Here is a 55,760-nt window from a genome sequence, read left to right on the forward strand (position 1 = left end):
CCCCGGACACAGCAATCCTCGATCCAGGGCCGAAATAGCCCCACCGCGTGGAGAGAGTTCGTCTCCATATCGTCCCCAATCCAATTAGTCCCGACGTAATGGCGGTTGTGTTGTGGATGTTGAAGTCGCCCTGTCACGGCTGCTTTCGGCCGGAAGACTCAGCTCTCCGGCCCTATTCGACCCCTTCGCCGGGAAGGCCGCGTACGTCCCTCCCGTTTGGGTCGATCCGTTCCCGCTCGACAGCGATTTCCCTAAAGCTTTTTACGATGCCGTGTCCCTCCCCGTGCCCTAGCCGCGTGACGTCCAGGACTCCTCCGGCCATTTTGATTTTTAAGGTCTCGCCGGAACTCCGTTTGCCGAGGAGGATCGACTCGATCGAGCTCTGCACCACGGCGGTCACCCCCGCTGATGATTCCCTCCTCTCCGGCACGAACATCAGCCGCGTGCCCGTGAGGACTACGAAGCCGGGTTCGTCGTTGAGGTGCCCTTTCCCCACCGCTCGGACAACATCGTGCGGGTCCAAGAGGCCAACAATCCGCCGGACTGCTTGCTTGCCGCTGAAACTGAGTCCTGCCCTGGCCGCCGCGTCCGTGAGGCCGTGGGTATACATGGCGCCCTCCGGTAGATTTTCCTCGGCCTCGAGCAGCAGGTCGTCGAGCTCAGTTCCGCCGTCGTCAGATGTCCATACGACGTCGGTGCGCCAGCCGGTGGCTGACATTGCGCCGGTCAACCGCGCAGGCCTCCGCCGCCGGCGGATGGAGCGGGGCACCTGGATTCGTAGCTCCGCCCCTTCCGAGCCCTCCACTCTGTAGCCCGCCTTCTCAGCGGCGCGATGAATTAGCTGGCGCGCTTCGCCGGCGTCCGACATGAGGGTCCAGAGAACACTTCCGGCAACCGGGACAGCGGATTGCTGCGTGGTCAGCGCTGGGCACGAACGTTCGAGCTGTTTCTCGAACTCTGGGGCATCCATCGGTTTGCCCAGATGGAACCCTTGGGCGCGGCCGCAGCCAATCTTCGTTAGGGCGGATAGCTGATCTGATGTCTCGACTCCTTCGGCGACCACCAGCAGGCCGAGACCATGGGCCAGCCCGACGATCCCGGCGATAAATGCATCGGATCCCTCTTCACCGAGCCGCGTGGTGAAAGACCGGTCGATCTTGACCTCTGTGACCGGCAGCCTGTGCAACTGGGCGAGGGAGGAATAGCCGGTTCCGAAATCGTCTATGGAAATACCGACACCAAGGTCGCGAAGCTCGCGGAGGTTGCGATCGTTCACGGAGGAGTCGGTCATGGCCTGGGACTCGGTGACTTCCAAGGTGAGAGCGGCGGCAGGTAATTTCGAGCGGCTCAAGGTCTCCCGTACCAGCGCCGGGAAGGCCGCGTCGCTGAGCTGGACTGACGACACGTTGACAGCAACCTCCATGGAGTGACCCGCCGCCCGCCAGCCAGCGCCGGCAAAGCAGGCCACGGAGAGGACATGGGCGCCGACCTCAGCGATGAGGTTGCTGTCTTCCGCTAGGGGAATGAACTCTCCCGGCGCCAGCAGGCCAAGTTCGGGATGTTCCCAACGGACAAGTGCTTCGGCAGCGACTACGGACTTCGTTGCCATGTCGAATTGGGGCTGGAATTGGACGCGCAGCTCGCCGCGGGCGGCGGCCCCGCGCAGGTCAGCCTCGAGCCGCAGGTAGTCCGTGCGCTGGTTTCGCGGCGGGGTGTGGCCCCGGGCCCGGGCTTTTGCCCGGTACATCTCGAAATCCGCTTTCGCTACGAGACGCCGGCCCGCTTCTGCATGCGAGCTCGCCTGATCGCCGGGGCTTGCCCCGCCGACGGTGGATCCAATCGAAATGTCGACGAACACCTTCCTGCCGCCGATCTCGACGGGTTTCGCCAGGCTTGAACGGATCATGGCAGCCACCTGGTCGACCCTAGAAGGGGCGTCGAGATCGGGCAGGAGGACCACAAACTCGTCACCGCTGTAGCGGGCGACAGTATCCGCATCGCGTACGGCCCCTTGCAGCTGGGCGGCGATGTGGCGGAGCACGCTGTCACCAGCGCCGTGGCCGAGTCCGTCGTTGATTCTTTTGAACCGGTTGACGTCGCAGAAGAGGAGGCCGACCTGGCTTCCATCCCGGGCGGCCCGCGCAAGGCAAGCTTCCAGCCGGTCCTCCAACAAGGCCCTGTTGGGCAGGCCGGTGAGCGGGTCATGCAGAGCCTGCCGGCGGGCATCTTCAAGGAGTCGAATTCTCTCCAGAGCCACGGCGGCCAGGGCGGCCAGGCCGCTGAGACGATCGGTAAGGGCGCCGTTCAGGGTGGCCGGGGCTGCCCCTGTCCAGTGCGCCAGTACGATACCTGCGAGCTGGTCCCCGGTTAGGATCGGCACAGCAGCCAGGGCTGAGATATCGAACTCGTCAAGCATGCCACGGGCCCAGTCCGACCCGCGGCTGTCCACCAGCAGCGGAGCGCGGCTGGCAAGCAGGTGGGTAAGTTCGGGGCTGTCTTGGGCGGCGACGATGTAGGAAGCGAGGCGTTCTGCCGACTCACCGTGCCATCCGCTCATCCCTGCGATCCGGAGGCGTTCGGCTTCGGGATCCCAAAGTGCGATCGCGGACCGGTCGGCGCCGGAGAGGGTCGGTACAGCGTCGGCAATCGAGCCGGCCAGCGAGAGCACCGTGGAGTGCTGAGCCAGCGAACCGGAGACGTTGAGCAGCAGATGAGCCGTTTCTCCGTGTTCCCGGGCCTCGGCGACGACGCCCGCAATATCGAGGCTGACGGCGGCATGCTGTGCATAGGATGCCAGGGCCTCGGCGTCGTCGGGAAAGAATTCCTGCCCGGTATGCGCCACGGCGGCCAGAACGCCGTAAAAATGTCTCGCGGACTCCACTGGAGCGCTCATCACGGGTAGTCCGTCCAAAATCGACGAGTCCGGCGACAGGGCAGTTCCGTTCTCATCCAGCGCCGCCGCCAGTACATCCCCAAGGCCGCGGGTCCGAACATGGCGCCCCCCGCCGGGTGTGCGCACGGCCAGAAGGTGGCCAGGGGCGTGTACTGCGCTGTCCGTGCGGTCCAGAATCCGGTCCAGGACTTCTTCCAATGAGTCCATGCTCGCCAAGTCCGCAGCGGCGCCCTCCAACGTGCGCAGCCTGTGCTCGGCCACTGAGCGGGGGTCGGTTACCCTTTTATTCGCTGCGGGTTTGCGCAGCAGACCGCAAAGACGCTGAAGCGGTGGTACGGTCCACGTGACCTCGTAGCGGCACTCTGAGGCGCCTGTGACCTGGCATGCGTTGCCGTGGGCCACACGCGCGCGAGGAAGCCCGAAGAGGACGGGGACCTGGGCGAGGAAACTTATCTGGGCGTCGCAGTCGACCCTGTTGGGTTTGTAGGGAGGCAGGACCTTCCAGGTGAGCGAGGCTGATCCCTCTTCAGCCCGATCACACACGAGCAAGGTCGCGGAATCAAAGCGCGTGGAGAACGGGGAGACGCCGCGGAACGCGGCTGCAGGCGAGCCTTGTTCCCGGCCCAGCCGGCGCCACGGCTCCATTGCGTCGTCTTGCAACGACACGGCACCCAGGCGGAGTCCGATCCGCGGATTCGCGAGCTCGTCAGCGGCAGCTTCGAAAAGCCGCAGTTTGTCCGGATAGGAAATCCTCCCATCCGCACTCAGAAGCTGGTCCCGCCGGTGGCTCAGCCCTGCCCTTCGCAGGACCCGGTCCACGCCGTCGGGGCCAGCGTCGTCCGTAACAACCCGCAGCAAAACGCGGGTGATCCCCGTTGACGTGCCGGGTGCTGCTTTGTCAGTCCCGGCCATCAAATGCCCCGGTTACTAAGGCTGGGCTTCTGTGGCTGCGCCACGCAGGGCTGGACGCATGGCAAATCGGGAGTCAGGAACATACCGGGGACCTTTGCTGTTCGGTAGCCCGGCTGACCTCGTGGGCCCCGTGGCTTTGCGTCCCCGGCTCGCACCGGGTTTGCCTTTATCGAGGAGCGGATGCTCAATCGAGCGACATCTTAGCAAATCGGTTTACGAACCCCGACGAGAGTTGGAGGTTGGCGAAAACCGCTGTAGCAGAGTTCGTAAGGAGAACCGCGGTGTGGACAGTGTCCACACTTTGGGGTCCGGACGGGGCTGAGTGTGGACAAAGCTTCTATGATGGGCCCCGGCGGGCCCATCTTTTGTTGGGGGCCGTAAGTGTGGGCCGGGGCCCGCTTACCTACTATGTCTGTCAGATTTCGGTGCCGGCGCGTAGCGCCCGGGGCAGTTCCGAATGGACCACTCGCCGTGGGGCTTCCAGCCAATTATTGATGCCTCTAGCCGTTCATGGGTCCCACGGCATGAACGCTTTCCGACCCCGGACCGGTGAGCTTAACGGTGCACCGGACAACAAGCCGGTCCGGGGCGTTTTCGACGTCAACCAGCGTTTCTCCGGCTTGCAGGACCGCATAGGTTTCTTCGCCGGCTTCCACTTTGAATCCCCGCCTATCGGCATCCTGGGTTGCGTTTTCCAGAGCCTCGCGGCGGAGCTCATCCAGGTATCCGCGTTCATCTGCGCGGGCGGCGTCGCCAAATGCCCATCCGAAGAGCGTCCCGGGTTTTTCCATAAAGCTGAGTTTACGCACAAAGGTGGAACGTTTTAGCTGGCAGCGTGGGACGGGACCCCCACCGGTACCGTGGCGTCGTTCTGATCGAGCATGGGGCCGACAAGAACAGCAGCAAGAGACTTGATGCGGAGCCGCCGGCCTCCGATGACTAGCGCGGTCCTGCTGGCATGCAAAGGGCGAGGGTGCCTACGACGCCTCCGTTCTCCAGCAGCGCGTGGGCCTGCCCGGCCTCCAGCATGGGGAGCCGGCCTGCGATCACCGGACTGATCCGCCGGGACTCGAGCATCTCGTAGAGAGTCGCCCAGGCATCCATTAGCGGGCGGCGGTCCAGCCGCCACGATGTCGTCCCATAGAGGCGGATCTTCGTACCGCGGGGAACCAGGTTGTTCCCGATCGCCCGGCCAAGCAGGCGCAGTGTCGCGGTGGGGCTGCCGGGATTGGCGTACTCAACGAGGACGCCCCCGGGTCGCAGCACGGCCAGGCCGTGGTCGACCCATTCGCCGCCAATTCCGTCTAGCACCGCGTCGACCCCTTGAGGCTCCAGTCGGCGCAAGTTACCGACCACATCCTCGTCGCTGCCGTCGAGGGGCACCACCCCGTTGGCGGTGAGCCAGGCGCGTTTCGCGGCAGTGTCGACCCCGTAAATTCTTAAGTCCAGCAGCTGCCCGAGCTGAACTAGGGCTGTGCCGATCCCACCGGCGGCTCCCGTGACGAGGATCGTCTGCCCTCGCCGGAGCCGGGCTGCTCGTGACAGGACCTGGTGTGCCACCAGGTAGTTCAGCGCCACGGCCACCACCTCGCCCGCGTCCAGGCCAGCGGAAATCCGCATCATGGGGTAGCGGTGTACAAAGACGTACTCGGCGTACCCGCCCCTCTCGGTCAGTGCTACCACCCGGTCCCCGACAGCGACTGCGGCGACGCCCGGCCGACGGCGTCCACCATGCCGACGACAGCGTAGCCGGGCACGAACGGGAACTTCGGCGGATACGTCGACAGCCCGCGGCGGGCCTGCACGTCGACGGCGCTTACGCTGCAAGCCTCGACACGGACCCTGACCTCGCCGCGGCGTGGCGCCCTCAGCTCGCGACGTGCGATCGCCAGCACTTCCGGGCCGCCTGGGCGGGTCGCGACCACGGCGCTGTACTCAACGGGCGCCGCCTGCTGGAGGGTTTCCGGGGCGGCACCACGGGCGGCGAGGTCTGCCAGTTGCCCGGCCGCCGAAGGCCCGACGATCGGGCGCCCGTGGCCGCTCGCAAGCACCTGGGGCCGCAGTTCGGCGAGCACGGCGATCGAGGCCTCCGCCGCAACCCGGTCCCAGGTCGTAATCCACGGCGGGCCGCTGACGCTCGGCGCACGGGCCAGCAGGCCCCGCACAGTGTTGAGGTCCACCGTCAGCACCGCATCGCCGGTGAGCAGCACGCCGTCGTCACCGCATCGCCGGTGAGCAGCACGCCGTCAGCCTCCCGGAAGAGAGCGATGTGGCCGGGCGTGTGCCCCGGGGTAGGAATGCAACGGCACCCGGGCAGTCCGGGCATCCCTTGGGCCGGATCGAAGGGGTGCGCGACGTCGGTTAGGTCCGCCGCCTGGATCGTCCCCGGCGGCAGCAGCCTTAGCAGAGGACCCAGCACCCACCGGTCCAGGGGATTGGCGTACTCCTCCAGGAGCTTCCCCGGGGCCTGTGGCAGCTCGGCAGGATGCACGTAGACCGGCACCGCCCACCGGCGGGACAACGCCGGAGCCGATCCGGAGTGGTCGGGGTGGACGTGCGTCAACACAATCGACGCCGGCCGGGTGCCCGGACCCAACAGCAGCTCCGCCACCGCAAAGATCCGCTGCCCGGCGTGTGGCCACCCGGCATCGACGAGAACCCACTCGGGCCGGAGCGCACGAGGTACACGTGAGAGGCGAGCCGGCCCCGACCGGTGCGCAGCTGGTATACGCCGTCGGCGACATCGATGGGCTGCGGCATCCTCGTGTTCATCCCTGATTGTCTTCCCCTCATCGTCGTTCCACCGCCACGCGGGTCGCGGGCCCGGGGCCGCGCAGCAGCAACACAGCCGCCAGGACCACCCACACTGCCGGCGGGAGGTTGGCGACAACCACCGGGCCCCACCCGGCAGCGTTGTAGAACCCGGCTGGGTCCAAGGGACCGCCGTACATTGACGGCACGGCCGCTGCGCACAGCAGGACCCCGAGGTAGGCGATCCACCGGGTCCAGCGCGGTAGGACACCGGTGGCGGCGGTCGACCAGCCGGCGGCACCGAGGAAGAGCCCGGTAATGGCGAAAGCGATTGAGCTGTTGTAGATCAGCATGTACCCCATGGTGAGGGCACGGTTCACTGACGGGTCCGGCTCCGGAGCCATGGCATCCAGCGCCAGGCCACCCTCCAATCCGTTGGCCACCAGGGTCACTCCGACCCACACGGCCATGGAAGCGACCACGAGCGACCCCGCCCACCGGTATCGCCGGTCGGCCCGTCGGATAAGATCGCCTAGCCCTGCAGCGAACATCATCGCTGTCACGTACAGGCCCAAATCGAGCAGGATCCGGGTGAAGATGACGTTGCGAATCCGCCATGCCTCCGCCGCGCCGGCGGCGCCGTCGTATATTCGAACCGAAGGGTCCTGCACCAGATACAGCGGAAACTGGGCCGCCCAGAACACCAGCATCCCAATGGCGGCCCAGCCGGTGAGTCGCCGCAGCGCGTTATCTTCCACGGCTAAGATCCTTCCCTGGTACTTAGGACGTGGGCGGCACCGTGCCTGCGGCAGGGTTGCCTCTCCGGCACGGAGTCCGGCTGAGCGAACGGCAGCGAGGAGGGCGCTTAAGGCCGCCGTCACCGATCTTTTCCTAGAGCAGGCTTCGTTGCCGGCCGTTTCTTTCGCTGTAGCCGGCGGCGGCCCAGCCAGACTGCAGCGACCATGAGGACCAGGACGTCGGCGAATCCCAGGATCGCCTCCCACGGCAGCTCGATGTCACCGCGGCTGAGGTTGTTAAAGAACGAACCCAGCGGCGTGAGCAACGGCCACAGCACAAGGACGTTGCGGACCAAAGCGAACGCAACCGCGTAGAGCACCCCGAGCCCAAACAGAAAGACCATTCCATCACCGCCCATCCCGTAACCGACGTGGTAAACCGCGTACAGGCCAGCCGCGATTGCTATGCCGGGCGCCTGACCGAAACTCGCGCTCAGGCGCATCTGGACGAAGCCACGGAAAAACACGGTCTCGAAAGCACCTACCGTCAAAGACATAACGAGCAACGGAACCCAGCCAACAGGTGCAGGCAGCCGGTAGCCGAGAAGCGTGATTGCAAACTGGATAAGGGACAGGATGAGTCCAAGCACTGTCGCCTGCTTCCAGTTGTCCAGTCCCAGGCCCAGATCGGACAGCGGAAGCCCCCGCCTAACCGTGTAGAAAACCGGCCCTGCGACCCCCAGGACCAAGCCTGCACCAAAGCAGAGGAAAAGACCGAGAACGTTGGCGGTCGTGAAGACGGTGAAGGCTACGCGGAACAGCGCCACGACGGCAATGTACAGTGCTGCCACCACCGCCAGATCCAATCTGTCAACGCGCCCGCGCCGCCAGCCCACCGGACCGGTCAGAGCAGCCAAAAGAAGCGCCGAGGCGGGGACCGCTATTCCAAACACCGTCAGGTCAAGGAAGGCCAACGACAACATTGCCGCCACGAGCCAGGAAAGCCACGTCCACGCGCGCCAGCCTTCAATTCCCAGGATCTTCATCGGGTCCGCCCTTTCGCCCTGACGACAGCGTGGCCCTCAAGGGTCCTTGCTGATAGAGCATTTGGGCCGTGATACGTATACCGTCACCGCGCAGCCGATGATTCGGATGTCGCACAAGTGCAGGTCCCCGGCGGATGCTCCATGTAGGCCGGTTTGCTGCGGGACGATACGGCCGCGCGGGTCTGCGGGAATGGTCGCGGTGCGAGCCGTCACCGTTCATCGTGTGACGGCTATTCTGGATGCATGGATGCCATGTCCCTATCAGCCGTCACGTTGAGCGGCCACTTCGCCCGGGACTTTCCGGAGATGGCCATTGCTTGGCGGGCAGAGGACATCGCTGACCCTCAATTACTGGTGCTCAACGACCCGCTGGCAACCGAATTGGGCCTGGACGTTGACTTCTTACGAAGTGCCGAAGGGGTGGGCCTGCTGACCGGGCATCGGCTCCCCGTTGATGCCACTCCGGTCGCGCAGGCTTACGCGGGCCACCAGTTTGGCTGGTACGCCCCCCGGCTCGGCGACGGGCGCGCCCTCTTGCTCGGTGAGATCACGCACGCCGACGGCATGCCGCGGGACATGCATCTCAAGGGTTCCGGACGTACACCGTTCGCCCGCGGGGGAGACGGTCTGGCCGTCGTCGGGCCGATGTTGCGCGAATATCTTGTCAGTGAAGCCATGCACGCGTTAGGCGTTGCCACCACACGGTCCCTCGCCGTGGTGGCAACGGGGCGTCCCGTGCAGCGTGACACTGTGTTGCCGGGAGCCGTGCTCACCCGCGTCGCTATGAGTCATGTGCGCGTGGGCAGTTTCCAGTACGCCGCGGCCACGGGGGACGCCGGTCTCGTTCGCCGCCTCGCCGACTATGCGATCTCCCGGCACTATCCGGCGACGGCGCAAGCCGAAAACCCCTACCTCGCACTCTTCCACGCGGTGGTTGCTGCGCAGGCGTCGCTGGTGGCCCACTGGATGCTGGTGGGATTCGTCCACGGGGTAATGAACACGGACAACATGACGATCTCAGGCGAGACCATCGATTACGGCCCGTGTGCTTTCATGGACGCGTTCGACCCCGCCGCCGTCTACAGTTCGATCGACGAAAGCGGGCGCTACGCCTATCGGAACCAGCCAGTGGTGGCGGAATGGAACCTCGCCCGTCTCGCCGAGTCGCTGCTGCCCCTGCTGCATGAGGACCAGGAGACAGCCATCCAGCTTGCGGTGGAATCACTGGACGATTTCCGCCGGCAGTACAGTGCTGCCTGGGCGGCGGGCATGAACAGGAAGCTTGGATTCCGTCCGGGGCTCGGGGATGAGGTGACGTCGCCCCTCGTCGAGGAGCTGTTGACCCTCCTGCAGCGGGGACGCGTGGACTACACCGCGGTCTTCCGCAGCCTCGGCAATGCGGCCCGCGGCCGCCCTGAGTCAGCCCGGCAGCTCATTCCGGATGGGACGGCGTTTGATGACTGGGCTGGGCGCTGGCGTGCCTTGAACCCGGACGCCGACATGATGGACCGGGTTAATCCGGCGTACATTCCCCGCAACCACCTGGTGGAGGAAGCCTTGGCCGCTGCCACCGGCGGCGACCTGGGGCCGCTGTTCCGGCTTCTGGATGCGGTCACCGACCCGTACAACGAACGCCCCGGTCTCGAGCGATACGCACTTGGCGCGCCGGATGACTTCGGCGCGTACCGCACGTTCTGCGGAACCTGAGCAGTTGCCCCGCTCAACCAGACTGAAATGAACCTGTTGGCAGGGGATTCGGATGGGCCCGCCGTACCGTATCGACACGCACCAGCACATCGTTCCGCCGGGGTATGCGCGGTGGATGCGTGACAAGGGGATAGACCCCGGTGGGATTGGTCTGCCGTCGTGGTCCGAGCGCTCGGCGTTGAAGTTCATGGACAGGCACGACGTGCAGACCGGCATCCTTTCCCTGTCCACGCCCGGCGTCTACTTCCGGGATGCGATGGAAGCGCGGTTGAGGGCGAGGGAGGTCAACGAGTTCTGCGCGGAGGTAGTGGCCGCCCGGCCGGATCGGTTCGGGTTCTTTGCGACCCTCACACTGCCGGACGTGGAAGGCGCCCTCGCGGAGGCCCGGTACGCCTTGGACACCCTCCTGGCGGACGGGGTCGTGTTGCTGGCCAACAATGACGGCCGCTACCTGGGAGATCCGGGATTTGAGCCTCTGCTGGAGTTCCTGCACCACCGCCGGGCCGTGGTCTTCATCCACCCCGGTGAGCTTCCGGCCCCGGCGGTGCCCGGTGTACCCTCCTTTGCCGCCGATTTCCTGCTCGACACCACCCGCACCGCGATCAGCCTGGTCCTGTCCGGTGCGATGGAGAAGTTCTCGGGCGTCAAGTTCATCCTGGCGCACGCGGGCGGATTCGTGCCCTTCATCGCCTACAGGATCCTGCTGACGATGCTCAACGACAAGGACCAGGCCCTCAGCGCGCTGGCGGCCCTGGGAGATAAGAAGCTGTCCATCTTGCGGCGGTTTTATTACGATGTGGCCCTATCCGCCAGCCCGGCGGCGTTGCCCAGCCTGCTCGAGGTAGCTGACCCGGGCCGCATCACCTACGGCACTGACTTCCCGTTCGCCCCCGCGGCAGCGATTGATTTCCTGAACATGCAGTATGAGAAGTATCCGCTGGGCCCCGTACTGCGCGCGGCGATAGACCGCGGCAACGCGGAGGCGCTGTTTCCCCGTCTCAGCCTTGACCGGAATTAGCCGATTGAGGGCGTGGTTTGATTAGTCAGTGCTCCGTCTCAGACGCTTCCTTGTTCTCGGCCTGTTCGCCGTGTGCGTCATCGCTGCCTTCTCGTTCTGGGTAACCCGGCAGCCCGGCGCAGCCGGCGGGGTCCTTCCCGCACCGCCGCGCGCGGGGGCGAAGATGGACCTGTCCTCCGCCGGGATCACTACCGCCGTGAACGTGACCCGCAGTCCGGATGCCCGGTGGCTCGTCCGGGCTGCCGCGCAGACCGGGATCCCTGCCCGCGCGCTCCGCGCCTACGTTGCGGCGGCCGCTACGGCCAACGAGGCGGCTCCGGCGTGCGGGATCGGCTGGAACACGGTGGCAGCTGTCGGCTCCGTCGAATCGGCGCACGGAACCTACGGCGGCGGCAGCCTCAACGCCGCAGGGCAGGCGAGCGGCCCCCTCGTGGGCCCGAGCCTTAACGGCGACGGGTTCGCCGCCATCGGGGACACCGACGGCGGTGCCCTGGACGGCGACGCCCGCTGGGACCACGCCGTCGGGCCCATGCAGTTCATTCCCTCCACCTGGCAGCTTGCCGGGCAGGACGGCAACGGGGACGGAAAGGCGGACCCGTTCAACATCGATGACGCCGCCCTCAGCGCAGCGGCGTATCTGTGCGCCCACGGCCGTGACCTCTCTACCGGCCAAGGGTGGACCGACGCCATCTACTCCTACAACCAGTCCGGTCCCTACATTCGCCAAGTACGGGCCCAGGCCACCGCCTACGCCGCGAAAGCGGGCACGGCCGGGTGAGCCAGCGCGCTGACGGCCCGGAGCGGTGCGTGCCGGAGCCAGGTGACTCCATGAGGTGCCGCCGCCAATTGCCGTGGATTCCTCGGCGGGACCGGGACTAATTCCTTGGATCAAGCAGTTATGCAGCAAGGGCCGGCCCGGGTCTGCGCCCGGCGCTTTTGATGACGACGGAATGAGATGACGTGACGGCAACGCCTGCAGAGGGAGTCGGCTTCCGCTCGAAGCGCGGCCCCATACTGATTTCCCTAATGCTCTCGACGGGGCTGGTGGCGATCGATTCGACCATCGTCGCAACGGCGGTGCCGTCGATCGTGCAGGACATCGGCGGGTTCGCGTCTTTTCCGTGGCTTTTCTCTGCCTACCTGCTGGCGCAGGCCGTGTCCGTGCCCGTCTACGCGAAGCTCTCCGACGTCGTCGGCCGTAAACCGATCATCCTGATCGGCATCGGGCTGTTCCTCCTCGGTTCGATCCTCTGCGGCGTGGCATGGAGCATGCCTGCCCTCATCGCGTTCCGCGTGCTGCAGGGCCTGGGTGCCGGAGCAGTCCAGCCCGTGGCGATCACGATCGCCGGCGATATCTATACGCTGACCGAGCGGGCGAAGGTGCAAGGCTACCTTGCGAGCGTGTGGGCGGTGTCCTCCGTGGTTGGCCCGACGCTCGGCGGCGTGTTTTCGGCCCTCGGCTTCTGGCGGGGGATCTTCTTCGTGAACATCCCGCTGTGCCTCCTGGCGGGGTGGATGCTTCTCCGAACGTTCCACGAGAATGTCGAACGTACCAAGCACCGGGTCGATTACCTGGGGGCAGGCCTGCTGACCGTCGCGCTGACCCTGATCATTCTGGGGGCCCTCGAAGGCGGCCAGGCATGGGGCTGGACCTCGGCCATCAGCGTTGCGGTCTTCGCCGGCGGAGCGCTCTTGTTCGCCGCGTTCATTTTCGTCGAGCGCAGGGCGGCCGAGCCGGTCCTGCCGCCGTGGGTAATTTCCCGGCGGCTGCTGGCGACGACGGCGCTGATCTCCTTTGGCGTCGGCGCGGTTATGCTGGGTCTCACCTCCTACGTTCCCACATTTCTTGAAGGAGCCCTCTCGACCTCCCCGATCCTGGCCGGGCTTGCACTGGCAGCATTAACGATCGGCTGGCCGATCAGTGCCTCCCAATCGGGCCGGTTCTATCTTCGGATGGGGTTCCGGAAGACCGCGCTGATCGGCATCACGATCACGGTCATCGGTACGGCAGTGCTTGCCCTCACCGCCGCCACACCCAACGTCCTCCTGGTCGCGGCGAGTTGCTTCATCGTGGGGCTCGGACTCGGGCTGGTGGCAACCCCCAGCCTCATCGCCGCCCAGTCCAGTGTCGACTGGAATGAGCGCGGAGTGGTCACCGGTACCAATCTTTTCGCCCGGTCGATCGGCAGTTCCATCGGTGTCGCAGTGTTCGGCGCGGTCGCCAACGCGATCTACGCAGGCGCTCCGGGCGGTCACACAGATCCGCACACCGTCGTCTCGGCGTCCGGGGCTGTCTTCCTGGCTGTACTGGCCGGGGCCATCCTCACCGTGGTCGCCGTGATCGCGATGCCCGCCACGGACAACAAGACCACCGCACCGGCGACCGCCGAGCCCAGTACGGCGGCTTCACAGGACTAAGCACTTCCGGTCGGCTCGGTCCCGGTGAGCCGGGAGGACCGACCCGTCGGTTCAGCGCGGGAGCCGGATCCTCACCACCCGGACGTGCCCGGGCCACCCTTGAACGGACCCACGATGTTCCTGGTGATCCAGCCGCCGTAAAAGTCGCCTTCCTGGGAGGTCACCCGCTCGCCGTCGACCTCGCAGGAGTCCATGTGGCCCGGGTAGAGCGCCACCCGGGTGGCGAGCGCCTCGAAACCGCGGGCGGGTTCCGGGTAGGTCCACGCGCCGCGGGGAACGACGACTCCGCCGGCGACGACGTCGAAGTAATGCGCTTCACCCTTGAACTCGCAGAAACTGGTGCCTTGCACCGGGACCAGGACACCGGCGGGGAATGAGCCGAACGGCAAGTAGTACACCGGGGGATGACTCGTCTCCAGCACGCGCACGGCATCGGTGGTGTCGGCAATCACCTGGCCGCCGAGCCGCACAGTCACCCGTTCGGATCGCGGCTCCACCCTGGGCGGCCGCGGGTAGTCCCACACCGATTCCTGGCCGGCTGCGGGTTTGATGGGCTGGGGACGCCGGCCGAAGCCGGAAAAACCGTGTGCGGGAGTCATCTCCCCATGGTGCCACCTTCCGCGGGGATGCCGGAGTGAATGCGGGCAGGCATGCTCGACGACGCTATCCGCGCCAGGCTGGGGGAGACTGGCTAGTAGGCTGCCACGCACCACCGATGAAGAAGAGGAAGACCATGACGCTCAAGGACCAACTGAAAGACGACGTTATCGCCCACATGAAGGCCGGCAATAAGACCGCACTCACGACCGTCCGGAATGTGCTGGGCGAAATCAGCACCCGTGAAAAGTCCGGCAAGACCCCGGTCGAGCTCGACGACGCCCAGGTGACTTCGCTGCTGCAGAAGGAAGCCGCCAAGCGCCGTGACACCGCCCGCATCTACACCGAAGCCGGCGAACCCGACCGCGCCGCTGCCGAGTCCGCGGAGGCGGAAATCATCGAGGCGTACCTGCCGAAGGCCCTGACCCGTGCGGAAGTCGAAGCGATCGTCGATGAGGCAATCGCCGCGCTGAAGGCCGACGGCCAGGAGCTCTCCATGCGCTCCATCGGCGCCGTGATGAAGCCGGTCACCGCCAAGGTCGCCGGCCGCTTCGACGGCAAGACCGTCAGCGAAATCGTCCGGGCCCGCCTGGCCTAAGCAGTCTGCGCCCGGCGGCACCAGGATGCCACCGGGCGCAGAGGGCACTTAGAGGCCGCGGCGCCCCGTCCAGAGCCCGTGCAGCAGCGGAACCACCGACGCGATCATTAGCACGCTGCCGAGCACTGCGTCGTCCGCCCGGACGACGGAACCGGCAATGAGCAGGGCGCCGAAAACCAGGGCCGATGCCGTTCGCTGCGCCGTGCGGTCCAGCCGGGCCAGCTGCCGTTCCAGACGCGGGTTAGCCACGGACAGCGAGCCGTCCTCGATCCGGGTGAGCAGCCGGTCCAGGCGCTTCGGCAGACCCAGTGCCAGCCCGGCGGCGTCGAGCGCCTGCTGGGCCACGTCCTGGACGATGTTGCCACGTTCGTCGCGCAGCAGCTGCGCGGCATAGGGTTCCACCGCGTCCCACAGATTGAACCGGGCATCGAGCGAGCTGGACACCCCCGAGGTCAGTGACATCGCCCGGATGATGAGCAGGAAGTTCTCCGGCAACTGGAAGGGCAGCGAGCGGACCAGGTCGCCGAACTCCACCGCAAAATCAAGGAATTCCCGCGGGTCCACCTCACGGAGCTCGGCGAAGCCCATCCCGCCGAACCGGGCAAAGAGGTGCGTCATGGCCCGCTCAAGCTCGGCCGTGTCGGCCGACGGCAGCAGCACCCCCACATCCCTGACCGCGCTTACCAGGCCTTTGCCGTCACGCGATGCGGCCGCGATGAGAAGTTTCCGCAAGCCGCTGCGGGTCGTGGGAGGAACCTCGCCCATCATGCCGAAATCGATGAACGTCAGCTTCCACGGGCGGGCTGCGGTTGATCCGGTGTCCGGGGTGACAAAGATGTTGCCGGGGTGGGGATCGGCGTGGAAAAAGCCGCTGGTGAACATCTGCTCGAACATGACCGACGCGAACACCGGGGCAACCTGCACCGGATCGATGCCTGCCGCCAGCAGCGCCTCCGAATCCGTGATCTTGATCGCCGTAACGTCTTCGAGGGTCAGTACCCGGCGGGTGCTCCACTCCCAGGCGACGCGTGGCACAGCCACCCGGTCGTCGTCGGCGAAGTCGGTTGCGAAGCGCTCTGCGTTCGCTGCCTCATGCAGGTAGTCGATCTCCTCAAGGCTGATCTGCGCGAACTCCTCCACCAGGGCGGGCATGTCCGCCCGGTCGGCAACCAAGCGCACCCGGCTGAGCCAGCCGCCCACCTTGCGCAGCGCCGCCAGGTCGACGTCGACGATCGCGTCGATGCCCGGCCGCTGCACCTTCAACACCACGCTGCGCATCCCGGCCTCGGCGGCGTTAACGGGAAGGAGCTGCGCGCGGTGGGCCTGCCCGAGCGACGCGGCGGCGATCGGCGTCTGATCGACGGAGGCGAAAACCTGGTCCAGCGGCATGCCCAGTTCCGTCTCGGCAAGTGCCCGGATGGCGGCGAACGGGACCGGTGGCACCTCGTCCTGCAGTCCCTCGAGCTCCTTGGTGATCTCGGGCGGAAGCACGTCCAGCCTGGAGGACAGGAACTGGCCCACCTTGATCATGAGGCCGCCCAGCTCCACCGCGAGCACGTGGAAGCGTTGCGCGAAGCGCCGCATCCGCTTCGTCCGGGTGCGCCCGGCAATGCCGCCCAGCCCGATGCGGGGGAGGAGCAGCTCGAACCACCAGGTCACCGCGAGATGCCACGCAGCGAAGCGCAGGATGCGGCGGTAGCGGGCGCGGGTGTCCCCGGCGCCGGGTACCGGAGCTGTCCGGTCCCGACGAACCGACGCCACCCGCGTCAATCCTGGGCGAGGATCGAATACAGCCGGCGACGTGCCTCATCGAGCACCGTAACGGCCTGCTTCACCTGCTCCGGCGAGCCGGTGCGACCCACCTGCGCCGCGGCCTGCGCCAGTTCGACGCCGGCCTTCGGAAGTGCCGCGAACCCGGGGCCGGTTGCCTGGCCTGTGGACTCCCACGGTGCCGAGGTGTCGGCACCGGCTACAACCTCCCGGCCCGCCTCGGTCAGCGAGTAGATCTTGCGGCCGTTGGACTCCTCGGCCCGGATCAGCCCCTCATCGGCCAGGAGCTGCAACGTGGGGTAAACGGAACCGGCGCTCGGCTTCCAGCTGCCGCTGCTGCGCTCCTCGATTTCACGGATGATCTGGTAGCCGTGCATCGGCCGTTCCGCGAGCAGGGCAAGCACCGCGGACCGCACCTCGCCGCGTCCCGCGCGGCTGCCGGCGCGCTTCTCAAATCTTGACCGCAGCTCTTCAACCGCCTGCCACATGCCGTCAATATTGGGGGTGCCGAAGCCGCCGGCCGGGTATGAATTACGCATGCTGGTCTCCTTAATGGATCGCTAACGATACTTAACGATACATTCCGATATACGCGAAACCAATGGCCGGATGGACGGAGCGTGGGAGACGTGCTCCTGTTTCATGCCGCCCAGAAACAGGCGGGGCCCATGCCTGTCACGACATGGGCCCCTCCGTCCTTGCGGACGGTGTTCAGCGGATCGGTGCCGGACCGTCAGTCCGCCTGCGGCGTCAGGCCGGCAGCCTTAACCGCCGTCGTTGCCGCGGTCTCGTCATTGTCCGAACTGTCGCCGGTGATCCCGACGGCACCCATGACGGTGCCGTCGTGGTCCCGTACCAGTACACCGCCGGGAACCGGGATGAGCCGGCCGCCCAAGGCAGCGGTCGCCGCTGAGATGAAATACGCCTGCTGCTCGGCGCGTTCCATGATGGCGCGCGAGCCCATGCCGAGGGCCAGCGCGCCGTAGGCCTTGCCCTGGGCGATCTCAAAGCGGTTGTTTGAGGCGCCGTCCTCGCGTGCGGCGGCGATGACGTGGCCGCCGGCGTCGAGCACGACGACGGTAAGTGGTTTGAACTCACGCTGCCGGCCTGCGGCGAGGGCTTCGTCGATGATGGTCCGGGCGGACTCAAGGGTCAGGTTCATGAGGCGTTCCTTGCCAGATCGTCGGTGTGTTTGTGCGCGGCCCGGCGGCGGTGCAGGACGGGCTCGGTGTAGCCGGAAGGCTGGGTGGCGCCCTCGAGGACTAGTTCGCGGGCGGCGAGGAACGCCTCGCCGTCGAAGGCGGGGGACATCGGTGCGTAACCGGGGTCCGAGGAATTCTGGTCGTCGACGACGGCGGCCATCCGCCGCAGTGATGCCTCCACTTCCTCCCGGGTCACGACTCCGTGCAGAACCCAGTTCGCGACGTGCTGGGAGCTGATGCGGCAGGTGGCACGGTCCTCCATCAGGGCTGTGCCGTGGATGTCGGGCACCTTGGAGCATCCGACGCCGTCGTTCACCCAGCGCACCACGTAGCCCAGCGTGCTTTGGATGTTGTTATCGAGCTCGTTGCGCCGGTCCTCCTCGGACCAGTCCGCGGGGTCGCCCACCGGGATGGTGAGCAGCTGCCGCAGGGTGGAGCGGCGCTTTCCGGCGAGCTCGGCCTGCCGTGCATCGACGTCCACCTGGTGGTAGTGGATGGCGTGGAGGGTGGCGGCCGTCGGCGAGGGGACCCAGGCGCAGTCAGCGCCGGCGAGCGGATGGCCGCCTTTCTGGGCCAGCATATCCGCCATGTTGTCCGGAGCAGCCCACATGCCCTTGCCGATTTGGGCGCGCCCGCTGAAGCCGCATTCGAGCCCGATGTCGACGTTGGCATCCTCGTACGCCTTGATCCAGCTCGAGTTCCGCATGTCGGCTTTGCGGACCATGGGGCCGGCCTGCATGGAGGTGTGGATTTCGTCGCCGGTGCGGTCCAGGAAGCCGGTGTTGATGAAAGCCACCCGCTCCCGGGCCTCCCGGATGCAGGCCTTCAGGTTTGCCGAGGTACGGCGTTCCTCGTCCATGATTCCGATTTTCAGCGTGAGCGGCTCCAGGCCCAGCACCGCCTCGACGCCGGCCAGCAGCGCGCAGGCAACCGCGACTTCGGCGGGTCCGTGCATCTTGGGCTTGACCACATAGACCGACCCGGTCCGCGAGTTGTGGCCGGCATGCGGCCCGCGCAGGTCGTGGACTGAGCCCAGTCCGGTGAACAAGGCATCGAGGATCTCCTCAGGCACCGGGGCGCCGGAAGCATCGAGCACGGCATCGCTGGTCATCAGGTGGCCCACCTGGCGAATGAGCAGCAGCGAACGGCCGGGCAGCGTCAGCTCTGAGCCATCCGGTGCGGTGTAGACGCGGTCGGGGTTGAGCCGGCGAGTGTGGGTGCGTCCGCCCTTCGTCACGTCAGCGGTCAGGGTGCCCTGCATCAGCTGCAGCCAGTTCCGGTAGCCCTCAACCTTGTCCCCGCCATCGACGGCGGCGACCGAGTCCTCGAGGTCCATGATCGTCGTCAGGGCGGATTCGAGGACAATGTCCTTGACCCCTGCCTGGTCGCCGGAGCCGATGGAATGGTTGCGGTCGATCTGGATTTCCACGTGCAGGCCGTGGTGGACGAGCAGCACGGATTCCGGCTGTTCGGCTTCTCCCCGGTAACCGGCGAACTGGGCCGGGTCTGCCAGTCCGGTTTCACCATCCGGTGTTTCGGCGACGAGCGTGCCGTCCGCGATCCTGTAAGCGGTAACGGCGGTGTGGGACCCGCCGGCCAGGGGAGTGTGCTCGTCCAGGAAACGGCGGCCGAACGCGACGACGGCGGCCCCGCGGACCGGGTTGTAGCCGTCCGTCTGCCCGCGCCCGTCGGCGTCGTCGATAGCGTCGGTGCCGTACAGCGCGTCGTACAGCGAGCCCCACCGGGCGTTGGCCGCGTTGGCGGCGAAGCGCGCATTCAGCAGCGGGACCACCAGTTGCGGCCCGGACACTGTGGCGATCTCGGTATCGACCCGGTCCGTACTGATCGTAAACTCGCCGGGTTCCTCGACCAGGTAGCCGATCGACCGGAGGAACTCCTCGTATGCCGCCGGGTCCAGGGGCGTCGTGCCCTGGGAGCGGTGGTAGTCGTCGATGTGCTGCTGCATTAGCTCGCGGACGCCCAACAGGTCCCGCACGCGCGGTGAGAACTCGGCCACCAGGGCGGCAGCGCCGGCCCAGAACTGCTCGGCCTCGAGTCCGGTCCCCGGCAACGCCTCGTCCCGGACGAAGGCGTAGAGCTCCTCCGCGACGTGGAGTCCGTTCGTCTCCAGATGATTCGGCATCCCGGTCACGCTCCGTTCAATTTCGTATTGCGGAATAAAAATATCGATTTATAAAAACTAGTCACCCTCGCCGCGGCTGTCAACGGCGTTCCACGGCCGGCCCCGGCCCCGCACGACCCGCCCGGGCGGCTGTTGACTGTGATCTGGATCGCACATATGGTCTATCCACTGAACAAGAGATTAATTTCACCATGCGGAATTTTGCGCCGCTGAATTCTCGCCGCGGGCTCTTGGCCCACCAATGCTCGACAAAACAAAGGAGTTTTTGTGAGTCCAAGGCTTGAGCCTTTCCAGCAGATTATCGATCCGATCGCCGGGTCCCTGGCCCTCTCGGCGGTGGTTGCCGCGCTCCCGCTGCTGCTTCTTTTCATTCTGCTCGGCGTCTTCCGGGTCAAGGCACCCAAGGCAGCCATTGCCAGCCTGCTGCTCTCGATCGTCCTGGCCATCGTGGGCTGGCGGATGCCGTTCGTCCAGGTCCTCAGCGCCACCGCGCAAGGCGCCTTCTACGCCGTCTTCCCGATCCTCTGGATCCTCATCAACGCCTTGTGGGTCTACAAACTCACGGTCGCGACACCGTGGTTCGAGGTCCTGGGCCGGACCATCAGGTCCATCTCCAACGACCTGCGCATCCTGGCTATCCTGGTCGCGTTCTGTTTCGGCGCGCTGCTCGAGGCGCTGGCGGGCTTCGGCGCACCGGTGGCGATCTCCGGCGCCATGCTCATGGCTGCCGGAATGAAGCCCCTGAAATCAGCCATCGTTGCGCTGCTGGCCAACACCGCCCCGGTCGCCTTCGGAGCGATGGCCGCTCCGATCATTGCCCTGAACGGTGTGACCAACATCCCGCTGCATGACCTCAGCTCCATGGCGGGGCGCCAGACCCCCTTCGTGGCCGTCCTGATCCCGCTTATCCTCGTTTTCATCGTCGACGGCAAGCGCGGCCTGCGGCAGACCTGGCCGGTGGCTCTGGTCTCCGGCATCGTCTTCGGCGTGGCGCAGTTCCTGGCCTCCAACTTCCTCGTCGTCGAACTCACCGATGTCATTGCCGCCATCGCAACGGTCGCGGCTGTCCTGCTCATGCTCAGGTTCTGGCAGCCGGCGGAAATTGTCGGGATGCACGACGTCGGGGGAAGCGACGCTGCCGAAGCGGAACTGGTCAACGCTGGCGCTCCGGCCCGCACCGGCTACGGAACGTCCTCCGGCCTGGGCGGTGTCAGCCGTAACGGTGCCCCGGTGGATACCGGAGTGCCGGCAGGGTCCGCCGGCGCCGCGGTCAGGCCGCCCAACCGCGACGTATGGATGGCTGTTGCACCGTATCTGATCATCATGGCCGTCTTCTCGATTGCCCAGCTCCCGGGCGTGAAAAATTGGCTCACCGCCGTCGGCTCCGTCACCTTCGAATGGCCCGGGATAGATGCCGTGGATCCCGCCGGACACCAGGTTGCCGCGCACAAATTCAAGCTTGACCACCTCAAAGCCACCGGCACGCTGCTCCTGATCTCGGGAATCATCACCATGGCGCTGTACAAGCTCAAGCCCCTGGCGGGAGTGCGGATCTACCGCGACACCCTTTTCCAGCTCCGCTGGACCATCGTGTCGGTCACGTCCGTCCTGGCGCTGGCGTTCGTTATGAACGTCTCCGGGCAGACGAACTCACTGGGCATCGCCCTGGCCTCCGCAGGAGGATTCTTCGCCTTCCTGTCGCCGCTTCTCGGCTGGATCGGCGTGGCGCTCACCGGCTCGGACACCTCGTCGAACTCGCTCTTCGGGCAGCTGCAGGTCACCGCCGCGCAGCAGACCGGGCTTTCGCCGACGCTGATGGCGGCTTCGAACTCCTCGGCGGGTGTGTTGGGCAAGATGCTCTCCCTGCAAAACCTGGCGGTGGCGTCCGCCGCCGTCGGCCTCGACGGGGCGGAAAGTGTCCTGTTCCGCAAGCTGCTGGGCTGGAGCCTGGGGCTGCTGGCCTTCATCACCGTCCTGATCGTCCTGCAGTCCACACCAGTCCTGGGCTGGATGGTCCCCTAGGCAACGGCCGGGGCCCGGTACCACAGGGCACCGGCGCCGACATGTCCGGCACGGCCGGACGGAAAACGTTCAAGACACCGATAGAGAGCAGACCTTGTGAGCACTACCGCTAACCAGATCAACACACAGGCCGGGGCGGCGCTCGTCGCCGCGGCCCGGCACGGTTCCTCCGACGTAACCGACCGCATGAACGTCAATACCGACCGGTCCGGATACACGCCCGCGACGCTGCCGGACGGCGTCGTCTATGCGACCAGTATCGACGACGTCGTCGAGACCATGGTCCGTGCGACGGCGGGGCGCATCCCCATCGTGGCCAGGGGCGCCGGAACCGGCCTGGCTGCCGGTTCGGCAGCCCAGGCCGGCGAGATCGTCCTCGACCTGTCGGGCATGAACCGGGTGCTGCGCGTCGACCCGCTCGAGCAGCTCATCGTCGTCGAACCCGGCGTGCTCAATGCCGAAGTCAACGCCGCCGCCGGTGAGCACGGCCTCTTTTACGCCCCGGATCCTGCCAGTACCGCCATCTGCTCCATCGGCGGAAACATTGCCACCAACGCCGGCGGCATGCGGTGCGCCAAATACGGCGTCACCCGCGAGTCCGTGCTGGCGCTGAAGGTGGTCCTGCCGGACGGCCGGGTCCTGGTGACCGGCCGCGAAACCATCAAGGGCGTCACCGGGTACGACTTGAACGCCCTCTTCATCGGCTCGGAGGGGACGCTGGGCGTGGTGGTCGAAGCGACGCTGCGCCTCCGGCCGCTTCCGGTCTCGACCGCGACGGTGGCGGCGTTCTTCCCGGACATTGTCACCGCCGCCCAGGCCGCCTCCGCCATCATCGCCTCCCGCATCACGCCGTCCGTGCTGGAGCTCATGGACGGACCCACTTTGGCTGCCGTCGATGCCGCCCTGGGCACCGACTACCGGAGCCGCGGCGGGGCGTTCCTGCTCGCCCAGACGGACGGGTACGGAGCTTTCCTGGAACAGGACGTGCTGATTCAGGCAATCGAACCCCTCGCCACGTCCTATGAGAAGGCCACGGACCCCGAGCGCACCGCCGAACTGCTGCGGGCGCGCCGCGAGGCGATCCCGTCGCTGGAACTGCTGGGCAACGTCTGCATCGGCGATGTCGGTGTGCCGCGCGGACGCCTCGCCGAAATGGTGACCGGCATTGAGGAAATCTCCCGCCGCACCGGTGTCCGCATCTTCACGGTCGCGCATGCCGCCGACGGCAACCTGCACCCCATGATCGTGCTGGATGAAGGCCAGCCGTCGACTGAAGGACCGGCGAAAGCTGCGCTTGGCCAGATGTTCGAACTGGCCCGCAGCCTGGGCGGCACCCTCACCGGCGAACACGGTGTCGGAATCCTCAAGCGGGACTGGCTGGTCGACGAACTCGGCAGCGAGTCCCTGGAACTGCAGCACGCGATCAAGGGTGTGTTCGATCCGCTCGGAATTCTCAACCCAGGCAAGGGCATCTAGCCGACGACGCTGCTGCCCGGGACCTTGCACCGCGGCGCCCATTCGGCGCCGCGGTGCGCTCCGGAAACCGCAGGCAGCGGTGCTGTATGTTGGGAAGCCAGAGAATATTTCACGATGCGGATATTAGTTGTCGGCAGGGATTTCAGGAGATCGTGCCATGGCAGAGCGAGCCCCGGGAGGCGTCCAGTCAGTCGAGCGGGTCTTCGAGCTGCTGGAACTGATTGCCGACGCCGGGGGCGAGGTCATGCTCAGCGAACTGTCGTCGTCCACCTCCCTGCCGCTTCCCACCATCCACCGGCTCCTCCGGACCATGGTCACGCTGGGCTATGTGCGGCAGTTGCCGAACCGGCGGTACTCGCTGGGGCCCCGGCTGATCCGCCTGGGCGAAAGTGCCACGAAGCAGCTCGGAGTCCTGGCCCGGCCCCAGCTCAAATCGCTGGTGGACCGGCTGGGGGAGACCTCGAATGTCGCCGTGCTGGACGGGGACATGATCATCTACGTCGCCCAGGTGCCGTCCCGGCACTCGATGCGCATGTTCACCGAAGTGGGGCGGCGCGCGCACCTGCACTCCACCGGCGTCGGCAAGGCGATCCTGGCCCAGCTGGACGACGCGGCGGTGCGCGGGATTGTCTCCCGCACCGGAATGCCGACGCCGACCAGCAAGAGCATCGGGGATATCGACACGCTCCTCAAGGATCTGGACATGATCCGCGAGCGGGGCTACTCGATCGATGAAGAGGAACAGGAGATCGGCGTCCGGTGCTTCGCCACCGCCGTGGCCAACGCGCCCACGCCGATGGCAATCTCTGTCTCCGGCCCCGTCTCCCGCGTCGACCAGGCTTTCGCTGACCGCGCAGTTCCCCTCCTGCAGGAGGCCGCCCGGGCCATATCGGAGGAGCTGAACCTCGCCTAGCCCGGCACCTGGTCATCCAGGCCGGATCACATCGAGAGGACGACAAAATGGACACGAAACGCAAGGTGGCAGTACTGGGCACCGGCATCATGGGGGCCGCGATGGCCCGCAACCTGCTGCGGGCCGGACACGAGGTCCACGTCTGGAACCGTGACCAGGCCAAGGCCCTCCCGCTCGCCGACGCGGGTGCGCAGGTAGCAACGTCCCCGGCCCAGGCGGTCGCAGGAGCGGACGTGGTGCTGACCATGCTCTTTGATGCTGCCGCCGTGACCGACGTGATTCGGCAGGCAGCCGCGGGTATCCGGCCGGGCACCGCATGGGTACAGTCCACGACCGTCGGTGTGCCCGACGTAGCGGCCCTTGCGGACTTGGCGAAGGAGGTCGGTCTCGACTTGGTCGAGGCGCCTGTCTCCGGCACCCGCGAGCCCGCCGAGGCCGGCCAGCTGGTGGTGATCGCAGCGGGACCGGAGGCTGTGCGCGAGCGAGTGAGGCCGGTTCTGGACGCAATCGGCGCGCGCACTCTCTGGACCGGGGAAGACCCGGCTGCGGGCTCGGCGGCCCGGCTAAAGCTGGTCGTGAACAGCTGGGTCATCGCGGCCTCGAATGCCGCCGGGGAGATCTTGGCCCTCGCCGAAGCCCTCGGAGTGGACCCCCGCCAGTTCTTTGACCTGATCGACGGCGGCGGCCTCGACCTGCCGTTCCTGCGGACCAAGGCGGGCCTGGTCCTCGATGACCGGCTGGAACCGGCGTCCTTCGCGGTCGACACTTCGCTGAAAGATGCCCGCCTGATCCTCGACGCCGCCCGTGAACACGGTCTCCGCCTTGACGGCGCCGAGGCCTCTGCCGCGCGTCTGGAGCGGGTCGCCGCGCAGGGCCGTGCCAAGCAGGACATGGCCGCCACCTACTTCGCCAGCACTGAGCAGGACCTGGACCCGCACAATCCCGACCGGGGCGACATGCCCCAAGGGGAGGTAACCCGATGACCCGGACGCACAAAATTGCCGTCATTGCCGGAGACGGAATTGGGCAGGAGGTTGTCCCGGAGGGCATCCGGGCCCTGGAAGCGGCGGCGGAGGCCTTCGACTTTAAGTTGCAGACCACGGACTTCGACTTTGCCAACGCCGACTACTACCTCAAGCACGGCACGATGCTGCCGGACAACTGGTTCGATCAGCTCAGCGGCTTCGACGCCATCTTCTTCGGCGCTGTCGGCGCCCCGGAAACGGTCCCGGACCATATATCGCTGTGGGGAAGTCTGCTCCAGTTCCGGCGCCATTTTGATCAGTACGTCAACCTGCGGCCGGTGAAGCTGCTGGCCGGCGTCAAGAGCCCCCTGGCGGACCGGGTTCCCGGGGACATCGACTTCTACGTGGTCCGGGAGAACACCGAGGGTGAATACTCCAGCATCGGGGGCCGGATGTTCGAGGGGACCGACAGGGAAACAGTCATCCAGGAAACTGTCATGACCAGGACGGGAGTGGATCGCATCCTGAAATATGCGTTCACCCTCGCCGACAGCCGGGCCAAGAAGCACCTGACCTCGGCCACCAAAAGCAACGGGATCTCGATCACCATGCCGTACTGGGACGAGCGGGTCGAAGCGATGGCGCAGAACTTCAGGGACGTCAGGACCGACAGCTACCACATCGACATCCTGACGGCGAACTTCGTCCTGCATCCCGAACGGTTCGACGTCGTCGTCGCCAGCAACCTCTTCGGCGACATCCTCTCCGACCTGGGCCCCGCCTGTACGGGCACCATCGGCATCGCACCCAGCGGCAATATCAATCCCGAACGCCGGTTCCCCAGCCTCTTCGAACCGGTCCACGGATCAGCCCCGGACATCGCCGGCAAGGGCATCGCCAATCCCGTGGGCCAGATCTGGAGCGCAGCGATGATGCTGCAGCACCTGGGCGAAGATGCCGCCGCTGCCACGGTAGTGCGGGCCTTCGAGAACGTCCTGGCCAGGGGAGGGGAGTCCCTCACCCCCGACCTGGGCGGCAGCGGCAGCACCGAACTGCTGGGCCGGGCCGTCGCGGACGAAATCCGCGCCGTAGCCGGCAGCCGCTGAAAGCCACGCTAACGGCTGACAGCCACGCCCGCGGGCCGATGGTTAGTCCGTGCGTCGCTGGCTGAACGCGACCAGACGCGCCTGCATCTCCCAGTAGGGGGTGGCGGCCGGCGCCTGTTTGCCGTCGCGCAGGGTGCTAACGACGTTCACCGCCGCGTCAACGGCTGCGCGGTACGGCAGCGAGCCCGAACTCACCCGCCGGACCCCCAGCCCACCGAGCTCGGCAACACTCAGGGTGGGATGTGCCAGTACATTGACCGGCAGCCCGATGCCGGCGGTGATGGCCTGGATGTCCTCCGGAACCACGAGGCCGGGGACGAAGATCCCGTCCGCGCCGGCGTCGGCGTACACACCGGCACGGTGCAGGACGGCATCCACGGTGGCCTCTTCGCCGAACCAGATGTTGTCCACCCGGGCGTTGAGGAAGACGGCCGGGCTGCGCCGTTTGACGGCGGCCACCTTGTGGGCGAAGGCTGCCGGGTCCACCAGGTGCCCGTCCGTGCTGTCCTCCAGGTTGACCCCGGCAACGCCCACACTGGCCAGCCGGGCGACGAGGTCGGCAACCTCGGCGGGGTCATCGGAGTAACCGTCCTCGATGTCCGCCGTGATGTGGACGGGCAGGCGGCACAGCTGGGCCGCCAGTGCGGCGGTGACCGCCTTGCTGGACCGGCCTCCGTCCGGCAGGCCGGCACTTGCCGCAATTCCGAAGCTGGTGGTGCCGACGGCCGGGAATCCCGCCGTCGCAAAGGCCAGGGCGGATCCGACGTCCCACGCATTGGGCAGCAGGAGTGGCTCCGTCATGTGGTGGAGTTCCCGAAAAGTAGCCATTGATATTCCCGTCCCCTGCCAGCCAAAAAAGGTGGATACCCCATTAGTTTAACTGCGCTGACCAGTGCCGGACGGTCCCTGTTCCGGTGGCTGGCAGGCTGTTAGTCTCGGGGTCACGACGACTTCGGGAGGCCTGATGTGGGATCGACTGCGGGGACTGCTCGGCGGGCAGGCCGACCCGGAGAACCAGGCCCGGACCCGGGCCCGGTCCAACATCGCCGACCCGGCGTGCAAGGAGATCGCGCTCCAGCTGACGTCCACCGCCGAGAACTCCACGCCTGACTGGACCACCTCCTTCGGCTACATCGAGGACATCGATGACGGACGGGGCTACACCGGCGGCCTCGTGGGCTGGTGCAGCGGCACCGGCGACATGCTCGAACTCGTGCAGGCCTACACCCGTGCGGTCCCGGGAAACCCGTTGGCCCAGTACCTGCCGCAGCTGCAGCAGATCATGGACGCGCCCTACAAGGACCGCCCTGCGCTGAGCCACCGGCTCCTGGATCCGTCCTTTCCGGCGGACTGGAAGAGGGCGGCGGATGACCCTGCTTTCCAGCGGGCCCAGCAGGAGGAACGGGACCGCGTCTACTGGGGGCCGGCGCTGCAGGAGGCTGTCCGGGACGGGGTCGGGCCGCTGGGGCTTGCGATTTACTACGACGTGTCGGTCAATCACGGGCCAGGGGACGACGACGAATCGTTCGGCGGCATCTTGGCGGCGGCCCGGAAGGCACACCAACCCCCGGCCCAGGGCGGGGACGAGTCGACGTACCTCGCCGCCGTGGTGGAGGCCCGGGTGAAGGTCCTCAAGGCCTGGGGCGACTACCAGCGGCACGGGCGCCAGGACATCCACAGGGGGCTCCTGGAGGCCGGCAACCTGGAGCTTGTTCCACCGTTCAGCTGGTCCGTCTACGGCGACCGCTTTGAGCTTGGCTCGACGCCGCCACCACGGTAGGCAGCCCGGTTTCCGTTGCCGGGCGCCGGAGGCTTCAGGGCCCGGGCCGCTTCGGCCACTCTTTGCCCGCCCAGGGGTCGTAGTCCGCGATGAGCTCCTGCGGCGGTCGTTTGCTTTCAGGGACGTGCTGGAGGTTCACCCGCACCCGGTACCAGAGCGAACTCGAACCGCGCATACCGTCGACCAAGATGTCAGCCGGATGCAGGTCCGGGACGAGGCCCGCGTGCCGGGTCTTCCATTCATCAAGCGCCGCCAGCGCCTCCGGTTTGGTTTTGGTGCGCGCCACCTCGATCAGCGGCATCACCGACTGCCGGCGGCCGGAGCCGTCCACGCCGCGGGGCGGCTTCTCGGCGGGGCCGAGCTCGGCGGCGAGGGCCAGGAGTCCGTCGAGTGAGCCGACCGCATCGTCGATGCCTTCGTGAGGGTCTCCGACGTCGGCGAACCGCTCGGGAACCGTCAGTACCGTGAAGTGTTCGGGCCGGGTCGAGCGGACCTCGTCCCAGGTCAGCGGAGCCGAGACCCGTGCGTCCGGCACCGGCCGGATGGAGTACGCTGATGCCACGGTGCGGTCCTTGGCGTTCTGGTTGAAGTCAACAAACACGCTCTCCCCGCGCTCCTCCTTCCACCACCGCGCGGTGGCGAGGCCCGGCGCGCGGTTCCCGACCTCGCGGGCGAGGGTCTCGGCGGCGAGCCGCACGTCGCGGTACGACCACCGGGGCGCGATGCGCACCAGGATGTGGAGTCCCCGCGACCCGCTGGTCTTCGGCCAGCCCACCAGCCCGACGTCGTCGAGCACCTCCCGCGCGACATAGGCGACGTCGACGATTTGGGACCATTCGACTCCCGGCATGGGGTCCAGGTCGACCCTCAGCTCGTCGGGGTGTTCCAGGTCCCCGGCGCGCACCGGGTGCGGATTGAGGTCCAGGCATCCGAGGTTCACCACCCACGCCAGGCCCGCGGCGTCCCGGATGACGGCCTCTTCGGCTGAGGTCCCGGACGCGTAGTGCAGCGTCGTCGTGTCGATGAAGTCCGGGTGGTTTTCCGGCACCCGCTTCTGGAAGAACGGCTCGGCGTCGATCCCCTTGGGGAAACGCTTGAGCACCATGGGCCGTCCGCCGGCTCCCCGCAATGCACCATCGGCCACGGCGAGGTAGTAGCGGACCACGTCGAGCTTGGTCAGCCCCGGCTCAGGGAAGACCATTTTGTCCGGGCTCGAGATGCGCACCTCGTGCCCGGCAATCGTGAGGATCTCCGCGGGGGTCTTCGACGGGTTCATTCCGCCACGCTAGCAACGATCCCACATCCCGGCCAGAGCCGCTGCGCCGCCTGCAGGCACGCTGCAGGCACAGGGCAGTCAGGCCGCCTGCCAGCTGACCGGGAGCGACTTCAGGCCGTAAACGATAGTGCTGTCCATGCGTTGGAGGTCCGCCCCCGGGGCCAGGGCCAGGCCCGGAAGCCGGGACAAGACTGCCTGCAGCGCTGTCCTTGCTTCAAGGCGCGCCAGCGGGGCGCCCAGGCAGAAGTGGATGCCGTGACCGAACGCCAGATGCCGGAGCTGGTCCCGGTCAATGTCGAATTCGGCGGCGCGCTGGAATTGCCGCTCGTCGCGGTTCGCCGAGCCGATCCAGGCCACCAGCGGGGCGCCGGCCGGGATCCGGACGCCGCCCAGGGTGGTGTCGGCAACCGCGATCCGGTACATGGACTGGACCGGGGAGCGGAAGCGGAGCACCTCTTCGATGGCCTGGGGAAGCAGTGCCCGTTCGTCCCGCAGCCGCTCGATGGTGCCGGGCAGTTCGGTGAAGCAAAGAACCGCATTGCCTATCAGGTTGGTGGTTGTTTCATTGCCGGCGACCAGCAGCAAACTGCAGAAACCCAGAAGTTCGCCCACGCCCAGTTTCTGCCCGTCGATCTAGGCGGCGAGCAGTCTGCTGATCAAGTCGTCGCCGGGCCGGCTCCGGCGCTGTTCGATCAGGTTCAGGAAGTACTGCATCATTTCCTGGTTCGCGGCCTGGTGCTCCTGCGTTGGTGCGCCGGTCCGCGTCTGGCTGACGATCACGTCGGACCACTGCTTGAAACGGTCACGGTCTTCGGCCGGGATGCCCATGAGCTCGGAGATCACGATGACCGGCAGCGGGTACGCGAGGGCCTCGATCAGGTCCGCAGTGCCGAGCGCGGCGATCCCCTCCAGCAGTTCGTCGGTGAGTTCGGCGATGCGCGGAGCGAGGGCGTCCACCGCTTTGGGCGTGAAGGCCTGGGTGACCAGGGAGCGTAATTGGCGGTGCCGCGGCGGGTCTGTGGTGATCAGGCTGGACGAGAACAGATGGCCGGCCTCGGAGGGATCGTCGCCGTGCATCCGGGAGGAGAACCTCTCGTGTTCGGAAAGGACCCGCTGAACGTCGTCATAGCGGAAGACGTGCCAGCTCCCCGATTGCTCGTCGTGGAAGACCGGTGCGGCCTCCCGCATTCTTTCGTAGGAGGGAAACGGATCGAGCGGATGTTCACTGGCTGGGGCGAAGTCCATGACTGGCCTCTCTGCTCAGCCCGGCGGTCCAGCGGCCTGGCCGCATCGCCGGGGCCTCGGGCCGCTTGGCCCTGGGGCCCTGATTTTAGCCGACGCCCGCTCCCACGTCAGTAGGGGAGCGGCCCGCGCAAGCAGAAGCGCGGTGCCGGCCGGGAATCCTGGCCGCCACCGCGGGCATGCTCAATCTCGCACCCGAACACGGTGCACCGGCCAGGAACCTCTTCGAGGTCATCGGCGTCTCCACCGGCCGGAGGGTCCCGCCGTCGTCCGCTCTGCGTTACCGCCGGCAGGACCCGGGGCGGACGGCCCACCGACTGGGCCGAAAGGCACCCGGCGGGTTTAACCTTGTCATGACGGTGATGGATCCCACCGGGACCGGATGATGCGCCGGTTCGGACCGCCGATGTGGCTGATGGTTCCTGCCTCCGAGTGAAGGGCAGGACGAGCCATGGCGCGGATTCGAAACGGGAGCTCCGGCCCCGGGCCTGGTGAACGCGGCCGGCTGCCCGGGGTGTTGGTGCCGATGGGCCCGTTCGTATTGTCGGCGGAGGAAGTCCGGCAGCTCTGGTCGTTCATCCACGGGGACATTATGGACGGGAGCATGCGCCGGCTGCTGCGAGCCTCCCTCGGTCTGTGCTCACGGCACACCTGGGCTTACGCGGTCGTGGAGGTTGAACTGTGGCAGGCCGGAGCCGGGACCCGGGGTGGGCACCAGCCTTTCGACGTCACGGTCCTGTACGAGGATCTCCTGGCCCACGTCGCCGCCGGACTGGATCAAAGAAGTACCCTGTTGCACCGTCACCCGGACGACGTGCTTCTGCCGGCGGGGCCATGCCGGATTTGTGCGGACCTGGCCTCCCCGGAGTTGCCCGGCCTGCGGATGGGATACGGAAATTCCAACACCGAAGCCCTCACCGGTGAAGCGAACGGGCTCGCGCACATGACGTCGTGGTGCCGGGAAACGCGGCCTCTCTGGCGGAACAGGGTCTGTCCGGACTGTGACCCCTGCACGCCGGAAATGACCGGCGAACCGGTGCTGATGTGTCGTGCGCATCTGGCGGCACGCCGGCCTCTTCCCGAGCATCTGCGGCACGCGGTGTCCTCGCGTTTGCGGGAGGTCCGGGCACGGATGCGGCACCTCACGGACTCCATGACCGATTACGGGGCTGCGGCCGGGGCAGAGGAGAACGCATCCTGGATCGAAGCGATCGCCTTTTTCGCTGGCTGGGGACTGCCCCTGTATCTGGCGGCGGCGCCGGGCGGTATGGCAGCCGGCGACGCCGCTGGGCCGGAGGAGTGAGCGGCGCAGGGTGGCGCAGGCCGGCGTCGTCGCTGTAGTCTCTTTTCACGGTGATGGATCCCGCCGGAACGCCCCGCACCGAGCTGCGGTGAGTTCGAACCGCCTCCCTGCTGATGGTTCCTACCTTTGCTCTTCCGAAGGTAGGTGCCACATGCCCATCATGAATGAACTCCACATCACCGGGGTCCGCGCGCTGCAGATCCTCGACTCCCGCGGCTTCCCCACGGTGAAAGTCTGGCTCACGGCGGCGGACGGCACTGTGTGGGTCGCTTCCGCGCCGTCCGGAGCGTCCACCGGCGCGCACGAAGCAGCCGAACTGCGCGACGGCGGCACGGAGTACTCGGGCCGGGGCGTGCAGGGGGCCGTTGCCAATGTCCGGGGTGAAATCACTGAGCTGCTGAGGCGGCGGAGTTGGGCAAACCTCGCCGATCTAGATCACGCCCTCGTATCCCTGGACGGTACCCCGGGGAGGTCCCGGCTTGGGGCCAATGCGCTCGTCGCGGTGTCCATGGCGGCTGCCCGGGCCTTTGCGGCGTCCGCCGGAGCTCCGCTCCACGCCTGGATAGCCCAGACCTTGGGCAGGGGAGGGCGGCTGCCGATCCCGCACTTCAATGTCCTCAACGGGGGCCAGCACGCGGCGAACCCACTGGAATTCCAGGAATTCATGATCGCGCCCGCCGGCGCGTCCTCCTACGCCGACGGGCTGCGCTGGGGAGCGGACGTCTACCATGCCCTGTCCCGGCGGCTGCACCAGCAGGGGTTGGCGACCGGCCTGGGAGATGAAGGCGGCTACGCCCCTGCCATCAGCCGCCCGGAGGAAGCCCTGGACCTCATCGTCGCTGCCATCGAGGACGCCGGGTACACCCCGGGCCGGCACGGGATCGCCATCGCACTGGATCCGGCGGCCAACTCCTTCTACGCGGATGGCACCTACACGGTCGCGGGCCGGGCCTACACCCCGGAGCAGTTCATCTCCTACTACGACCGGCTGATTACCGACTACCCGATCTGGAGCCTGGAGGACCCGCTGGCCGAAGAAGACACCGAGGGGTGGCCCGCGCTGACCGCGGCCCTCGGCGAGCGCGTCCAGGTGGTGGGGGACGACCTCTTCGTTACCTCCGCGGACCGGGTCCGGGACGGCATCCGGACCGCATCCGCGAGCGCGGTACTCATCAAACCCAACCAGGCCGGGACGGTGAGCGAAACGTTCGACACCCTCACGGCTGCCTTCGAGGGAGGCTTCGGTGCCATGGTCTCGCACCGGTCAGGGGAAACCGATGATACGTTCGTGGCGGACCTCGCCGTAGGGTCAGGCTGTGGTCAACTGAAATCCGGTGCCCCAGCACGCGGCGAACGGGTTGCCAAATACAACCGGCTACTTGAGATTACCGATGAATCCCCGGAGCTGCCCTACGGCCTTGCCGGGACCCACCTCAACGACGTCGACGCCACAGGACAGGAGCGCCCATGAACGAACCAGGCAACGAAAGCCGCCCCGCTGCCGGGCCCGTGCCTTATAGCCCGCGCCGGATCACCGGACCCGTACTGATGGGGGTCGTCCCCGGCCAGCCGCTGGCGGTCGCGCACCGGGCCGCTGAACTGGCGTTCAGCCTGGACGTCAAGCTGGTCTGCGCCTACGTGGATGTGACGACCTACCTCGCCGAAGAACCGGACGGACGGGCCGAAGCGCGGCCGATTGATCCGGACGGGATCGACGACGACATTGAAGGGATCAGCGCCGGCATCAGGGACCACCTCCGGGAAGCGCTGGACGCGGGCGGGGTGGGCTGGTCCTTCGTGACGCTGGCCGGGGATCCCGCCCGGGCGTTGGGACGGCTGGCCGAGTCAACGGATGCGTCCGTGATCGTCGTCGGCACCCGCGAGCGCGGGCTCGGAGCCCGCTTCGAGGAGTTGCTGGTCGGTTCCGTCGCCGTTCATCTCACCCACCGCCAGCACCGGCCCGTCCTGGTTGTCCCGCTCGCCCCGCAGGCCAAACATCATCCGAAGGAGGGCCAGTGACGGAACCGGCCACCCCCGACACCACCACAACCGCCCCACCAGGCGACGCTGACGATGGGACCCTGGGGGAGGTCCGCGCCCACCGCCCGGTCCACCTGCACCCCGGGTTCGTGCTGGTCGTGGTTGCCGGTGGAACCGTCGGGGCGCTGGCCCGGTACGGTCTGAGCACCGTGCTGCCGTCCCCCGGAGGCTGGCCGCTGCCCACCCTGGTCATCAATCTGGCCGGAGCGTTCCTGCTCGGGGTCCTGCTGGAGGCTCTGGTCCGCCGCGGCCCCGATGCCGGGCGGCTGAGGATCGTCCGCCTGCTTGCCGGCACCGGGTTTATGGGTGCTTTCACCACTTACAGCACCCTGGCCCTGGAGGCCAACAACCTGCTCGGCTCGGGCCGGACCAGCGATGCTGTGGTTTATCTCGCCGCCACGCTGCTCGGCGGAGCCGTGGCCACGGTCGCCGGGATCCGGTCCGCCGCGGCCCGGCACTCCCGGTTCACGGCCCGGCGTCGGGAATCAGCCCCCCGGCGTGACCGGCAGGAGGGCCGGCGGTGAACGTCCTGACTATTCTGTTGCTCGGCCTCGCCGGCGGCCTGGGCGCCGGGACCCGCTTTGTGGTGGACGGCCTGGTTCGTTCCAAACTCCGGACCGCCCTGCCGGTGGGCACCATCGCCATCAACATCACCGGGTCCTTCCTCCTGGGACTGGTTGCCGGAGCGGTCATCGTCCACGCAGCCCCCGCCGAGCTGCAGGCGATCGCCGGCACCGGCTTCCTGGGCGGCTACACCACCTTCAGCACAGCAAGCTTCGAGACGGTCCGGCTCATCCAGTCCGGCCGCACCGGGCTGGCCCTGCTGAACGGAATCGGGACCGCGGCGGCCGCGGTCGGCGCCGCGGCCGCCGGCCTGGCCCTCGCCAGCCTCCTGTAACACCGACCGGCCTCCGGGAACCCGGCTCCCGGCAAGCCGGGAATCCTTCAAAAGCAGCGGGGGACCACCAGTGCCCGGATCAGGGACTCGTCCGGGAATCAGATCAGTCGGCGGCTGCCAGCGCTGCGGGGAGTCCGGTCAGTGCGGTGACCGTGAGCTCCGGTGCCTCGAAGTGCCCGGGGTAGCTTCCGCCGGTCCGGTTAACCCAGGCTGTACGCAGCCCGGCGCGGGCAGCGCCGTGGATGTCCCACGGATGGACGGCGACCAGCAGCATGCCGGACGGCTCTGCCCCGGACGCCGCGGCGGCGTAGTTGTAAGCCGCAGGGGCAGGCTTCCAGGCGGGCGCGTCTTCGACCGAGAGCAGTGACTCGAACTGGTCGCGGATCCCGGCGTCGCTGAACAGTTTCGCGGCGATCCCGGCCGAGCCGTTGCTGAGCGTGATCAGCCGGTACCCGGCATCGGCAAGGCCTCTGATGCCCTCGGGGACGTCCGGGTGCACCCCGAGTGCGCTCATTCCTGACATGACATGGTCGACCGCAGCGCCAAGCGGGCGGTTGAGGTCCACAGTGCCCAGCAGGCCCCGGAGCAGTTCGGACCCGATAGCAGCGAACGATGGGTTGTCTCGGCTTGCCGTGAGCGCAAACCCATCGCGCAACAGCGAAGCAAACCAGAGCTTGGCCAGTGCGGCTGGCACCCCGACCTCGCTGAAACGGTCACCCATCGGGGACATGTCGGAAAGAGTTTCGTTGACATCGAAGATGATGACTGGCTTCGCTGTGGTCATGGATTCTCCTGCTTCCGGAAGTTGCTCCTCCTGCCCCAGGCCGCGGCCTTCCCGGAGACACCGGGGGAACCGCCGTGGAACAAGGGGGGAGACCTTTTATCAGCGTACTCGGCGGCCGGTCACTCCGGGGTCGGTAAGTCCAGCTGTCTGGCGTGGAAATCAAAGTGCAGGGTGGGGTATGCGTAGACGTCGTTGAGCGTCATGACCGGCTTGAAGAACGGGTCCCACCTGTCCGGGAACGGCATGGACCTGGCCAGCGAAGCGGAGCTCTCGCGTTCCAGCTGCCGGGTCAGCGCGGTGATGGTCTTGTCCAGTTTCCTGGCCATCCTGCGCCTGCTGAAGACAATGGCGGCGGCGCGCGAGCCCCAGTAGTTCACGGCGTCGAAGGGGCCGGTGCCGGCGTTCAATCCGGCGGCGAACGCGGTTCCGGCGCGAGTGGGAAGGCGGCTGACCGTCCGGACCAGGGGCAGCAGGGCGCGGACGACCATGTAGCCGAACACCATGTGGAACAGCAGCTGCTCGTTGGTCCAGCGTGTTCCGTTACTGGTCCGGCCGAGTTCCGCGGGCGTGGCGTTCTCCAGCCAGGAGGCGAGGTCATGGATGGCGCGGCGGTATCCGGCGGTGATCTCGTCCTTCGTCGGTACGACGGGGCGCGGTCCCATGGCTCACGTCCCCGGGCATCCGTTGGGCCCGCGGCCGCGGATCGCGGTGCGCAGGGATTCCAGGTCCGGCTGGCCGGATAGTCCGTCCCGGCCCCGGTACACCCGGCAGCTGACGGCCGGGTCCGCGCTTGACGGGAAGAGATCCGTCCCGTCAATGATGAAGGACGGCGATCCATGGAAGGACGCTGCTGCTGCTTCACTCTCCGTGGTGATGTCCGTGACCGTGAGCAGCGCCGGATCGATGCCCTCCAGTTCCAGGGCACTGGCGAACAGTTCCCGGGCCGAGGCGCCGTGGGGGCATCCGGCGATGGTCAGCAGGTGAATGTCCATGCCCTCATTATCGCGGTTGGAGGTGCCGGTCGCGGCTGGAGGTACCGGATTCTGGCTGGAGGTGCCAGTGCCCAGGTTGGCGCTCAGCCGACCGGCTCTGGCCGGGCGGCCCGCAGGCCCGCGACGGCGGCGAGAACGGCTGCGGTTCCTGCTGCTGCGGCCATGGCGTACGTCATGGCCGTATAGGTTCCCAGCCAGGCCGCCAGCACAGGGCCCGCGGCCGGGGCTACGGCGATTACCGCTGTCAGCGGGGCCGAGAAGATCCCCTGCAGCGTGCCCAGGTTCCGGGCGCCCCAGCGATCGGCCACAATCGTGGCCTGCAGCAGGGTCTGGCACCCACGGACCGCGCCGGCGAGCATTCCGGCCGCGACCAGTACCGGCACCGGACCCGGTAGGGTCGCCAGGATCAGCAGGGCGACCGCCGCCGTGCCGGTGATGACGGGCAGCCGGGCACCGGACGGGATGGCGGCGAACAGCAGCCGGCCGCCCACCTGCCCGGCACCCACCAGGCCAAGCCCCAGCGCGGCCGTGGCGTAGTCGGCGCCCTTCTCGAGCAGCAGCGGAATGATGTTCAGCGTCACGGTGTAGAGGCCCAGGCCAAGGAGGACCATGAGCGCCTGCAGGCCAAGGAATTCCGGGCTTCGCCGTACGGCCCGTGCGAGCGCACGGTGCTCCCCGGCGGCGGTGCCGCCGGCGGCCGGGGACCAGTTCCGGTTCAGGAACCGGGCATGCAGCGGAACCGTGATGAGTGCCATGATCCCGGCGAGGATGACAAAGGCGGCCCGCCAGCCGAACAGGGCAGTCAGGGCGGCGGTGGCGGGGGCGAAGATGGTGGACGCGAATCCGCCGGCGAGGGTCAGGATGGTAAGGGGCCGCAGCCGGGCCGGGCCGTACCAGCGGCTGATCACCGTGAAGGCCGGCTGGTACAGCACTGCGGCCTGCGCACTGCCGGCCAGCAGCCACCCCGCGAAGAACAGGGGCAGGGTCGGCGCCGCCGCCACCAGGAGCAGTGCCGCCACGCCCGTCAGGGACCCGCCGATCATCAGTGTGCGCGGCCCGGTCCGGTCGAGGATCCTGCCAACGAAGATGCCGGCCACCGCGGAGAGCAGCAGCCCTGCGGAAAAGGCTCCCGTCACGAGGGCCGGATCCCAGCCGGTGTCCTCGCTGATGGGCCGGACCGCCGCGATCAGAGCGTAATAGAGCACGCCCCACCCGGTCGTCTGGGTGATGCACAGCGCGGCCAGGCCGCCGCGCGGTGCACCCTCCGCGACCAGAGTCCGGGATGGCGCCGGGGCGGGCACGGCCTAGCTCCCGGTGAGCTCCGCATACAGCTTCTGGACCCGGGCCTTGATGTCGTCCCGGACCAGGCGCATGCGTTCCATGCCGTCGATGCCGCGCTCGGAGGGCTCGTCCGTATCCCAGACCTCAAGCCGCTTGCCCTCGGGGGCGTCTACTTTGGCCTCATTGCCCAGGACGATGACGACGTCGACCGCCTCCAGGACTGCGTCGGTGATGGGTTTGGGGTGTTCGCCGGTGATATCAATGCCGAGTTCGGCCAGGGATTCCACGGACTCAGGGTTCAGCGACCTGCCGGGTTTGGTCCCGGCGGAGTACACCGTGACGGCTCCGTTCGCGAGCTGGTTCATCAGCCCGGCGGCGAGCTGGGATTTGCCGCCGTTCTTGCTGCAGACGAACAGGACACCGGGCGTTTTCGTGGTCTGGGTCATGGGTTTGATTCTTCCTTGCCTGTGCCGGGGTTGGTAAGCAGTGTTGCTGCCAGTGCCTTGACCCGGTCGTGGATCTCATCGCGGATGATCCGCACGGCCGCAACGGGCAGTCCGGCCGGGTCAGCGAGCTCCCAGTCCTCATAGTGTTTGCCCGGGTAGATCGGGCAGGAGTCGCCGCAGCCCATCGTGATGACCACATCGGAGGCGCGCACCACATCGTCGGTGAGGGGCTTGGGGTACTCCTTCGTCAGGTCCAGGCCCATCTCGGTCATTGCCGCGACGACGGCAGGATCCAGTTCGGCGGCCGGCTGGGAGCCGGCGGAGCGCACCCGGATCCTGCCCTTGGCCTCGACCGTGAGCAGGGCGGCGGCCATCTGCGACCTGCCGGCGTTCTGCACGCAGACAAACAGCACCTCCGGGACGTCGCTGGTAACCGCGCCCTTGGACTTGGCCAGGGCATTGAGCCTGTCGCTCGCGAAATGCTCGGTGGTGGATGGCAAGTACGTGCTGATCTTCGCGGTCCGGGCCAGGGCCGCGTAGGACTCGAAGACGTAGCGTTCCACCGTCTCGGCGGCGAAGACGCCGGCAAACCGGTCGGCGAGCCGCGCACTGATCCGGTGCAGGACTTCGGTGTTGTCCTGCAGGCCCAGGCCGTGTTCAGTGTGGTCAGTCATGTCTGCACTCCAGTGGTCGGTTGACGGGATCAGGCGAAGGAGGTCAGTTCCCGCCGGAGCGGCCGTGGGCCAGTCCGGTGGGGAATCCCACGAGCACCGGCTCGGGCGCCCCGCAGCAGCCGCCGGAGGTCTCCGCCACGAAACCTGCAGGTACGGCGGCAGGAACGTCGCAACTGGTGCCAATGTCCGAGGAGCAGACGCCGGTCTCCGGTAGCTCGAGCTGGACGGTGTCGGCTGCTTCGCGGTCTCCGGCCAGGGCGGCAGTGACGGAGCGGACCTGTTCGTAACCCGTGGCGAGCAGGAAGGTGGGGGCCCGGCCGTAGGATTTCATGCCGACAATGTAGAAGTCCTGCTCCGGGTGGGCCAGCATGCGGGCGCCGTGCGGTTCGACGGTGCCGCAGGAGTGGAACTCGGGGTCGATCAGGGGGCCCAGTTCGCGGGGCGCCTCGACACCGGGGTCGAGTTCGAGCCGGAGTTCACGGAGCATGTCCAGGTTCGGGCGGAACCCGGTGGCCGGGACCACGACGTCGGCGCCGAGGGTGCGGCCGTCGGTCGCGGTGAGCGTGACGGCGCCGCCCTCCGCGGCGACGCCGGCGATCCCGAAGCCGGTGTGCAGTTCCACGGTGCCGCCCTCCACGAGGGCACGGAGCCGGCTGCCGAGCTGGCCGCGGGCGGCGAGGCCGTCGGCGTCGCCGCCGCCGTAGACCTTGGCCGCCGAGGCGCCGCGGATCGCCCAGATGATCTTCGTTCCGGGCACCTGGGCCGCGAGTTCGGCGAGGTTGATCAGGGTGTTGGCGGCGGAGTGGCCCGCACCGACCACGACGGCGGTGCGCCCGGCGAAGGCGTCACGCTCGCGTCCCAGGACGTCCGGCAGGGGAGAGGAGACGTGGGCCGCCGCGGCGGTTTCGCCAACCGCGGGCAGGCCGGAGGTGCCGAGCGGGTTACGGGTGGACCAGGTGCCGGACGCGTCGATGACGGCAGCTGCCTGGTAGTCGCGGACCTCGCCGTCGGCGTGTTCTACCCGGACCACGAAGGGGGTGGTGCCGCGGTTCCGCGAGTGGGTTTTGTCCATCCCGAGGCGGGTCACCGCGATGACGCGGGCGCCGGTGTGCAGGCGGGACGCGATCGCGGGCAGCGACGCCAGCGGGGTGAGGTACCGGTCAATCAGGTCGCCGCCGGTGGGCAGCACCGACGGTTCCGGTGCTTCCCAGCCGGTCGCGGCGAGCAGGCGGACGGCGGCGGCGTCGGTGTTGTACTGCCACGGGGAGAACAGCCGGATGTGGCGCCACTGTTCGATCGCTGCGGCCGGGGCCGGGCCTGCCTCGAGGATCAGCGGCTCCAGGCCGCGTTCAAGCAGGTGTGCTGCCGCGGCGAGGCCGATGGGTCCGGCTCCGATGACAGCAACGGGAAGGGTGTTGGGTACAGCCATGGTGTCCTCTGTTTCATCCGATGGGGTGGCGGGTCATTTGCTGCCCCGCCCGGCCGGTCCTCGTGGGATCGGCCGGACGGGGACGCGTCGGTCAGGCGTGGGTGGGGTCCTCGACCAGGGCGGTGGCGATGCTGTCCGCGTCGTCGAGGGCGGCGAGGTAGCGTTCGGCGTCGAGGGCGGCGGCGCAACCGGTGCCGGCGGCGGTGATGGCCTGCCGGTAGCGGTGGTCCACGGCGTCCCCGCAGGCGAAGACGCCGCTGAGGTTGGTGACGGTGGTGGGGGAGTCGACCTTGATGTAACCCTCGGCGTCAAGCTCCACCTGGCCGGTCAGCAGTTCGGTGCGCGGCACGTGGCCGATCGCGACGAAGATGCCCGTGGCGGCCTGTTCGCGGGTTTCCCCGGTGATGGTGTCCGTCAGCGTGACGCCGGTGACCTTGGACTCGCCGTGGATCTTGGTGACGGCCGAGTTCCAGGCGAAGCGGATCTTGGGGTTGTCTTTGGCGCGCTGTGCCATGATCCGGGAGGCCCGCAGCTCGTTCTTGCGCACGACCACGGTCACGGTCTTGCCGAAGCGGGTCAGGAAGGTCGCTTCCTCCATCGCGGAGTCGCCGCCGCCGACCACGATGATGTCCTGGTCGCGGAAGAAGAAGCCGTCGCAGGTGGCGCACCAGGAGACGCCGTGGCCGCTGAACTTCTTCTCTTCCGGCAGGCCGAGCTCCTTGTAGGCGGACCCGGTGGCGAGGATCACGGCGGGCGCCTCGTGGGTCTCGCCGGCTCCGGTGACGACCCGCTTGAGGTGGCCGGTGAGCTGGACCTCGGTGACGTCGTCGAACACCACCTGGGCGCCGAATGTCTCGGCCTGCTGCTGCAGCCCGTCCATCAGCTCCGGGCCTTGGACGCCGGCGGGGAAACCGGGGAAGTTCTCCACCTCGGTGGTGTTCATCAGGGCGCCTCCGGCGGTGACGGCGCCGGCGATGACGAGCGGTGCCAGCCCGGCCCGGGCGGCGTAGATCGCCGCGGTGTAGCCGGCGGGGCCGGATCCGATGATGATCAGTTGTTGGGTGCTCATGAGAGGCTCCTGGTCCTGGTTACTTGGCGGCGGGGGTGAGGGAGGCGATGAGGTCCTCGATGCGGGACTTGATCTCGTCGCGGATGGGACGGACGGCGTCGACGCCCTGGCCGGCCGGGTCTTCAAGTTCCCAGTCCTCGTAGCGCTTCCCGGGGAAGATCGGGCAGGTGTCGCCGCAGCCCATGGTGATCACGACGTCGGACTCCTTGACGGCTTCAGTGGTCAGGACCTTGGGGATTTCGGCGGACATGTCGATGCCCAGCTCGGCCATGGCCTCGACGGCGGCCGGGTTGACTTTTTCGGCGGGCTGGGAGCCGGCGGAGCGCACCTCAATCTCACCCTTGCCCAGGGTGGTGAGGAAGGCGGCGGCCATCTGGGACCGGCCGGCGTTGTGGACGCAGACGAACAAAACGGAGGGCTTCTTGGCGGTCTCGGTGCTCATGGTGTTCTCCTGAAGTTTCTGGGGGTTAGGCGGAAAGGGGGCTGGCGGCGAAGTAGCGTTTGCGGGCCCAGAGGGCCACGTAAACCAGTCCAACAAGGACCGGGACTTCGATCAAGGGGCCGACGACGCCGGCCAGGGCCTGCCCGGAGGTGACGCCGAAGGTGCCGATCGCCACGGCGATGGCGAGTTCGAAGTTGTTGCCCGCGGCGGTGAACGCCAGGGTGGTGGTTTTGGCGTAGCCGAGGTCCAGCCATTTGCCGATCAGCATGCCGGCGCCGAAGACCACCAGGAAGTAGACCAGCAGCGGCAGCGCGATCCGGGCCACGTCCAGCGGGCGGGAGGTGATGGTGCCGCCCTGCAGGGCGAAGAGCAGGGTGATGGTGAAGAGCAGGCCGTACAGGGCCCAGGGGCCGAGCTTCGGCAGAAACTTCGCTTCGTACCAGTCGCGGCCCTTTGCTTTTTCGCCGAGGGTGCGGGTGAGGAAGCCGGCCAGCAGCGGGATACCCAGGAACACCAGCACGGAGGCGGTGATGGACCAGAAGGAGAAGTCCGCGCTGGTAGTGGGCAGGCCCAGCCAGGACGGCAGCAGCTGCAGGTAGAACCAGCCGAGGGCTCCAAACGCGATGACCTGGAAGACGGAGTTGATGGCCACCAGCACGGCCGCGGCCTCGCGGTCGCCGCAGGCGAGGTCGTTCCAGATCATCACCATGGCGATGCAGCGGGCCAGGCCCACAATGATCAGCCCAGTGCGGTACTCGGGCAGGTCGGGGATGAAGATCCAGGCCAGCGCAAACATGAACGCAGGCGCGAGCACCCAGTTGAGGACCAGGGAGGTGACCATGAGTTTGCGGTCGCCGATCACGCGGTGTGCCTGGTCGTAGCGGACTTTGGCGAGCACCGGATACATCATCACCAGCAGGCCGACGGCGATCGGCAGGGAGACCTCGCCGACCTTGACGGCTTCGAGGGCGGTGTTCAGGCCCGGGACGAAGCTGCCCAGCAGCAGGCCCAGACCCATGGCGGCGATGATCCAGACCGGCAGGAAGCGGTCCAGGGTGGAGAGCTTGCCGGCGACGGCAGCCTCACCGTCGACGTCGGGCGACTGGTCGGTCTGGATGCTCACGAAACTCCTGTACTGCGCCGGCGCGGCCCGTTGCGGACAGCTCGGCAAAAGATTGATGGTTATCGATAGGAAGTATTGCCAACTATATCGATGAATGTCAATCCATGTGTATAATAGACACATGAATTCTCTGCAAACCCTTGAGCCGGCCGTCGACGAGGCCTGCTGTGCACCGTCCGACCAGGCCGTCCTGAGCGCAGAGGATGCCCAGCGCAAGGCCCTGGTGTTTAAGGCCCTGGCTGACCCCAACAGGCTGCGGCTGCTCTCCATCGTGAAGGGCGCCGGGGACGGGGAAGCCTGCGTCTGCGATCTGACCGAGCCGCTGGACCTGGGCCAGCCCACCGTGTCGCACCACCTCAAAATCCTGGTCGACGCCGGCCTGCTGCACCGCGAAAAACGCGGCACCTGGGCCTACTACTCGCTGGTGCCCGGCGCGATCGAGCAGGCGGCCGGGCTCCTGGCGTCGCTGTGACCGGGGGTACCCCGGCCGGCGCCGCGGCCGAATCCGCAGCCGGGCTCACGGCCGAATACACCGTCCGGCCGATGCAGGAATCCGACTGGCCCGAGGTCCGGCGGATCTACCAGGAGGGGATCGCCACCGGGCAGGCCACGTTCGAGGTCGAGGCGCCGGACTGGCGCCGTTTCGACGCTTCGCGGCTGGCGGCGCACCGCCTGGTGGCGGAGGGGCCCGACGCCGGGATCCTCGGCTGGGCGGCCGTCTCCGCCGTCTCCGCCCGCCCGGTCTACGCCGGCGTCGTTGAACATTCCATTTATGTTTCCGAGGCGGCGCGCGGCCGGCGGATCGGGGCTATCCTTCTCCAGTCTCTGATTGCCGCGACCGAACAGGCCGGCATCTGGACCATCCAGGCGAGTGTCTTTCCGGAGAACAGGCCGAGCCTGAGGCTCCACCTCGCCCACGGCTTCAGGGTGGTGGGACACCGGGAAAAAATCGCCCGGATGGCGCACGGGCCGGCGGCGGGCCAGTGGCGGGACACCGTCCTGATCGAACGGCGTACACAGGTCCTTTAGGTCTTGTGCCCTCTGTGCAGCGGCGGCAAGGCTAGTCCCCAGGGAGCTGCTGTTGCCACCGTACGCAAGGAGGACACCATGAATGCCGAAACCCCTGCCCCTGAAGACCGGCTGCGGGCGATGCTGGAGAACGTCAGGACCGCAACCGCGAACACGCGTCAGATGATGGACTCACCGGGGGATGAGAACTGGGTCCAGGACGGGGAGTCCGACGCCGAGTACCTGCGGGCGATCCAGCGCGACACGATCGCCAGGCTGGACGCCACCGCCCGGGACCTCGAGGCGCTGCTGGCGCAGGGCTTGGGCGGGTAACCACGCACCGCCCCGGCGGCACTGCGTCAGGTTGACCCGCGCCGGGCCGGCCCCGCGTCAGGCTGGCTGGGAGCTGAGGGCCGTCAGTGCCGTTAGCTTGTCTTCGCCGATGGGCTCTTCAGGCAGCAGCGGAATGAGGGCAATCCGGTCCGCCAGGGCATGCACCTTGGTGATCTGTTCGAGTTCGCCCGCGGCGCGGGCCCGCAGGAACGGTGTCCGGGGGTGCGCGGCGGCGATCGAGTTGTTGATCACCCAGGCTCACGGGTGGATCCCGGCCCGTTCCAGGTCGGCCTGTAGTTCTTCCGCTTCGAGCACCGGGGTTGGTTCAGCCAGCGTTACCAGGACCACCTTGGTCTGCGCCGGATCCTGGAGCCGCATCAGCGGCGTCACGAAGCCCATGGTGTCGCCCACCTGGCGGGCGATCTCGCGGTGGTAGGAACCGGTGGCATCCAGGAGTAGCAGCGTGTGGCCCGTGGGCGCCGTGTCAATCACCACGAAGTGCCGGCGGGACTCCTGCACCACCCGGGAGAACTGCCGGAACACGGCCACCTCGTCGGTGCACGGGGAAAGCAGGTCCTCGGCCAGCGCCGCGCGTCCTTCCTCGTCCAGGCTCCGGCCCTTGGTCGCCATTACGTGGCTGCGGTATTCCTGGATGGCCGCCTCCGGATCGATCCGGGAGACGGTCAGGCCGTCCACGGAACCGTGGAGCGTCTCGGTAAGGTGCGCCGCGGGATCGGTCGTAGTGAGGTGAACCGCGTGGCCGCGCTTGGCCAGGGCGACCGCGATTGCGGCGGCGACCGTGGTTTTCCCGACCCCGCCCTTGCCCATGCACAGCAGGAGCCCGTGGCCGCCGGATTCCATCTCGTCCACCAGCGCGCCCAGCGGAGCGTCTTGGATCCCGGCGTCGTCGGCTGCGGGGACCAGCCCCGCGTCCGCCGCGCCGCCGGCGTCGGACGTGCGCGCGAACAGGGTCTCCAGCGCCGGGATGCCGACCATGTTGCCTGGCTTTAGGTCCAGGACATCGCGGGGCAGCCCGGCGACCGCCGCCGGAATGGCGGCGATGGCAGCGGCCTCCCGGGCGCGCAGCGCACGCGCCAGCTCCTCCCCGCCGGCAGCTTCCGGCAGGACGCCGTTGACCACGACGTACGCGCCGCCGATGCCGAGCTGGTTGAGTTCGAAATAGGTCCGCTCGATCTCGGCCAGCGCCGAGGTCTGCGCGCGGCTGACCAGGACGAGCCGGGTCCTCGCCGGATCGGTGAGGGCCTCGACTGCCTTGGCATACACCTGTTTGTGCTTTTCGAGCCCCGACAGCGGGCCCAGGCAGGACGGGTCGCCCTTGCCGGCCGCCAGGAAGTCGGTCCAGGAGCCGGGCAGCTGCAGCAGGCGCAGCGTGTGGCCCGTCGGGGCGGTGTCGAAGACGATGTGCTCATACTCCCCGTAGGAGCCTTCGTCGGCGAGGAGGTTGGTGAACTCGTCGAAGGAGGCGATCTCCGTGGTGCAGGAACCGGAAAGGCTTTCGGCGATGCCGGCCAGTTCAGCCGCCGGCAGGACTCCCCTGACGGGTGCGAGGATCCGCTCGCGGTAGGCCTCGACGGCCTGCTCCGGGTCGATTTCGAGGGCGAAAAGGCCCGGGACCCCCGCGATGGCCGCCAGGGTGTTCCCGATGCTGATGCCAAAGACCTGGCCCACATTGGAGGCGGGGTCGGTGCTGACCAGCAGGATCTTCTTGCCCGTCCTCGCCAGGGCAAGCGCGGTTGCGCACGCTATGGACGTCTTTCCCACGCCGCCCTTGCCGGTGAAGAACAGGAACCGGGGCGCGTCCTGGAGAAACTTCACGCCGGAACCCGGCAGCAATACGTGGAGCCGCGGCGGCTCGGCGACTGGAAAACCCGGACAGCAGGCATGGCGTTCTCCCTTGGCTCGTTGATGCCCGCGCCGACCCGGGACGGGGACTTGCCCGCGTGGGTGCGGCACTCACCGCCAGTTTATCGATGAGGGTCAATGCCCGGCAGACCGGCGGTGGAACGCCGTCGCCGGATGGCCCCGCCCCGACCCGGACTGCCGGCCTTGGCGCTGCCCCGCCCTGGCGCTGCCCGGCGCCGGGTGGCCCCTCCGCGGCCCCGGCCCTACTGTGCCCCTGCGGACTCGGTGGCCAGGTTTCGTTTGAGGATCTTCCCGCTGGGACCGAGCGGGAGCTCCGCGAGCAGCCTGACCACGCGCGGGTACTTGTACGCGGCAAGCTGGGCGCTCGCGAACTCGATCAGCTCGGCCTCGGTGGCGGTGGATCCCGCGTCGAGCACGATCGCGGCCGCGATTTCCTGGCCGTGGACATCGTGCGGGATGCCGTAGACGGCGGCGCTGACCACCTGCGGGTGGGACAGCAGGATTTCCTCGACCTCGCGGGGATAGACGTTGTAGCCGTTGCGGATGATCATGTCCTTTTTGCGGTCCACGATCCGCAGGTATCCGTCCTCGTCCTTGGTGCCAAGGTCCCCGGTGCGGAACCAGCCATCGACGATCGCTTCGGCGGTCGCCTCCGGCCGGTTGAGGTAACCCTTCATCAGCAGGTGTCCGCGGATGACCAGCTCGCCGAGTTCCCCGGCCGGCAGCAGTTCGATGCTTTCAACTGTCTCGGCGCGGGCGATTTCGATGTCGACCCCCCAGATCGGGACGCCGATGGTGCCGGGCCGGGGCGGCGTGCCGACGTGGTTGAACGCGGCGACGGGGGATGTTTCGGTGAGGCCGTAGCCTTCGTGGATGTCGATCCCGAACACGTCGCGGAATTTGTCCATCACGGCCAGGGGGAGGGACGCCCCGCCGGAGATCCCGTAGCGGAGGGCCGGCGGCAGCGCGGCGCCGGCCTTGGCAGCTTCCAGCAGTGCCACATACATGGTCGGCACCCCGACGAAGATGTTGACGTTGTGCCGGGTCAGCAGCTCGAGCGCCCCCTCGCCGCTGAACCGGGGCATCATCACGATCGTGGCGCCGGCGCGGAGTCCGGCGTTGAGGACGACGGTCTGGCCGAAGGTGTGGAAGAGCGGCAGGCCGCCGAAGAGGACGTCGCCGCGTTTGAAGTCCATAACGCTCGTCAGCAGCACGGACGTCTGCTCCACCAGTGCGAAATGTGTGCCGAGGGCGCCCTTGGGCTTGCCGGTGGTGCCGGAGGTGTACAGGATCGTGGCGGTGTCCGACGGCCGGCAGGGCACGTAGCTGCGGATGGGTTCGGCCGCGGCCGCCTCGGCCTCGAGCCGCGGCAGCCCGTCGTCGGACGCCATCACCGTCAGGACATCGACGCCGGTGGCGGCGGCGCCGGCGGCGCCCTCCTTCAGCAGTCCGGCGGCGCAGATCAACATCCTGGCGCCGCTGTCCTGCAGGACGTATTCGATTTCGCGGGCCTTGAGCAGCGCGTGCACCGGAACCACAATGGCTCCCAGCGACAGGATGGCGTAGTACACCCGCGCGAAGTCCGGAACGTTGGGAATCAGGACCGCGACCGCGTCTCCGGGGCCGATGCCGCGTGCCCGGAGGGCCCCGGCGTAGGCGCGGGTCGCGCGCCAGAGTTCGCCGTAGCTGGTTTCGTCCGCACCAACGATCAGCGCGATGCTGTCCGGAGTCCTGCGGGCGGATTCGGCCAGGATGGCCGCGACGGAAATGGTGCCGAAGCCTTCTTCGGGATTGGTGGTGTTCATGGCCTGCTTCTTCGTTGGGATGGTCATGCTTTGAGGATCAGCGCGTCGCCCTGGCCGCCGCCGCCGCACAGGGCGACGACGCCGGTGCCGCCGCCGCGGCGCTTGAGGGCAAGCGCCTGGTGCAGGACCAGGCGTGCGCCCGAGGCGCCCACCGGGTGGCCGAGGGCGATCGCGCCGCCGTCGGCGTTGACGTCTTCGGGGTCGATGCCCAGGTCTTTGGCGGACTGGATGAGCACGGAGGCGAAGGCTTCGTTGATCTCCACCAGGTCGAGGTCCTGCACGGAGAGGCCCTCACGCTTGAGCGCGAGTTCAACGGCACGCGCGGGTTGGGAATGCAGGGATCCGTCCGGACCCGCGGTCTGGCCGTGGGCGCAGATTTCGGCGATCCATTCCAGCCCGGCAGCCTCCGCAGCCGCCTTGCTGGCGATCACGAGGGCTGCCGCGCCGTCGGAGAGCGGGGAGGAAGACCCGGCGGTAATGGTGGCCGCTGCGTCCTTGGAGAAGGCCGGGCGCAGCTGGGCCAGGGATTCGGCGGTGGTCTCGGGGCGGATCCCCTCGTCATCCGTGAGCGTCAGGGCGGCCCCCTTGCGCTGGGGGACCTCGATCGGGGCGATTTCCTCGGCGTAGACGCCGGCGGCGCGCGCGGCTTCGGCCCGCTGGTGGGACCGGGCGGCGACGGCGTCCTGCTCGGCCCGGGTGATCTGGCGCTCGGCGTTGCCCGCGTCCGTGGCCTCGCCCATCAACTGGCCGCTGGCCGGGTCCTGCAGCCCGTCCCGGTTCAGCGAGTCGAGCATCGGCGCGTCCCCGATCACGACCCCGGCGCGGAGCCCGGGCACCAGGTGCGGGGCGTTGGTCATGGATTCCTGGCCGGCCGCGACGATGAAGTCGGCTTCGCCTGCGCGGATCATCCGGGCCGCGTCGATCACGGCCGTGAGCCCTGACAGGCAGAGCTTGTTGATCGTGACGGTGGGCACGTCCCACCCGATCCCGGCCGCCAGGCTGGCCTGCCGGGCGGGGCCCTGGCCAGCTCCGGCCTGGATAACCTGGCCGACGATGACGGCTTCGATCTGTCCGGGGCCGACGCCGGACCGTTCCAGGGCGGCCCGGATGGCGTGGGCGCCCAGCTCGCTGGAGGAGAAGGGGGTCAGGCCGCCGCGGAAGCGGCCGAAGGGGGTCCGGGCGCCGCCCAGGATGACGGGGATGTTGGCGTTCTGGTTCACGGGAGTCCTTTCGGGTGGACAGGTTCGGCGCAGGTCAGGCGAAAGCGGAGGTGCCGGTGATCCCGCGCCCGATGATGAGGGCCTGCATCGTTTCGGTGCCCTCGTAGGTATGGATGGCCTCGATGTCGGCAAGGTGCCGGGCGACGCGGTTTGCCAGCAGGATGCCGTTGCCGCCGAGGAGATCCCGGGCGTTGGAGGCAATGCCGCGTGCGGTGCGGGTGCAGGTGTACTTGGCGAGCGAGGCCTGTTCCGGGGTGAGCGAGCCCTGCTCATCGAGGCGGGTCATCTGGACGACCATCAGCTGCATGGTCGCCAGTTCGCTGAGGATCCGGGCCAGTCTTTCCTGCACAATCTGGGAGGCGGCCAGCGGCCGGCCGAACTGCTGGCGCTGCTTGGCGTACTGGACCGCGGTCTCGTAGCAGGCGGTGGCATGCCCGACGGCGGACCAGGCGACTCCCAGCCTGGTGGCCAGCAGCACCCGGGCGGTGTCCTTGAAGGACCGGGCCCCCGGCAGCACGTTCTGCTGCGGGACGAAGACGTTTTCGAGCCGGATGTGGGCCTGCCAGATGGCGCGCAGGGCCAGCTTGCCTTCAATTTTCGTCGCGGCGTAGCCGGGGGAGTCCTGCGGTACCAGGTAACCGTGCACCTGGCCGTCCTCGCCCCGGGCCCACACCACGCTGACGCCGCCGACCGAGCCGTTGCCGATCCACTTCTTCTCGCCGTTTAGCAGGAAGCCGCCGTCCGTGCCGGTGGCCGTGGATTCGAGGGCCACCGAGTCCGAGCCGTGCGTGGGCTCCGTCAACGCGAACGCGGCGAACTCCTTGCCGGCGGCGACCGCGGGGAGCCACTGTTCCTGCTGTGCGGCAGACCCGCACTCCGCGATGGAACGCAGGGCCAGGCCGCCCTGGACCGCGATCATGGTTGCCACGGACCCGTCCCCGCGGCTGATTTCCATGTTCACCAGGCCGGCCGCCATCCTGCTCATCGGGGCGAAGCCGTCCACCGCGACGCCGTCCCGCAGCAGGTCCAGCTCACCCAGGCGCCGCAGCAGGTGCACGGGGTAGTCGGCGCGCTCCCAATAGCCGTCGATCACGGGAAGGACCTCGTCCTGGACGAAGCGCCGGGCGCGGTCCCAGTAGCCGCGGTCCTCGTCACTGATGCCGGCGAACACGGAGGCCGGATCGGTGCCCAGGGCCTCGGTCAGGACATAGTCGGGTTCCATCGTTCCGGCCGGAAATTGGGCGGCGGCCGCTGTGGCGCTAAGCCCAATACCGGGCGACGTCGTCGTCATGTGTTTGGTCCTCTGTCTCGACGGCGGGTTTCTCCGCCCGCATGCTGTGGCTCAGGCCACATCGACTAAGGATGCAGTGAAACTTAGTCCCACGTCAAGAAACTCGGTGTCAGGGCCGCGCGTGCCAGGTGTGCGCGGCGACCGTCAGGGCAGCGCGTCGCGGACGGCCTGGACCACGGCCTCCCGGTCCGCTCCCGCCGTCAGCACCGTCACCACCACGGCCGGGGCCGCCGGCGCCGCGGCAGTACCGAGCAACGCCGGCCGGAAAATGTCGGAGAGGGCGCGCAGTTCGTCCGCGAGCGCAGTGGATCTGCTCCGGTCCCCGGTTTCCTCGGAGCTACCGGCCGGCGTGCGCAGCCAGCGGCGGAGAAAAGCATTGTGGACGGCGACCACCGCCGCGGCGAAGGACACGGCCTGGTATTCGGGGTGTTCGACGTCGGGCAGCGTTTCCAGCAGGTGCTGCAGGAAGGCCCTCTCGTACCGGTGGGAGGTGACCAGTTCGCGGTCGCGGAGCGCCGGCACGGCCTGCATCAGCTCGTAGCGCGCGCGGGACGTCTCCGGGTTCCGCAAGTGGTGGTTGAACACCAGCAGCGCGGCGTCCACAATCGCGGCCAGCGGTTCCTGCATCGTTTCCGCCAGGCTGTCGGTCACCTGCCGCAGGATCCGCTCGTGGTCGGCGAAGACCACGTCCTCCTTGGAGCCGAACTTCCGAAAGAAAGTGCTGCGGCTCATGCCAGCCGCGTCCGCCAGGTCATCCACGGACGTTGCGTCAAAGCCCTGCCGCGCCAGGAGGCCGATCGCGGCGGCGGCGGGCGCGTCGGCATGGTGGCTGGGCGGGTGCGAGGTCATGGGCCGAAATGTAGCACAGCCGCCGGTGCCGGATCCGGGCCGGGAACCACGCCCCGCGCGCTCCTGCCCGGTTATTAGCTCCGACGCGCGGAACTGTCCGGCGTGTCTCCGGTCCGGCGTCGGTGTTTCCGCGGAAAACCGGGCGGGAGCGCGCCGGAAGCCGCTGGGAGGTGCCCGGAACCGGCCCAAGCCGGGCCGGAGTCCGCCGGAAGCCGCCCGGAACCGCGGGGAGCACCTCGTTGGCATCGCCGTCGTGATCGCTCCGGTCGTCCACCTGGGCTGACCGGGGCGAGGCTGCGGTCCGGGGGCACTTCGGCGCGGACACGCCGCCGGCCAGGGTGCCGGCGTCGAACATCGCCGTCAAAGTGCCCCTGGACGGGGGGCAACCACGCATGAAAAGCGGCAGGCCCGTCCGCCTGAACTGTTCAGGCGAAAGGGCCTGGCGGACCGGCTCCCCGCCCAGGCCCTCCAACCCCAACGCGGGGTCACTTAGCGCCCGTTCCGGAACCTCGGACGGGCGCTAAGTGACCCCGCGTTGCTGTTCGGAGCACCGGGAGCCAGCAGCTAGCTCCATCACGGATGGTCCCTTTGCCGCGACCGCAGGACTCTGCCCCGCCCGGAACAACCCAGAAGTGATAGCGCAACCGGTTCCGTCCGTGCCAGCATGGGGGCTCCGCGACAATGCACCCGGAGGGAACTGTCATGAGAGCCAACGAACTGCTGCTTGACACCTTTGGCCGGATCCACGAGACCGTGGCCGCCGCGCTGGACGGGGCGGACGCCGACGCCCTGGCCCGGCGCCCGGCCGGCAGCGGCAACTCGATGGCCTGGCTGATCTGGCACCTGGCCCGGGTGGAGGATGCCCAGCTTGCCTCCGCGGCCGGACTGGAGCAGGTCTGGACTTCCCAGGGCTTCGCCGCCCGTTTCGGCCTTCCCCTTCCGGAACGGGACACCGGCTACGGCCACACCCGGAGCCAGGTCGACGCCGTCCGCGCCGCGCCGGAACTGCTGCTCGCCTATTACGACGCCGTGCACCGGCAGACCGCCGGGTTCCTGGACTCCCTCGCCGACGACGACCTGGACCGCGTCGTCGACACCCGGTGGAACCCGCCGGTCACCCTGGGGGTGCGGCTGGTCAGCACCCTGGCCGACTGCCTGCAGCACGTCGGGCAGGCCGCGTACGTCAAGGGCCTCGACCCGGCCAGCCGGCAGGGCTAGCCCGTCGGTTGGCCTAAGGCGCTGCCCGCCCCGGCCGGAGCCTACCGTGAGGAGTTGAGCACCACCGCCGAACCGCCGCCGCGCCGGACCGGCTCGGCCGCGGCCACCATCCTGCCGCCCGGACCAAACTCGATCGCGGTCGCCGCGCCGATCTCCGCCGCCGACGTGAACGCGTCCCCGGACGGGCTGAGGAGATGGCCGAACGGGGCAAGTTCGCTGCCGTAGGCGCTGATGAACTCCGGCTCCGCCGTGACCTTGGCCGTGTTCCGCTGCGAGGCGCGGGGTGCCGCGATCGCCTCGGAGATGGTCATGCCCAGGTCCACCCGGTTCAGGATGGTCTGCAGGACCGTTGTGATGATCGTCGACCCGCCCGGCGAGCCGAGCGCAACGAACGGGGCCCCGTCCTTCAGGATGATGGTCGGCGCCATCGAGGAGCGCGGCCGCTTATTAGGCTCGATCCGGTTCGGATCCTTCGGGTCGTAGACAGTGGAGAAATCGGTCAGTTCGTTGTTGAGCAGGAACCCGCGGCCGGGTACCACCATGCCGGAGCCGCCGGTCTGCTCGATGGTGAGCGTGTACTCGGCGACGTTGCCCCACTTGTCCGCGACCGTCAGGTTGGTCGTGGAGATGTTCTCGGTGTCCTTCTCCTCGGCGGGCGCCACGGTCGACGCCGGGCACACGCCGTCGTACGCGGCTACGTTCCCGGGTGCGACGGGCTTGGCCGCGGCGTGCTGCGGGTCGATCTGGCAGGCGCGTTCCTTGCCGAAGAGCGGGTCGGTGAGGGCGGCCGTCGGCACGTCCACCTGTGCCGGGTCGCCCACATATTTGCCGCGGTCGGCGAACGCCAGGGCACTGGCCTCCAGGTAGTGGTGCAGGGCCCCGGCCCGGGACATCCCGGAGAGATTGGCCGGGTCCAGGATGTTCAACGCCTCGCCCACCGTGGTGCCGCCGCTGCTGGAGGGCGCCATGCCGTAGACGTCCAGGCCGCGGTAGTTCACGTGGGTCGGGGCCTGGTCCGCCGCGCGGTAGGCGGCGAGGTCGGCCGTGGTCATGAACCCGGCCGGGACGGGCAGCCCGGCGCCGGCGGCCTTTGGCGGGGCCTGTACCGTGGCGGCGATGTCGGCCGCGAGCGGGCCGGTGTAGAAGCCGTCCGTGCCCTGCTGCGCGAGGAGCCGGTACGTGGCGGCCAGGTCATGGTTCTGGAAAATGCTGCCGACGGCGGGGGCGTCGCCGCCGGGGAGGAACAGGCTGCTGGTCGCGGGGAACGCCGCGAAGCGGGCCTTGTTGTCAAGGGTCTGCTGGCGGAACGTGTTGTCGACCACGAAGCCGCGGGTGGCGACCTTGATGGCCGGCCGAAGGGCCTCGCCCAGGCTCAGGCTTCCCCAGCGCTCGAGGGCCCGCTGCCAGGTGGCCGGGGTGCCGGGGACACCCACGGCCACCCCGCTCGTGACAAGGTCGGGGGTGAAACGGTAGGGCTGGCCCGTTGCCGGGTTGATGAACGCATCGTGCGGCATCGCGGCCGGCGCGGTTTCGCGGCCGTCAACCGTGCCGACCTGGCCGGATTTAGCGTCGTAGTAGACGAAGTAGCCGCCGCCGCCGACTCCGGCGCTGTAGGGTTCGGTGACGCCGAGGGTCGCGGCCGCGGCCACGGCGGCGTCCGCGGCGTTGCCGCCCTTGCGGAGGACCTCGAGCGCCGCCGCCGAGGCCTCAGGATCCACCGTGCTCACGGCGCCGCCGTAGCCGCTGGCCGTGGGAGTCTTTTGGGTCGCGCGGGGATCAGCGAATGCGGGGCTGGCAACGGTCCCGCCTGCCACGCTCAGGGCCAGTGCCGCCGTGACGGCGGACAGTCGACGTCCTACATGTTGCATATGCTCGCTCCCGGGCTAGGGCCGTATGTTTCTGACAGTGCCTGTCACACTACCCGGATGTCTTGTGACACTTCAATCAAGATAGTTGTCACATTTGTGATGGGGCTGGCCAGCCGGTGCCGCGGAGGTGCGCCAGGAGGGCGTCGAGGACCGGGAGCTGGCCGCGCACCAGTTTGCGCCGCGCCTGCGCCTCCCCGAACCAGGCGGCGTCATCAATCTCCGGATAGCTGCGGATCACGCCGGAGCCCTTTGGCCACTCCAGCTCAAAGGTGTTGCTCACGACCCGTTCCGGCCGGAAGTCGGCTTCGGCGGCAAAGACTGTGACGACCTTGCCGGAGGCCTGCCGGAAGCTGCCCAGCGGGAAGTAGTCGGCGTCGGGCGGGGCCGTGCCGATTTCCTCGGCAAACTCGCGCCGCGCGGCTGTCAGGGCATCCTCGTCCGTGGTGTACTCGCCCTTCGGGATGGACCAGGCGGCGGCGTCCTTGCGGGCCCAGAACGGACCACCCATGTGGGCGATCCAGAATTCCGGCTGCGACTGCGCTCCCCGCCGGTACAACAGGAGGCCTGCGCTGCGAACGCTCACGCGGACTCCGATCCACGGGCACCCGGCCCGCGGCGTGGCGGCGCTACCAGTTCCCCGGGTCGTTCATGGTGCAGGCCTGGCTGCTGCACTGCCGCGCGCTGACCTGCCAGTCGGGCTGGCGTGCCGCAAGGGAGCGCTCGTCCTTCCAGGTCGGCACCACCCGTGAGCCGCACGCCGGGCACGGCGGCTCCATATGCGCGCGTCGTTGCGCCTTGTTCATGTTTCCCCCAAAAAGCCTTGATGCGTTGCGTAAAGGTCAATGTAGCCATATTTCCATCGAAGTTACAAATACCTATGAGCGTTCCGACCACTGCACCACGCGCAGCGCTCGCAGGGTGTTCCACCGGCTCGGACGGCCGTCCCCGTCGTCGAGCGGGAAGTGGATCCGGCCCGGATGGCTGTTCTCCAACAGCCAGGTGCCGTCCGGCCGGCGCTTCGACTCCACCAGCGCCAAGGCTTCCCCGACCCGTCCGTCCGGCGCGCCACCGGCGGCCCGGAAATAATCGAGGCCGCGCAGCACGTCGTAGTGCCAGCGGACCGGGTAGGAAAACTGGAGCCAGGCCGGGTTGATCACCTCCCCGGTACTCTTGCGGCGCAGGAGGCTGCGTTCGAGCAGATACTCCTCGCCGCGCTGCCGCGCCGCGGCTA

57 protein-coding genes and 3 riboswitches (1 of these 60 running past the window's edge) are annotated in these 55,760 nt (G+C 68.0%); of the genes, 21 read left to right on the top strand and 36 right to left on the bottom strand.

The genetic code is table 11. The features are described from left to right. Positions 1–172: 172 nt before the first annotated feature. The 7 genes from AC1MBE_RS00005 to AC1MBE_RS00035 form a co-directional block, all read right to left on the bottom strand. Positions 173–3,805: an EAL domain-containing protein gene (locus AC1MBE_RS00005; RefSeq protein WP_479779910.1), complete on the bottom strand. Its 3,633-nt coding sequence runs from the start codon at positions 3,803–3,805 to the stop codon at positions 173–175. Between the two features lie 100 nt (positions 3,806–3,905). After that, positions 3,906–3,980, bottom strand: a riboswitch (cyclic di-GMP riboswitch). 325 nt (positions 3,981–4,305) lie between these two features. Beyond that, positions 4,306–4,596, bottom strand: coding sequence for a hypothetical protein (locus AC1MBE_RS00010; RefSeq protein ID WP_479779912.1), 291 nt, complete (start codon positions 4,594–4,596; stop codon positions 4,306–4,308). Between the two features lie 148 nt (positions 4,597–4,744). Beyond that, on the bottom strand, positions 4,745–5,488 hold the full coding sequence (locus tag AC1MBE_RS00015) for a zinc-binding dehydrogenase (RefSeq protein ID WP_479779914.1): 744 nt from the start codon (positions 5,486–5,488) through the stop codon (positions 4,745–4,747). Continuing rightward, positions 5,482–6,015, bottom strand: a complete 534-nt coding sequence (locus AC1MBE_RS00020; protein WP_479779915.1) for an alcohol dehydrogenase catalytic domain-containing protein — start codon at positions 6,013–6,015, stop codon at positions 5,482–5,484. Before AC1MBE_RS00020 ends, AC1MBE_RS00015 begins: the two co-directional genes overlap by 7 nt. After that, complete coding sequence (locus AC1MBE_RS00025; protein ID WP_479779916.1) at positions 5,988–6,416, bottom strand: MBL fold metallo-hydrolase; 429 nt, start codon at positions 6,414–6,416, stop codon at positions 5,988–5,990. The genes AC1MBE_RS00020 and AC1MBE_RS00025 overlap by 28 nt, the downstream gene beginning before the upstream one ends. Before the next feature lie 178 nt (positions 6,417–6,594). After that, on the bottom strand, positions 6,595–7,314 hold the full coding sequence (locus AC1MBE_RS00030) for a hypothetical protein (RefSeq protein WP_479779917.1): 720 nt from the start codon (positions 7,312–7,314) through the stop codon (positions 6,595–6,597). Between the two features lie 119 nt (positions 7,315–7,433). Next, on the bottom strand, positions 7,434–8,339 hold the full coding sequence (locus AC1MBE_RS00035; RefSeq protein WP_479779919.1) for a CPBP family intramembrane glutamic endopeptidase: 906 nt from the start codon (positions 8,337–8,339) through the stop codon (positions 7,434–7,436). Between the two features lie 243 nt (positions 8,340–8,582). On the opposite strand from AC1MBE_RS00035, the gene AC1MBE_RS00040 reads away from it, so the two are divergent. From AC1MBE_RS00040 to AC1MBE_RS00055, 4 genes are all read left to right on the top strand, one after another. Then, positions 8,583–10,046, top strand: coding sequence for a protein adenylyltransferase SelO (locus AC1MBE_RS00040; RefSeq protein ID WP_479779921.1), 1,464 nt, complete (start codon positions 8,583–8,585; stop codon positions 10,044–10,046). Between the two features lie 52 nt (positions 10,047–10,098). Then, complete coding sequence (locus AC1MBE_RS00045) at positions 10,099–11,064, top strand: amidohydrolase family protein (protein WP_479779923.1); 966 nt, start codon at positions 10,099–10,101, stop codon at positions 11,062–11,064. 28 nt (positions 11,065–11,092) lie between these two features. Beyond that, complete coding sequence (locus AC1MBE_RS00050; protein WP_479779925.1) at positions 11,093–11,842, top strand: lytic transglycosylase domain-containing protein; 750 nt, start codon at positions 11,093–11,095, stop codon at positions 11,840–11,842. A 248-nt stretch (positions 11,843–12,090) separates the two neighbouring features. After that, positions 12,091–13,482, top strand: a complete 1,392-nt coding sequence (locus AC1MBE_RS00055) for an MFS transporter (protein ID WP_479779927.1) — start codon at positions 12,091–12,093, stop codon at positions 13,480–13,482. Between the two features lie 71 nt (positions 13,483–13,553). Here AC1MBE_RS00055 and AC1MBE_RS00060 read toward each other — a convergent pair whose 3' ends face one another. Next, entirely contained in the window at positions 13,554–14,081 is a 528-nt protein-coding gene (locus AC1MBE_RS00060; RefSeq protein ID WP_479779928.1) for a DUF427 domain-containing protein, read from the bottom strand. A gap of 134 nt (positions 14,082–14,215) precedes the next feature. Here AC1MBE_RS00060 and AC1MBE_RS00065 point away from each other — a divergent pair, with 134 nt between their 5' ends. After that, positions 14,216–14,677: a GatB/YqeY domain-containing protein gene (locus AC1MBE_RS00065; RefSeq protein ID WP_479782689.1), complete on the top strand. Its 462-nt coding sequence runs from the start codon at positions 14,216–14,218 to the stop codon at positions 14,675–14,677. A 48-nt stretch (positions 14,678–14,725) separates the two neighbouring features. Here the strand turns inward: AC1MBE_RS00065 and AC1MBE_RS00070 are convergent, their stop codons facing one another. From AC1MBE_RS00070 to AC1MBE_RS00085, 4 genes are all read right to left on the bottom strand, one after another. Then, a complete protein-coding gene (locus AC1MBE_RS00070) occupies positions 14,726–16,438 on the bottom strand; it encodes an ABC1 kinase family protein (RefSeq protein WP_479779930.1) in 1,713 nt (570 codons plus the stop codon). Positions 16,439–16,443: 5 nt separating this feature from the next. Then, positions 16,444–16,986: a PadR family transcriptional regulator gene (locus tag AC1MBE_RS00075; RefSeq protein ID WP_479779932.1), complete on the bottom strand. Its 543-nt coding sequence runs from the start codon at positions 16,984–16,986 to the stop codon at positions 16,444–16,446. 194 nt (positions 16,987–17,180) lie between these two features. Further along, complete coding sequence (locus AC1MBE_RS00080; protein WP_346958272.1) at positions 17,181–17,609, bottom strand: GlcG/HbpS family heme-binding protein; 429 nt, start codon at positions 17,607–17,609, stop codon at positions 17,181–17,183. After that, positions 17,606–19,792 (bottom strand): malate synthase G, encoded by a 2,187-nt coding sequence (locus AC1MBE_RS00085; RefSeq protein WP_479779934.1) that lies wholly within the window; start codon positions 19,790–19,792, stop codon positions 17,606–17,608. Before AC1MBE_RS00085 ends, AC1MBE_RS00080 begins: the two co-directional genes overlap by 4 nt. Positions 19,793–20,059: 267 nt before the next feature. Between AC1MBE_RS00085 and AC1MBE_RS00090 the strand changes: the two genes are divergently transcribed. The 5 genes from AC1MBE_RS00090 to AC1MBE_RS00110 all read left to right on the top strand — a co-directional run bounded on the left by AC1MBE_RS00090 (position 20,060) and on the right by AC1MBE_RS00110 (position 26,274). Then, a complete protein-coding gene (locus AC1MBE_RS00090; protein ID WP_479779936.1) occupies positions 20,060–21,814 on the top strand; it encodes an L-lactate permease in 1,755 nt (584 codons plus the stop codon). 186 nt (positions 21,815–22,000) lie between these two features. Beyond that, entirely contained in the window at positions 22,001–23,290 is a 1,290-nt protein-coding gene (locus tag AC1MBE_RS00095) for an FAD-binding oxidoreductase (protein ID WP_479782691.1), read from the top strand. 157 nt (positions 23,291–23,447) lie between these two features. Continuing rightward, positions 23,448–24,203, top strand: a complete 756-nt coding sequence (locus tag AC1MBE_RS00100; protein ID WP_479779937.1) for an IclR family transcriptional regulator — start codon at positions 23,448–23,450, stop codon at positions 24,201–24,203. Between the two features lie 47 nt (positions 24,204–24,250). Beyond that, positions 24,251–25,186 (top strand): NAD(P)-dependent oxidoreductase, encoded by a 936-nt coding sequence (locus tag AC1MBE_RS00105; RefSeq protein ID WP_479779939.1) that lies wholly within the window; start codon positions 24,251–24,253, stop codon positions 25,184–25,186. Beyond that, positions 25,183–26,274: a tartrate dehydrogenase gene (locus tag AC1MBE_RS00110; RefSeq protein WP_479779940.1), complete on the top strand. Its 1,092-nt coding sequence runs from the start codon at positions 25,183–25,185 to the stop codon at positions 26,272–26,274. Before AC1MBE_RS00105 ends, AC1MBE_RS00110 begins: the two co-directional genes overlap by 4 nt. 42 nt (positions 26,275–26,316) lie before the next feature. Here the strand turns inward: AC1MBE_RS00110 and AC1MBE_RS00115 are convergent, their stop codons facing one another. Beyond that, positions 26,317–27,102, bottom strand: coding sequence for an isocitrate lyase/PEP mutase family protein (locus tag AC1MBE_RS00115; protein WP_479779942.1), 786 nt, complete (start codon positions 27,100–27,102; stop codon positions 26,317–26,319). A 136-nt stretch (positions 27,103–27,238) separates the two neighbouring features. Here AC1MBE_RS00115 and AC1MBE_RS00120 point away from each other — a divergent pair, with 136 nt between their 5' ends. After that, the gene (locus tag AC1MBE_RS00120) at positions 27,239–28,054 is read left to right on the top strand and encodes a chitosanase (protein ID WP_479779944.1); all 816 of its coding nucleotides are present in this window, start codon (positions 27,239–27,241) and stop codon (positions 28,052–28,054) included. 34 nt (positions 28,055–28,088) lie between these two features. On the opposite strand, the gene ligD is transcribed toward AC1MBE_RS00120, so the two are convergent. From ligD to AC1MBE_RS00135, 3 genes are all read right to left on the bottom strand, one after another. After that, on the bottom strand, positions 28,089–29,330 hold the full coding sequence (gene ligD, locus AC1MBE_RS00125) for a non-homologous end-joining DNA ligase (RefSeq protein WP_479779946.1): 1,242 nt from the start codon (positions 29,328–29,330) through the stop codon (positions 28,089–28,091). 78 nt (positions 29,331–29,408) lie between these two features. Continuing rightward, entirely contained in the window at positions 29,409–29,942 is a 534-nt protein-coding gene (locus tag AC1MBE_RS00130) for a cytochrome P450 (protein ID WP_479779947.1), read from the bottom strand. A gap of 21 nt (positions 29,943–29,963) precedes the next feature. Then, complete coding sequence (locus AC1MBE_RS00135) at positions 29,964–30,575, bottom strand: cytochrome P450 (RefSeq protein WP_479779948.1); 612 nt, start codon at positions 30,573–30,575, stop codon at positions 29,964–29,966. Between the two features lie 176 nt (positions 30,576–30,751). On the opposite strand from AC1MBE_RS00135, the gene AC1MBE_RS00140 reads away from it, so the two are divergent. The 6 genes from AC1MBE_RS00140 to crcB all read left to right on the top strand — a co-directional run bounded on the left by AC1MBE_RS00140 (position 30,752) and on the right by crcB (position 34,813). Then, entirely contained in the window at positions 30,752–30,958 is a 207-nt protein-coding gene (locus AC1MBE_RS00140; RefSeq protein WP_479779950.1) for a hypothetical protein, read from the top strand. Next, positions 30,922–31,004: riboswitch (Fluoride riboswitch) on the top strand. Its footprint overlaps the gene before it by 37 nt. Before the next feature lie 172 nt (positions 31,005–31,176). Beyond that, positions 31,177–31,875, top strand: coding sequence for a hypothetical protein (locus AC1MBE_RS00145; protein ID WP_479779952.1), 699 nt, complete (start codon positions 31,177–31,179; stop codon positions 31,873–31,875). 40 nt (positions 31,876–31,915) lie between these two features. After that, positions 31,916–32,005, top strand: a riboswitch (Fluoride riboswitch). A gap of 30 nt (positions 32,006–32,035) precedes the next feature. After that, entirely contained in the window at positions 32,036–33,346 is a 1,311-nt protein-coding gene (gene eno / locus AC1MBE_RS00150; RefSeq protein WP_479782693.1) for a phosphopyruvate hydratase, read from the top strand. Continuing rightward, on the top strand, positions 33,343–33,894 hold the full coding sequence (locus tag AC1MBE_RS00155; RefSeq protein WP_479779954.1) for a universal stress protein: 552 nt from the start codon (positions 33,343–33,345) through the stop codon (positions 33,892–33,894). The genes eno and AC1MBE_RS00155 overlap by 4 nt, the downstream gene beginning before the upstream one ends. Further along, positions 33,891–34,439 (top strand): fluoride efflux transporter FluC, encoded by a 549-nt coding sequence (locus tag AC1MBE_RS00160; RefSeq protein WP_479779956.1) that lies wholly within the window; start codon positions 33,891–33,893, stop codon positions 34,437–34,439. The genes AC1MBE_RS00155 and AC1MBE_RS00160 overlap by 4 nt, the downstream gene beginning before the upstream one ends. Positions 34,440–34,444: 5 nt before the next feature. Continuing rightward, positions 34,445–34,813, top strand: a complete 369-nt coding sequence (gene crcB, locus AC1MBE_RS00165) for a fluoride efflux transporter CrcB (RefSeq protein ID WP_346958348.1) — start codon at positions 34,445–34,447, stop codon at positions 34,811–34,813. A gap of 103 nt (positions 34,814–34,916) precedes the next feature. Here crcB and AC1MBE_RS00170 read toward each other — a convergent pair whose 3' ends face one another. From AC1MBE_RS00170 to arsB, 10 genes are all read right to left on the bottom strand, one after another. Then, complete coding sequence (locus tag AC1MBE_RS00170) at positions 34,917–35,597, bottom strand: haloacid dehalogenase type II (RefSeq protein ID WP_479779958.1); 681 nt, start codon at positions 35,595–35,597, stop codon at positions 34,917–34,919. A gap of 119 nt (positions 35,598–35,716) precedes the next feature. Then, the gene (locus AC1MBE_RS00175) at positions 35,717–36,259 is read right to left on the bottom strand and encodes a DinB family protein (protein WP_479779960.1); all 543 of its coding nucleotides are present in this window, start codon (positions 36,257–36,259) and stop codon (positions 35,717–35,719) included. Between the two features lie 3 nt (positions 36,260–36,262). Then, the gene (locus tag AC1MBE_RS00180) at positions 36,263–36,589 is read right to left on the bottom strand and encodes a hypothetical protein (protein WP_479779962.1); all 327 of its coding nucleotides are present in this window, start codon (positions 36,587–36,589) and stop codon (positions 36,263–36,265) included. Between the two features lie 83 nt (positions 36,590–36,672). Continuing rightward, the gene (locus tag AC1MBE_RS00185) at positions 36,673–37,890 is read right to left on the bottom strand and encodes an MFS transporter (RefSeq protein WP_479779964.1); all 1,218 of its coding nucleotides are present in this window, start codon (positions 37,888–37,890) and stop codon (positions 36,673–36,675) included. A 3-nt stretch (positions 37,891–37,893) separates the two neighbouring features. After that, on the bottom strand, positions 37,894–38,316 hold the full coding sequence (locus tag AC1MBE_RS00190; protein ID WP_479779966.1) for an arsenate-mycothiol transferase ArsC: 423 nt from the start codon (positions 38,314–38,316) through the stop codon (positions 37,894–37,896). Then, positions 38,313–38,990, bottom strand: coding sequence for an arsenate reductase ArsC (locus AC1MBE_RS00195; protein WP_479779967.1), 678 nt, complete (start codon positions 38,988–38,990; stop codon positions 38,313–38,315). The genes AC1MBE_RS00190 and AC1MBE_RS00195 overlap by 4 nt, the downstream gene beginning before the upstream one ends. A 43-nt stretch (positions 38,991–39,033) precedes the next feature. Beyond that, on the bottom strand, positions 39,034–40,419 hold the full coding sequence (locus tag AC1MBE_RS00200; RefSeq protein WP_479779969.1) for an FAD-dependent oxidoreductase: 1,386 nt from the start codon (positions 40,417–40,419) through the stop codon (positions 39,034–39,036). Positions 40,420–40,510: 91 nt separating this feature from the next. Then, complete coding sequence (gene trxB, locus AC1MBE_RS00205; protein ID WP_479779970.1) at positions 40,511–41,488, bottom strand: thioredoxin-disulfide reductase; 978 nt, start codon at positions 41,486–41,488, stop codon at positions 40,511–40,513. Between the two features lie 19 nt (positions 41,489–41,507). Then, positions 41,508–41,930 (bottom strand): arsenate reductase ArsC, encoded by a 423-nt coding sequence (locus AC1MBE_RS00210; protein WP_479779971.1) that lies wholly within the window; start codon positions 41,928–41,930, stop codon positions 41,508–41,510. A 25-nt stretch (positions 41,931–41,955) separates the two neighbouring features. Then, positions 41,956–43,047: an ACR3 family arsenite efflux transporter gene (gene arsB, locus AC1MBE_RS00215; protein ID WP_479782695.1), complete on the bottom strand. Its 1,092-nt coding sequence runs from the start codon at positions 43,045–43,047 to the stop codon at positions 41,956–41,958. 127 nt (positions 43,048–43,174) lie between these two features. Between arsB and AC1MBE_RS00220 the strand changes: the two genes are divergently transcribed. The 3 genes from AC1MBE_RS00220 to AC1MBE_RS00230 all read left to right on the top strand — a co-directional run bounded on the left by AC1MBE_RS00220 (position 43,175) and on the right by AC1MBE_RS00230 (position 44,394). Continuing rightward, positions 43,175–43,525: an ArsR/SmtB family transcription factor gene (locus tag AC1MBE_RS00220; RefSeq protein ID WP_479779973.1), complete on the top strand. Its 351-nt coding sequence runs from the start codon at positions 43,175–43,177 to the stop codon at positions 43,523–43,525. A 71-nt stretch (positions 43,526–43,596) separates the two neighbouring features. Further along, on the top strand, positions 43,597–44,082 hold the full coding sequence (locus tag AC1MBE_RS00225; protein WP_479782697.1) for an N-acetyltransferase family protein: 486 nt from the start codon (positions 43,597–43,599) through the stop codon (positions 44,080–44,082). 78 nt (positions 44,083–44,160) lie between these two features. Continuing rightward, complete coding sequence (locus AC1MBE_RS00230) at positions 44,161–44,394, top strand: hypothetical protein (protein WP_479779975.1); 234 nt, start codon at positions 44,161–44,163, stop codon at positions 44,392–44,394. A 57-nt stretch (positions 44,395–44,451) separates the two neighbouring features. On the opposite strand, the gene AC1MBE_RS00235 is transcribed toward AC1MBE_RS00230, so the two are convergent. From AC1MBE_RS00235 to AC1MBE_RS00260, 6 genes are all read right to left on the bottom strand, one after another. Beyond that, positions 44,452–44,646 carry a hypothetical protein gene (locus tag AC1MBE_RS00235; protein WP_479779977.1) on the bottom strand — a complete coding sequence of 65 codons (195 nt, stop codon included), beginning with the start codon at positions 44,644–44,646 and terminating at the stop codon, positions 44,452–44,454. A 6-nt stretch (positions 44,647–44,652) separates the two neighbouring features. Then, positions 44,653–46,230, bottom strand: a complete 1,578-nt coding sequence (gene arsA, locus AC1MBE_RS00240) for an arsenical pump-driving ATPase (RefSeq protein ID WP_479779979.1) — start codon at positions 46,228–46,230, stop codon at positions 44,653–44,655. A gap of 290 nt (positions 46,231–46,520) precedes the next feature. After that, positions 46,521–48,110 (bottom strand): long-chain-fatty-acid--CoA ligase, encoded by a 1,590-nt coding sequence (locus tag AC1MBE_RS00245; protein WP_479779980.1) that lies wholly within the window; start codon positions 48,108–48,110, stop codon positions 46,521–46,523. Beyond that, on the bottom strand, positions 48,107–49,303 hold the full coding sequence (locus tag AC1MBE_RS00250) for an acetyl-CoA C-acetyltransferase (protein ID WP_479779982.1): 1,197 nt from the start codon (positions 49,301–49,303) through the stop codon (positions 48,107–48,109). Before AC1MBE_RS00250 ends, AC1MBE_RS00245 begins: the two co-directional genes overlap by 4 nt. Before the next feature lie 34 nt (positions 49,304–49,337). Beyond that, positions 49,338–50,594, bottom strand: coding sequence for an acyl-CoA dehydrogenase family protein (locus AC1MBE_RS00255; RefSeq protein WP_479779984.1), 1,257 nt, complete (start codon positions 50,592–50,594; stop codon positions 49,338–49,340). Positions 50,595–50,738: 144 nt separating this feature from the next. Beyond that, on the bottom strand, positions 50,739–51,443 hold the full coding sequence (locus AC1MBE_RS00260) for a TetR family transcriptional regulator (RefSeq protein ID WP_479779986.1): 705 nt from the start codon (positions 51,441–51,443) through the stop codon (positions 50,739–50,741). Between the two features lie 702 nt (positions 51,444–52,145). Between AC1MBE_RS00260 and AC1MBE_RS00265 the strand changes: the two genes are divergently transcribed. Further along, complete coding sequence (locus AC1MBE_RS00265; RefSeq protein ID WP_479779988.1) at positions 52,146–52,661, top strand: mycothiol transferase; 516 nt, start codon at positions 52,146–52,148, stop codon at positions 52,659–52,661. Positions 52,662–52,702: 41 nt separating this feature from the next. Here the strand turns inward: AC1MBE_RS00265 and ggt are convergent, their stop codons facing one another. The 4 genes from ggt to AC1MBE_RS00285 all read right to left on the bottom strand — a co-directional run. Further along, positions 52,703–54,529, bottom strand: a complete 1,827-nt coding sequence (gene ggt, locus AC1MBE_RS00270; RefSeq protein ID WP_479779990.1) for a gamma-glutamyltransferase — start codon at positions 54,527–54,529, stop codon at positions 52,703–52,705. 88 nt (positions 54,530–54,617) lie between these two features. After that, positions 54,618–55,112, bottom strand: coding sequence for an NUDIX hydrolase (locus tag AC1MBE_RS00275; protein ID WP_479779992.1), 495 nt, complete (start codon positions 55,110–55,112; stop codon positions 54,618–54,620). A 43-nt stretch (positions 55,113–55,155) separates the two neighbouring features. Next, positions 55,156–55,332: a DUF7340 domain-containing protein gene (locus AC1MBE_RS00280; RefSeq protein ID WP_479779994.1), complete on the bottom strand. Its 177-nt coding sequence runs from the start codon at positions 55,330–55,332 to the stop codon at positions 55,156–55,158. A gap of 72 nt (positions 55,333–55,404) precedes the next feature. Beyond that, on the bottom strand, positions 55,405–55,760 hold the final stretch of the coding sequence (locus AC1MBE_RS00285; RefSeq protein WP_479779996.1) for a hypothetical protein. It continues 580 nt past the right edge of the window; the window shows 356 of its 936 coding nt (coding positions 581–936); its start codon lies beyond the right edge, outside the window; the stop codon is at positions 55,405–55,407.

Source organism: Arthrobacter sp. BG5, assembly GCF_056680155.1.

Coding starts and splice junctions, on each gene's coding strand:
- AC1MBE_RS00005 (WP_479779910.1), bottom strand. CDS start 3,805: ATGGCCGGGACTGACAAAGCAGCACCCGGCACGTCAACGGGGATCACC.
- AC1MBE_RS00010 (WP_479779912.1), bottom strand. CDS start 4,596: ATGGAAAAACCCGGGACGCTCTTCGGATGGGCATTTGGCGACGCCGCC.
- AC1MBE_RS00035 (WP_479779919.1), bottom strand. CDS start 8,339: ATGAAGATCCTGGGAATTGAAGGCTGGCGCGCGTGGACGTGGCTTTCC.
- AC1MBE_RS00040 (WP_479779921.1), top strand. CDS start 8,583: ATGGATGCCATGTCCCTATCAGCCGTCACGTTGAGCGGCCACTTCGCC.
- AC1MBE_RS00045 (WP_479779923.1), top strand. CDS start 10,099: ATGGGCCCGCCGTACCGTATCGACACGCACCAGCACATCGTTCCGCCG.
- AC1MBE_RS00055 (WP_479779927.1), top strand. CDS start 12,091: ATGCTCTCGACGGGGCTGGTGGCGATCGATTCGACCATCGTCGCAACG.
- AC1MBE_RS00060 (WP_479779928.1), bottom strand. CDS start 14,081: ATGACTCCCGCACACGGTTTTTCCGGCTTCGGCCGGCGTCCCCAGCCC.
- AC1MBE_RS00065 (WP_479782689.1), top strand. CDS start 14,216: ATGACGCTCAAGGACCAACTGAAAGACGACGTTATCGCCCACATGAAG.
- AC1MBE_RS00075 (WP_479779932.1), bottom strand. CDS start 16,986: ATGCGTAATTCATACCCGGCCGGCGGCTTCGGCACCCCCAATATTGAC.
- AC1MBE_RS00080 (WP_346958272.1), bottom strand. CDS start 17,609: ATGAACCTGACCCTTGAGTCCGCCCGGACCATCATCGACGAAGCCCTC.
- AC1MBE_RS00085 (WP_479779934.1), bottom strand. CDS start 19,792: ATGCCGAATCATCTGGAGACGAACGGACTCCACGTCGCGGAGGAGCTC.
- AC1MBE_RS00095 (WP_479782691.1), top strand. CDS start 22,001: ATGAACGTCAATACCGACCGGTCCGGATACACGCCCGCGACGCTGCCG.
- AC1MBE_RS00100 (WP_479779937.1), top strand. CDS start 23,448: ATGGCAGAGCGAGCCCCGGGAGGCGTCCAGTCAGTCGAGCGGGTCTTC.
- AC1MBE_RS00105 (WP_479779939.1), top strand. CDS start 24,251: ATGGACACGAAACGCAAGGTGGCAGTACTGGGCACCGGCATCATGGGG.
- AC1MBE_RS00110 (WP_479779940.1), top strand. CDS start 25,183: ATGACCCGGACGCACAAAATTGCCGTCATTGCCGGAGACGGAATTGGG.
- AC1MBE_RS00115 (WP_479779942.1), bottom strand. CDS start 27,102: ATGGCTACTTTTCGGGAACTCCACCACATGACGGAGCCACTCCTGCTG.
- AC1MBE_RS00120 (WP_479779944.1), top strand. CDS start 27,239: ATGTGGGATCGACTGCGGGGACTGCTCGGCGGGCAGGCCGACCCGGAG.
- ligD (WP_479779946.1), bottom strand. CDS start 29,330: ATGAACCCGTCGAAGACCCCCGCGGAGATCCTCACGATTGCCGGGCAC.
- AC1MBE_RS00135 (WP_479779948.1), bottom strand. CDS start 30,575: ATGGACTTCGCCCCAGCCAGTGAACATCCGCTCGATCCGTTTCCCTCC.
- AC1MBE_RS00140 (WP_479779950.1), top strand. CDS start 30,752: ATGCTCAATCTCGCACCCGAACACGGTGCACCGGCCAGGAACCTCTTC.
- AC1MBE_RS00145 (WP_479779952.1), top strand. CDS start 31,177: ATGCGCCGGCTGCTGCGAGCCTCCCTCGGTCTGTGCTCACGGCACACC.
- eno (WP_479782693.1), top strand. CDS start 32,036: ATGAATGAACTCCACATCACCGGGGTCCGCGCGCTGCAGATCCTCGAC.
- AC1MBE_RS00155 (WP_479779954.1), top strand. CDS start 33,343: ATGAACGAACCAGGCAACGAAAGCCGCCCCGCTGCCGGGCCCGTGCCT.
- AC1MBE_RS00170 (WP_479779958.1), bottom strand. CDS start 35,597: ATGACCACAGCGAAGCCAGTCATCATCTTCGATGTCAACGAAACTCTT.
- AC1MBE_RS00175 (WP_479779960.1), bottom strand. CDS start 36,259: ATGGGACCGCGCCCCGTCGTACCGACGAAGGACGAGATCACCGCCGGA.
- AC1MBE_RS00180 (WP_479779962.1), bottom strand. CDS start 36,589: ATGGACATTCACCTGCTGACCATCGCCGGATGCCCCCACGGCGCCTCG.
- AC1MBE_RS00190 (WP_479779966.1), bottom strand. CDS start 38,316: ATGACCCAGACCACGAAAACGCCCGGTGTCCTGTTCGTCTGCAGCAAG.
- AC1MBE_RS00195 (WP_479779967.1), bottom strand. CDS start 38,990: ATGACTGACCACACTGAACACGGCCTGGGCCTGCAGGACAACACCGAA.
- AC1MBE_RS00200 (WP_479779969.1), bottom strand. CDS start 40,419: ATGGCTGTACCCAACACCCTTCCCGTTGCTGTCATCGGAGCCGGACCC.
- trxB (WP_479779970.1), bottom strand. CDS start 41,488: ATGAGCACCCAACAACTGATCATCATCGGATCCGGCCCCGCCGGCTAC.
- AC1MBE_RS00210 (WP_479779971.1), bottom strand. CDS start 41,930: ATGAGCACCGAGACCGCCAAGAAGCCCTCCGTTTTGTTCGTCTGCGTC.
- AC1MBE_RS00220 (WP_479779973.1), top strand. CDS start 43,175: ATGAATTCTCTGCAAACCCTTGAGCCGGCCGTCGACGAGGCCTGCTGT.
- AC1MBE_RS00225 (WP_479782697.1), top strand. CDS start 43,597: ATGCAGGAATCCGACTGGCCCGAGGTCCGGCGGATCTACCAGGAGGGG.
- AC1MBE_RS00230 (WP_479779975.1), top strand. CDS start 44,161: ATGAATGCCGAAACCCCTGCCCCTGAAGACCGGCTGCGGGCGATGCTG.
- AC1MBE_RS00245 (WP_479779980.1), bottom strand. CDS start 48,110: ATGACCATCCCAACGAAGAAGCAGGCCATGAACACCACCAATCCCGAA.
- AC1MBE_RS00255 (WP_479779984.1), bottom strand. CDS start 50,594: ATGACGACGACGTCGCCCGGTATTGGGCTTAGCGCCACAGCGGCCGCC.
- AC1MBE_RS00260 (WP_479779986.1), bottom strand. CDS start 51,443: ATGACCTCGCACCCGCCCAGCCACCATGCCGACGCGCCCGCCGCCGCC.
- AC1MBE_RS00265 (WP_479779988.1), top strand. CDS start 52,146: ATGAGAGCCAACGAACTGCTGCTTGACACCTTTGGCCGGATCCACGAG.
- ggt (WP_479779990.1), bottom strand. CDS start 54,529: ATGCAACATGTAGGACGTCGACTGTCCGCCGTCACGGCGGCACTGGCC.
- AC1MBE_RS00280 (WP_479779994.1), bottom strand. CDS start 55,332: ATGAACAAGGCGCAACGACGCGCGCATATGGAGCCGCCGTGCCCGGCG.